We start from the raw sequence: 42,030 nt of genomic DNA, 5'->3' as shown, positions 1-42,030 counted from the left end.
TTCTCGGCCGCTCCATTCGTTAGCTTGACGGTGTCCTTTTGCCCTCGGGAGCTTGATCTCCCGCAACGGAAGGCTTGACGAATCTCGTCGGGTGCCGCCTAGATGTGGATCTGTCTCGGTCTTCTGTCCTTTATTTTGTGGGACCGAAGCTAAGAGGGAACCCGGTGCGCCGAACGGCTGCTCCGGGGCTGCCCCCGCAACTGTGAGCGGCGATCGGTTCATGTCAGTGATCGATCTCTCGTCAGTCGATCCACGCTCGCTGATCGGCAAGGGACGGGTCGGCCTCCTCGACTCGACCGGCACCTATGACGTCGATCGCTTACGACTTCTGGAAGCGGCAGCAGCAGACCCATCGGATGGGCGAGGAGGTGCCGCTCGGCGCCGATCTCAAGGACTGGGCGTCGGACCGCGTCACCGCCAACGAGCGCGCGCTGCTCGCCCAGATATTCCGTTTCTTCACTCAGTCGGACATCGAGGTCGGCGACAACTATCTCAAGCGCTACATCCCGATCTTCCAACCGCTCACCGTGCAGATGATGATGGCGACGTTCACCAACATGGAGACCGTCCACATTGACGCTTATGCGCTGCTGCTCAAGACACTCGGCATGCCCAAGACCGAGTTCGAGGCATTCCGCGACTATGCGCAGATGCGCGCCAAAGCGGACTACATGCACGAGTTCGGCGTCCATACCGTGGCTGACGTCGCGCGCACCCTTGCGATGTTCGGCGCCTTCACAGAAGGCATGGCGTTGTTCGCGAGCTTTGCCATGCTGCTCAATTTTCCGCGCCACAACAAGATGAATGGCATGGGACAGATCGTAAGCTGGTCTGTGCGCGACGAGAGTCTCCACTGCGAAGGGATCATCAAGCTATTTCACGAATGGCACCGCGAAACCGGCGTGGTGACGCGCTCCGTCCGTAACGACATCATCGACGTCGCCAAGACCATGGTGAAGCTGGAGGAGAACTTCGTTGATCTCGCCTTCGGCCTCGGCAAAATCGAGGGCATGCGGGCTGAGCAGATCCACGCTTATGTCCGCTATGTCGCGGATTGGCGACTGACCCAGCTCGGAATTACCCCGGTCTTCGGCTTCTTCGAGGCCAGAGAGAGCGGGTTTACCCAGCTCCGGCCGCATCCGTTGCCATGGCTGGTCGAGATCCTGAATGGGGTCGAGCACGCCAATTTCTTCGAACAGCGCGCTACGGAGTACTCCAAGGGGCGAGCCGCGGCAGCTGGGATGGCGAAGAGGGGGTGGGCGGCTTTCGGCCGTATGCAGGACGACCGCAACAGCGTTTTGTTGGAGCGCGATCCTGATAATGCTCGTACTTTCGCAGAAGTCCGCTAATGCTTGCGGAGCAAAGCTAGACCAGTGACATTAATCCAGCCTACCGAAGCTGTGATAGTTTGACCCCTGAGGGCGAGCCGTTGCAGTCACGCCAATACTATCAATCGCTCGCGTCCTTGCATTGTGGGTGCTCACGTCTGCCAACAGGGCAGGACAAGCGGCAGGCGGGGCAAGCAGTTCGATGTTGAACCTGCGCGGTCAGAACGCGCCTATCCTATTTCAGAACGCACTTTCACCTTTGTCGTCGAGGACATGACCGTCCCGCGATCTTCTAGAATCCCCGCGGGATGTCGCTGGACGCGCTAGACCGACTTTGTCCTCTTTAGCGCCAGCGCGTGTGTTTCTAGCGCGTCCATATGAACAATGATCTCATCCATATCGAACTTTGGCTTAATCGGGTCGGTCGGCCTTTGATTGGACGCTGCCGTGACCATTGCAATTCTGAAATGTCCCTCAAAGAGGAGCTTGGCCGCGGAATAGCCGCCGGCCCGATCGCCTTCATCAGGTGCTCGTCGGCAAGGTCGCTCTGTCGGCCCTCGAAGATGACCCTGCCGTGGCTCGGCTACAGCCGCTAGTGGATGGGCGGATCTTTCGGGTCTGCAGGTCGGTCTTCCTCCATACCTTCGGGCCAAAGAGTCGGGTCTAGCGACGGTGAGAGACGAATGAAGCCCTCTTCTCTCCATTCGGCTGTGTGAGGCACGCCGAGCATGGTGAAAACCTGCATTGGGTCGTGCTTGCTCGGCTTCACTCCGCTGCGCTCCAGCATGTCGATTTGAGCGCCTGTGGCTGTTTGACCAGCGAACAGCCAGTAATCCTTGGCGAGATGTCCGTTCAGCATACGGAACTCGGAAAGCTCTGGCGGTGCAGCTTCGGGAGGCCCAGCTTGAGGCGGTCCCGCTCGCAATGGCGGGGCGTGAGAGGGGCCGGCGTGCGATGGTTCAGGCCGCAAAGGGGCGACGCACGATGGTCCGGCATGCGATGGCTCTGCCTCCGATGCCTCCACGTGCGGTTGCTCGGAATGCGACGGGTCGACATCCACATTCTGCCATATCAGATCTTGATCGAAACCAGGATGTTCCTCGATGGCCTGAGCGATGGTTTGCTGCGAGAGATGTTGCGGGAGGTTTTCCGGCTCTGGCTCGGCATCGGCCGCAGGGGGCGTATACAGATCATCCTGCCAACCCAAGTCTGGCAAATAGCGGAGCGCTAAATCCAGGTATGGCGCATAGGGGTGCCCAGCATCCAGATATGGAGAATAGGGACGGCCAGCGTCCAGATATGGCGAATAAGCCTCGCCCTGCAGCACTGGAGGAGCGGCTCCATCTGGCGGAGCACTAGCCTGTGTGTTGCTGAGCTGCCGCTCAAAGCCGGTGGTGTCCGTCGTCGGTCGCGGTGTGTCGGGCTCTGGGCTCGTAGTCGCCGAGCCGACTGCATTGAAATCCACCCCGTTCCTCCTTTCAAATGATGGAGCACAAAAGCTCCCCCGTACTAGCTCCGAAGCACGTGCTCGAAGGCTCGCATTGCTAAGGCCTCGCGCTACGTTTAAAGATGGCGCTAAGCACCTTCCGCTCGAGCATCCCGTGCCTAATGCATACATCCGCGGCTGTCTCCATGAGCTGGCCGTCTAGACATCGCGCGCTCATGCTAGGCACCTTTAGCTTTCGAGAAGCTGACGATCTGATGGATTTAAGCCAAGGCCAGTTCGCCAAATCGCTCGGAGACACATCATCAAGTATCACTTCAGGCCTGGACCGGCTTCGCGCACGACGCCATCCTGGTGCGGAGTGTCGGAAGAATAATGACCTTCCGGTCGTCCGTCCCGAACGACCGTGCTCGAGGAGCCGCGAAACAACATCAAAACCGACTCGCGTTGTGGCCTTTCGGCCGCGACGGGATCCCGCCGGGCCTGCGCCTCCGCCACAAGGCCCTTGAGGGTCTGGTCCACCAGCGCAACAAAGCGCGGTGGGCCAGAAGCCAGGACGAGGCCTTCTCCCGGAGCCGGTTTCACGATAAAGCGCTCATCGGAGATGTTGAGCGCATCGAGCGCGGTCTTGAACGCATCGAAGCTGATCGGGTTCAACACAATCAGCCGGCTTTGCGCCTCGTGGGCAGCGGAGACGTAAAGGACGAGCCCGTCGTAGTACCATTGAAGATTGTAGAGGGCTGTCAAACGATCGAGGAACTCTCGCGGCGGAAGGTCCGGCATTCGTCCGCGAATCCTGCCCCTTACCTCGGCGCTGACATTGACCCTGATATTGAGATTGTTGCCGAACTCCTGAAGCGCCGCAGAAAGATCCTGATCGAGAACGGTGTAGCTATAAGGGGTCGAGGGTAGTGAAAGTGATGCGCCAAACGCCCGCATTATTCCGAGATAGACGAAAACCCCGACATATAGAGCTCTCTTCAAAATTTGCACCATCTTAGATCGCACGAGCATTCCCAGACGCCTTCCACTCAGAATAACACTGGAGTTTCATTCCAACTTGGAAGTCAAACGTGATCTTTAGATGACGCAATCAGCGGCATCTTCGTCAGGTTTTCGTCAGCTCGCTAATCTATGACCTTGATCCGCTTATCGGTCAAAACGCCTGGTCACATCACGCGAGAACAATGACTCCTTCCATGATGTTAGGCGCAACGCCGATCTCTTCCAATTCAGTTGGCTGTCTTCCCAATGCCTGCTCGCCGGCAGCTCCTGGCGAGCAGGCGCACTTTGAGCAGGCTCTCGCGCAAGCAGCTTCCGGTCAAGCAGCTGCCTCCCCGGTCGCGGACAAGCCGGTGGTTGCTCCGCCGGTAACGGAGGTCCAGCGCGCGAACGCGTTGGCAAGTCCGCCGGGCGACCGCGTCCTTCACACCCTTTCCAGCCTGTACCATCGCCATGCCGTTCCTCCGGTTGTCGGAGGCGTGCCGACTGCTGTGAGCGGTCTGCAGCCGGGACCGGCTACCCAGCCGCTCTTGCAGTCGGACGACGGCGGCGCACATGCGACGGTTAAGCCGGTTGGAGCGGAGTTCGATTCGATGATGGTCAATCTGCGGGACGTCTACAGAGACGTCATTCAGGTTTCGCTCGTGTCCAAGGGTACCAGTGCCGTCAGCTCGTCGCTAAACAAGCTGCTGTCGGCAGGCTGAGTGAGGCTGATGAGTGGCGTGATGCAGAGGGGTAGCGGCGGCGGTCGTCAATCGTGGCGGCGCCTTCGCATGTGTTTTGCTCTGCCCCTTCTGCTTCCGCTGATCGGCTGCAAGGCTGATCTCTACACCAAAATTCAGGAGCGCGAGGCTAATGAGATGCTTGCGCTTCTCCTTGGTAAGGGTGTTGATGCCGTTCGTGTTGTCGCTAAGGACGGAACCAGTACAATCCAGGTTGAGGAAAAGCAGCTTGCCTATTCGATTGACCTTCTCAATATCGAGGGGCTGCCGCGCCAATCCTTCAAGAATCTTGGCGAAGTGTTCAAAGGATCGGGCCTCGTTGCCTCGCCGATCGAGGAGCGGGCCCGTTATGTTTATGCTCTAAGCGAAGAATTGTCGCGCACGATCAGCGATATAGACGGCGTCCTTTCAGCTCGTGTCCATGTCGTTCTTCCGAAGAACGATTTGCTGCGCCAAGATGCGACCCCGTCCTCTGCGTCGGTTTTCATCCGACATGGCTCCAGCGCGAAACTATCTACGCTGCTACCGCAAATTAAGATGCTTGTCGCAAACAGCATTGAAGGTTTGTCCTACGACAAGGTCGCGGTCGTCTTCGTGCCGGTTGAGCGGGCAACGCTCGAGCAGTCGGCCGGGCCGGCGGCCGCTGCGGCTCAAACAGCCAAATCTGGTTCAATGCCGTTGCTTGCACTCGGTGTGGGGGGCGCCGGCGCCGCATTCGGCATCGTATCTTACGTGTTGCTGGGCACCCGTCTTCGTCGGCCCGGACAATCATCGCGCAAATGGACCATTTTCGGTGCACGTTCGAGTGCGCCCGCTGTGCAGGCTGCCCGCAAAAAGATGATTTCTGATGCGACATAGTCAGGACGCTCATGTCGACATCGATATCATCAACCGAACCCAATCGTTCGTTCACGCTGGCTGCCGATCGGCTGCGCGAGCTCGTGGCCTCGATCGATCCGAGCCGTTTCGCTGAGCGTCTTGATCCGCTGCTGTCGCCTCCCACATTGGTCAGGCTACAGCGGAGTGCCAGGCTGCAGCCAAGACTGGCCGAGCTGCTGCTTGGCAGCGAAGTGGATCTGAGCGGCGCCGGCTGGAACGAGGACCCTCTGCTCGGGCACGATCCGCGTCGGGCTGCGCTGCTCGCGGGCAGCATCTGGCATGCACGCTCCGTCCTCAAGCTGGTATCCCGGCACGATCTGTCGATATTAATCGAAATGATCGGTGCTGAAGCGCATGCTTTCGGGGTCCGGCATTTATCCAATGCGGTCGCAACGACCCCCATTGTCGATCCTGAGCAGTTGTCGCGACAGATCGAATGCGACGGGCATGCTTGTCTCGGCGCCTGGCTCGAAAAGGCTTCATCACTTGACCGTATCCGCGTGCTTCTACGCCTGCCGATTGGGACCGCTGCGGAGAATCCGGGTGCTGAACACCGTAGCGCGGCCGGCCCGCTGTTTTCCCTGGTAACGGCCCATTTGAGGACGGAGGCCGCCAGGGCATGACAGCCGATGCCCCAGAATTCCCCGTGGCACCACAGATTCGGCCCCTCGGGCCGTTGATCTCTGCAGCCGAGCTCAAGATCTGGCACGATGCCGTAGAGGCACGGGCTGCTGCCGAGCGGCATCTGCAGCGGGTTCGCGGTTGGGCACGCCAGGCTTATGAGCGGGAACGAGCGCGGGGCCGCGCCGAGGGCGCAAAGGCAGGCGCAGGAGAGATGGCGCGACTGATAGCGCAGGCTGCTTGTGAACTCGCGCAGCGAAAGGCTGTTCTGGAGCGGGAATTGCCGCAGCTGGTGCTTGAGATCGTGCGCGATTTGCTTGGCGCGTTTGATCCGGGCGAGATGCTGGTGCGGGGCGTTCGTCACGCCATTGAGCAGAAATACAAGAACACGGAAGTGTGCCTTCACGTATCCCCTCTGAAGGCCGATCTGCTCGCAAGTGAGTTCAGGGGCTATGACGGACTGGAAGGGCGGCCCAAGGTCAGGATCGAGCCCGATCCGGCGCTGACGGCGGACCAGTGCGTCTTGTGGAGCGAGTTTGGCAATGTCGATCTCGGACTTGGCGCGCAGCTCCGCGCCCTACGGCTCGGGTTAGGTTTGCCTTCGCACGGAGGTGAATCGTGACCATGCAACAACCGACCCATGAAGCCGCGGCCGGAGAAGGAACTGTCCAGGCCGCGCTCTCATCCTTGAGATCTTCTGCGAAGCATATCGATACGCGCGCCGTCCGCGGTCGGATCACGCGGGCAATCGGCACGCTGCTGCATGCTGTCTTGCCCGAGGCCCGCGTTGGAGAACTATGCCTGTTGCAGGATCCCCGCACCGGGTGGTCGCTCGAGGCCGAGGTGATCGGCCTGTTGCCCGACGGGGTGTTACTCACACCGATCGGTGACATGGTCGGGCTGTCCAACCGTGCGGAGGTGATCACAACCGGACGAATGCAGGAAGTGGCGGTCGGCCCCGATTTGCTCGGCCGAGTGGTCGACAGCTTTGGGCGTCCGCTCGATGGCAAAGGTCCGATAAAGGCGGGGGAAGCCCGCCCTCTGCGGGGTAAGGCACCCAATCCGATGAAACGGCGCGGCATCGAACAGCCTTTTCCGCTCGGCGTCCGTGTCCTCGATGGCCTTCTGACGTGTGGAGAAGGTCAGCGAATCGGAATCTATGGTGATGCCGGTTGCGGCAAGTCGACGCTGATGTCGCAGATCGTAAAAGGCGCGTCGGCCGACGTCACCGTCGTTGCGCTGATCGGCGAACGTGGACGAGAGGTGCGAGAATTCATCGAACGTCAGCTTGGCGAAGCCCTCGCCCGTTCCGTAGTCGTGGTTGAGACCTCTGACCGTTCGGCGATGGAGCGGGCGCAATGCGCTTATATGGCGACGGCACTCGCCGAATATTTCCGTGACCAGGGACTGCGCGTCGTTCTGATGATGGATTCTTTGACGCGCTTTAGCCGCGCCATGCGTGAAATCGGCCTTGCCGCAGGAGAACCGCCGACCCGGCGCGGCTTTCCGCCCTCCGTGTTTGCGCTGTTGCCTGGCTTGTTGGAGCGCGCCGGCATGGGCGAGCATGGCTCCATTACGGCGTTCTATACAGTGCTTGTCGAAGGTGACGGCACGGGCGATCCAATTGCGGAAGAATCACGAGGCATCCTCGATGGCCATATTATTCTCTCGCGCGCGCTGGCCTCTCGAGAGCATTTTCCGGCCATCGATGTGCTGTCGAGCCGAAGCCGCGTCATGGATGCAATCGTATCTGTGCCGCATCGTAAAGCGGCATCCTTCTTTCGTGATCTGCTCTCGCGCTACGCTGAGGCCGAGTTCTTGATCAAGGTCGGCGAATATAAGCAAGGCTCTGATCCGCTAACCGACCGGGCGATTGCCTCCATCGAGGATCTGCGAGCATTTTTGCGCCAGGGTCAGGACGAGGCATGCAGCTTTGAGGAGACGATCGCATGGATATCACGTCTGACCGCCTGAATCCCGTTCACGCGTCGAAATTGCGACTCGTCAAGGACATGCGGGAGCGGAGCGCCCTCCGTGAGTTGTCCAACATGGAAGCCAAGCGCCGCATTGCGGTTCAAGCCGTCGAACAAGCTTGCGAGCATCTTGCAAATGCCGAAAGACGGCGCGCAAGGGTCGAAGCGGAGCTTTATCGGGAGATGTTATCGGCCGATGCGATTTCAGTCCCCGAACTGGAGCGTCGCCATCATCTCATCATCGGCCGGCTCACAGACGAGATCGCAGCGGCGCAGCGGAGCCTTGGTAAGGCTCGTGCTGCTCAAGAGCAGGCCGAGGCTGCGGCTGTTGAGGCGCGCAGCCTTTGGACCAAACGTTCGGCCGCGAGCCAGAAATGGCATGAGATCGAGCGCGACGTTCGGCGCATCACCAATGCGCATTTCGAGGCCGCGGCTGAAAGCGAAGCCGATGATGAGGTCCTGCTCCGCTACCGGCGAAGCCCATCCGGGCAAATGGGAGGCGAGCCGACATGATGGCCGATTTTCCTGTACTGGAGCCTGGGTGCTGCAATGTGGAAGTAGAGCCTGCGACATACAGATCGGGTGGCCCCACACCCTTTATACCGGCGCTGACCCTCTCTCGCGCTGTGGCCTCGTGGCTCAATGAGATCGCAGCTTTGCGCACACCTCTGCAAAGCCGTCTCGGCGAGAAGCCGCTATCGATCGTTGTAAGCCGGCTTGTCTGGCAGGCGGAGCTGGCTCCGGCATCGATGCTCGACTGCGTCTTCGAAGCAGACGGTGAAACCCTCATCCTGTCCTTGCCCGGGCCGCTTGCCGAAGCGCTGATTGAGACCGTGCAGGACGGCCTTACCTTACCTTCTGAGCCGGCGCGTTCGCTGATCCTGGAACTTGCGCTTGAACCCTTGCTTGCTCCGCTGGAAAGAATGACGCAGCGGAATCTGCAGCTTGTTCGCACTGATGAAGCGCCCAGTGCGAGACCTTATCTTGAATTTGACGTCGTCTATGGTCAGCTCGCCAGCAAGGCTCGCCTGCTTCTATTCTCGCCTCTTGACGTTCAGGTTCCGTCGGCGTTCCGCGCCCTCGGCGAGTTGCTTGGCCGATTGCCGCGACAGACGCCCAGGCTGCTTTCTGACCTCCCGGTCATCGTTGCAGGCCATATCGGTTCGCTCCGCGTCACGATCGGCGTTGTTCGCCAAGCACGGCAAGGCGACGCGCTGCTCCCGGACGCAATTCCCCTCGCTAGAGGCCAGATCATTCTCACGGCAGACCGATTGTGGGCTCCTGCAGAGATTGGCGGCGATAGGCTCGTGCTGCGGGGACCATTCCGCTTGCGATCCCACCCCTTGAAAAGTGAAGATGTGATGACACAAAGCCAGACGCAGCAGCCCCCCTCAGAGGCCGATATCGACAGTCTCGAGATCACACTCGTATTCGAATGTGGCCGCTGGCCGATGCCGTTGGGAACCTTGCGAACCATCAACGAAGGCCACGTGTTCGAAATTGGCCGGCCGCTTGACGGCCCGGTCGATATCCTTGCCAACGGCCAACGTATCGGCCGCGGCGACATCGTGCGGATCGGCGAGGAACTGGCCGTCAGGTTACGCGGCAGGTTGGCGCTTAATGACTGAGATTCAACCCAGCATCCTTGCGCTTCTTGCGATAACCGTCGGCCTTGGCCTGCTGGCCTTTGCAGTCGTCACAACTACCGCCTTCATCAAGGTCTCGGTTGTTCTCTTCCTCGTGCGTAATGCGCTGGGGACCCAATCGATACCGCCGAACATCGTCCTTTACGGAGCGGCACTGATCCTGACCGTATTCATCAGCGCGCCGGTCTTTGAGCAGACCTACAATCGCCTTACCGACCCCCAACTTCGCTACCAAACCTTCGACGACTGGATGACGGCCGCCAAGGAGGGGCAGGAGCCGCTGCGAGCCCATCTTAAGAAGTTCACCAACGAAGAGCAGCGCCGCTTCTTCCTGTCGTCCACCGAACATGTCTGGTCGGAGGAGATGCGCGGCAGCGCCACGGCAGATGATTTTGTAATTCTTGTGCCGTCGTTCCTGATTTCCGAGCTCAAGCGTGGCTTCGAAATCGGCTTTCTTCTCTATCTTCCCTTTATCACGATCGATCTGATCGTCACGACGATCTTGATGGCCATGGGCATGTCGATGGTCTCTCCGACGGTGATATCTGTCCCGTTCAAGCTCTTTCTGTTCGTCACTATCGACGGCTGGTCACGGCTCATGCACGGGCTGGTGTTAAGCTACACGACGCCAGGAGGTTGACGATGAACGAAGCCAGCATCCTCACGTACTTAAGCCAATCGCTTGTCCTTTTCATGATCTGGATTCTGCCGCCGTTGCTCGCAGCTCTCATCTCAGGATTGATCATTGGCCTCATCCAGGCGGCAACCCAGCTCCAGGATCAAACCTTGCCGCTGACGGTCAAGCTTCTGGTCGTCGTCGCCGTGCTCGCCGCGTTTTCTCCCGTGCTCAGCGCTCCACTCATCGAACAAGCAGAGCGCATTTTCAGCGAATTTCCTGCACTCACCGCAAGATACTAGCAGAGCTTGGATGGCTGGCCTGTCACCCACAGATGCGCAAGCTGTTGTCCAGAGCGCGATCGAGCTCGTCGCCGCAACCGCTCTGAGCGCGTCCCGCGCCCTGGGCATCATGCTAGTGCTTCCCGTCTTTACCCGGCCGCGCATCAGCGGCCTGATTCGGGGAAGCTTGACGATTGCGATCGGCCTGCCATGCCTCGCGCAGGTGAAGCTCGGCCTGCAGGCACTGGACCCGAACACGCGTCTGGTCAGCGTCACCCTGCTTGGCCTAAAGGAGGTATTTGTCGGTCTTGTGCTCGGCATCCTGCTCAGTATTCCACTATGGAGTATCCAGGCAGTCGGCGACATCATCGATACCCAACGAGGAATTTCAAGCCAGATTGCGGGCGAGGATCCCGCGACGCACAGCCAAGCGTCCGGAACGGGGCTTTTTCTCGGCATTACGGCGGTTACGATCTTCGTTCTGGTCGGCGGCCTCCAGACGATGGTGAAGAGCCTTTATGGCAGCTATCTGGTCTGGCCCGTTTATCAGTTCCTGCCTGCAGTGACGTCGCAAGGGGCAATGGAATGTCTGGCCCTTCTCGATCATATCATGCTGACGACGCTGCTGGTCGCCGGGCCGGTTCTGGCCCTGCTGCTGCTGGTCGATATCTCGGTCATGATGCTCGGGCGTTTCGCATCTCAGCTCAAGATGAATGATCTCTCCCCGATGATCAAGAATGTCGCTTTTGGCATCATCATGGTCAGCTACACCGTCTATCTACTGGAATACGCGGAAGCTGAAATCTTGAACTCGAACAGCATGCTCGATTATCTGAAGAAGCTCTTGAAATGAGCGGTACGAGTGAGGAGAAAAAGCTTCCTCCGACGCCCAAGAAGCTGCGCGATGCGCGCAAGAAGGGGCAGAGCGCGCGCAGCTCCGATCTGGTGAGCGGCGTCAGCGCCTGTGCCGGTTTCGGCTGCCTGTGGTGGCGAGCGGGTGCCATAGAGGACAAGTGGCAAGAAACGGTCCGACTGGTCGATAAACTGCAAGAGCAGCCGTTCACCAGCGCGGTGCCACAAGCGCTCAGCGGCTTGCTAGAACTTTCGATCGCAACTGTCGCGCCGTTGCTCGCCGCTGCCGTGACAGCAGCTCTTCTAGCCAATGTCCTGGCCAATGGCGGTTTCATGTTTGCTTCGGAGCCGCTCAAGCCGAAGCTCGAGAAACTGGATCCCATCAAAGGCTTGAAACGGATCGCGTCGAAACGTTCAGCCATCGAACTTGGCAAGACGTTGGTTAAAGTCGTTTTGCTTGGTGCGATCTTCTTTCTCACCGTTTTCGCAAGTTGGAAGGCGCTGATATACCTGCCGGTCTGCGGCATGGGCTGTTTTGGCTTCGTCTTCAGCGAGGTTAAACTGCTGACCGGGATTGCAGCTGGAGCTTTTCTGGTCGGCGGATTGGCTGACCTTCTAATCCAGCGCTGGTTGTTTATGCAGGACATGCGCATGACGGAAACGGAGGCCAAGCGCGAGAACAAGGAACAGCAAGGCAATCCGCAGGTGAAACGTGAGCACCGGCGTCTCCGGCAAGAGTCGGCGAACGAGGCTCCACTCGGCGTCCATCGCGCCACGTTGATACTGAGGGGCCCGACAACGTTGATCGGGCTGCGCTATGTACGTGGCGAGACCGGCGTGCCGGTCTTGGTCTGCCGTGGCGAGGGGGACGCCGCTTCAATACTGCTTGGCGAGGCGCGCGCGCTGCGCCTCAACATTGTGGATGACGATGTCCTGGCGCGTCAGCTGCTCGGCAAAGCAAAGCTCGGCAACCCGGTTCCTTCGCAGTATTTCGAATCAGTCGCCAAAGCACTCTATGCCGCCGGGCTGGTCTAGATCGGCTTTGCCTGGGGCTGCGATAGCAAACCCGCGCTATCGAAGCGGCTGTACCTCCCTTGTTGTTGCCCCCGCGGCTTCCGGCTCTGCCTTCTTGCCCGCGCCATCTTCGCCGTTAGTCTTACTGCGCGGGGCAAAGGTCCCGTAGCTGGCAACAGGAATGGCGGCACGATCGCCATGACTCGTCATGATTGATCGATTGTCCAGCAAATCGAGCGGGTCGTTGACCATGGTTGCCAAATTGCTTCTGGTCGAACAACCAAGCGTCGGGTCAAACGAATTGTCGTTCACAGTAGGACCGACGATGGAAAGCGACGGACAGGGCGGAGTATGGGCTTCGAAGGTGATCGCCTCGATCCTCACCCGGGAACGGGCGGGCGGATCGAGTGGGGAAGTGGACAGGCGGATGTTATAGGGGGCAACACCCATGGCCCGGGCCTCGTGAGCCACCTGCGCGATGAGGGGCGGGGAGCCGGTGACATCGAGATGGAGTGCATCCCGCCGGCCCTGACTGGCAGTCGCAATGAAACTCCGCAGCCGATGCGTTTCGGGGCCACGAAGGCTTCGTAAAAACAAGATACTGCTGTTCTGCTCCACCTGAATCGCTTGTTCAGCCGGTCTGTAATGGACCGAAGCAGTATTTGCGCATCCGCCTAATGTTGCTGCAAGACCAATCAAATGGCACAGTTGTCGCAAAGTCATTTGACGATCCTCATTCGATAATAAAGCCGGCGCTGCCGGTCAATCCTGGTGCGCTGGCGCGAGGCGCATCGCGGTCTCGCGGCGGCCGGGCCACCGTGTTCGTTAAAATCCGCCCCGCGTCTGAGGGCGGTGAGATGCGGTCGCTTGGCGCACTCATCTTGTTCGGGTTCGATCCGGGCCGCACGATGTACGGCGTGACAATAATGACCAGCTCGGTTTCACGTTTTTGAAACGACGAGGAGCGAAAAAGCGCACCCAGGATCGGCACATCGCCGAGCCAGGGAAACTCGCCGATATCAGTGTTGAAGTTGCGCCTGATGAGGCCGCCGATTGCAAAGCTCTGACCGCTGGCGAGCTCGACCACGGTGCTCGCCCGCCGAGTCGAGAGGGCAGGGACCGCCATGCCGTTGATTTTGACTTCGCCTTCGCTCGACAATTCGCTGACTTCGGGCTTCACACGGACATTGATCTGATTATTGCTGAGAACCGTCGGAACGAACTCGAGGCTCACGCCGAATTGGCGAAATTGGACTGAAACCTGCCGGTTATCCTGCATCACCGGAATGGGGAATTCGCCGCCGGCGAGGAAGCTTGCGGCTTCGCCAGACATCGCCGTCAGATTCGGCTCAGCCAGGATTGAGGCGAGGTGCTCGCTCGCGAGAGCGTCGAGAACAGCGCTCAGGTTGGTATTGCCGGCGTTAAACCCGATCCCGATCGTGCCGCCGCCGCCGGCCGCGCCGGACCCGCCGCCTTTGCCGGTGACAAGGAAAGCGCCGTTTGGGCTCGAGGCGGTGAAGTTGATATTGAGATCCTTGACAGCGCGGCGGGAGACTTCTGCCACCCGTACGCTGAGATTCACCTGCAATGAGCCGGCGACCTGGATCTTGTTGACAACCAGCGCGCCCGCCCCAAGAAACTGCTCCGTGACCTTCCTGGCGGTCTCGACGACATCGGCATTGGGCGCCGTGCCGCTAAGGATCGCGCCGCGCGGAGTATAGCTGACTTGAATCGGATAGTCGCCGACCTCGGCCTTCAGCGCGGCCCGCAGATCCTCGATCGGTTGGGTGACGACAACACGCAGCTCGGCGAGAGCCTCTCCTTTGTCGTTCAGGGCGAACAGGCTCGTCCGTCCGGACTTTTTCCCAAACACGAAAATCGTGTTGTTCGACGGCGCCTGATAATCCGCAATCGCCGGGTCGGCAATAAAAATGCTTGCAGCCGGTCCGGTGAGATGAACTGTCTTGCCCTGTGAGGAGGTAAGGTTGAGCGTGCCGGTGGTGCTGCCAGGCGCCGCACGTGGCGGTTCTCCTTTGTCATCCCGCTTTGTCTGAGCTGTCACAGCCTGCGGAAATAGCAGAGCGACTGCGCACAGGACGTAGCAGAGGCGGGGAAATGCGGCATAGTGCGAGCCGCCGGCGACCATCGACGGCTCATCAGCGCCGGCGTCATTGTTAACGACGTTCAAGGGAGTGTTGCTTTCAAGTTCGATCGGCTAGGCAGCCGATGCTGCGCCAATGAGTTCAAGGGTGTAACCGACACCACGCGCGGTCTTGATCCTGAGCGTTGCGCCCGCCTGGCTCAAATGCGTGCGTAAGCGATAAATCCCGACTTCCAGCGCATTGGTCGAGACCTCGTCGTCAAATGCATACAAGCTATCTTCGAGCGATGCGCGCGGCACGGTACGGCCGGCGCGGTTGAGCAGATGTTCAAGAATGCACACTTCGCGGCGCGCAATTCTCAGTATTCGACCGCCGACGGAGACTTGTCTCGCGATCGGATCGAAATGCAGATTCCCAAATGTCACCACCGGCGCCGTCATTTGCGTTGACCGTCGCAAAATAGCTCGCATGCGAGCAATGAGTTCGTCGATAGACATGGGCTTGGGCAGAAAATCATCCGCGCCTGCATTGAATATCGCAATCCGCCGGCTGAGATCATTGAGACTGCTCATCATCATGGCCGGCATTGACCGTCCCTCGCGCCGCAACTGCTTCAGCCAGTCCAATCCGTCTCCATCGGGCAAAGCCGATTCGAGCAGGATCATGTGATAGTTTGCGCAATCGAGCGCGGCCGCCGCCTCATCCAGCGTGCGTGTCACGTCGACGGCGAAGCCGCAATTTAAGAGCGCTTCCTTCGCGTTGCGGGCAAATTCCGCGTGATGATCAACCAGGAGAATTCGCATTTCATCGCCTCTCGTCCATCCACGCCAAGACCTGAGCGCGTCACGATTGCCCATGGGGCTCGATGGAACTGAGAGGCGGTTGCGTTGGCGTGAATTTGAACAGCCCGAAACGATAGGGCGGAACATGTTGACAGGCGACCAAAATCTGCGGGTCGATCGTCATCGGATGGACCACGGACCGCCGCGGACTGCTTACGCCGTCGACGCCGCTCAACATGTCCCTCATGCCAGCACGAGTTCTGATTTTGTTTAAAAGGCTGAAGGCCGCGGCAGCCCGCTGACGCGTCTGTGGGCCGATCGCAGCCGGTCTTGCATGCACTGAGCCGACACCTGCAGTGCAAATAGCGCCAGGCCGCGCAATCGATACCAAAGCGGGAGAGACGATCGGATTTGTGGCGGAACAGGTGAGCGAAATCGACATTTGCAACTTTCCCAATTCGTCTTGGTCCGTGGTCAGTCTTGCTGGGCTGTTGAGCCGTCGTGTCGTGAAGTCACGACAATGCAAGCCTTTCCGCATTCGAAGACACGTCACGCGACGCATCTGGCCAATGGCTTCACAGGCCGAGACGCACGACAGAAACGATCAATGCCCCCCTCGGCTTGAAGAACACCCTCGCCCCCGCCAATTGTTTGCACGCAAGGCGTCGACCGTCCTGAAGTTCCATCGCGCCAGAGGTCCCCCTGTACGCCGCAGCCCAGCGAAAGCTGCGGACGATGGCCGCTTCGCGCTGCACGCTGGTTGCCGTCGCGCATAGATCCAGGTGGCTCCACCAGCACCGTTTCGTCTCACGGCGTGCGCAGCGCCAGAATGATCGGTTCTCGAATTCGAAGTTGGCGTGTGCCCGGAAAGGGAAGATAGCGACCGCCAGCGTTCTGCTCGCGCGCCGCATCTTGATTCGCTTCCGAGGGGATCGGCGCTGCGTTGTCCGATCTGCACATAGGCGATGTCGGACGCTGGCCCTGGAGAGGAGCAGTCCAGCAACGTGACCGGGCGGAGCGGCGGAGCATCGTGCTTTTGAGACGTTCGCAATTCTTGCTACCTGTTAGGAAGAGTTCACGCGAGCAGGTTCTGTGTCGCGGGGCTGTTGGAAATCCTACAATCTGACGCTAGGTGAGATTCAAGTGTCTTTGATTGCTGGTTGTAGCAGTGCTCTCGACTCAGCATTTTGAAGTGATGACGACACAGTCCGGACCAGACTATTGACCTGCGCGTAAGGCGCGTCCCTCTCGCCAATGTCATGAGCATTTCGTCGGTCCAATTAAGGCATAGCTTGAGCCAACGCCGATGACAGTGTGAGAAGGCAGTTGTCTTTGCTAGGACTTAAGGCGTGACGTCACGGTCGTCCGATCGACCTCATACGTGCCAATTCAGCAAGGAGACGGTAGCGAGCCGCGTGATGCTTCTATGTGACGCGCGGGAGCTAACTTCTGGGATGCAGACGCCCGAGCGCGCAAGCCGATTTGACCGGCAAGGGACTCAAAGAATAATCGATTGCCGCAGGACATTCTTGAATGCTGCCTCCATAGATCACGATCGACTATGGGGCTTTTAGGCAAGATCGGCAAAATCGATTGTTTTGATGGAACGCATCCAGGTAGCGAATAGGCCGTTGTGCGACGGCATGCCTTGGCGCTGAGCAATACTCCATTGACCTGATCCGTTGATGCGGTCGGACCCGAGCTCTTTTGATTGATCGCGCGATCGATGGCAGGTCGAGCTGCAAGGGATCGATGCTCCGCCTTAGTGGGTCACTCATCCGAACCTCCCGCCAAATGTGTCGGTGGCGATCGGATCGATGCGGGGCGAGGCCGCAGCGCTCCAATGAGGGCCGTGGAAGAGCGAACAATGTGCGAGTGTGTCCTCCAGAGCGTCGGGTACCTCTTAGGATGTGGGCGCGCCTTCGTCCCTTGCGGCAGGCCAACGGATGAGTTGATCTGAACTTTATTCGCGAAGCCATTGTCGTTCTTCGTGAAGCGGCGCCGCTGGGAAGACTGTTCCTTAGGGTGGTCGTCTTGGTGAACATCAAGGAACATGCGAGAACGGTACGGTCGCCAGTTGTCTAATCATTAGTCTCCAGTCCGCTTGTAGAGATTCTCTTCGCTGGCCGTTCGGTAGCCGCCCGGAACAAGCGCTCGGTCTCACGGGTCTGCCCAGCGAGCACATCAAATCCACATCCGGATCGATGTTGTCCTGATCCTCCACATTCATTCCAAGGCCAATACTGCTCAGTGCGTCGTTGTCGGGCGTCCAGACCGCGGACTTCGGTACGGCGTAGGTATGCAGCGTGTTCCGTTGTTGGCGATCGCTCTCGCCCCGTGGTCACGCGAAACGGTGAGTTTTGAGGGGTCTTCGACCAACGACACGAATGGAGAAGCTGTTGTCTTACCACGCATAGGCCATCCAGCCTGGCTCACACGTCCCTGGAATGTCGCTCCAGAGGATCTTCAATGGAAGAATGGTCCCGCGCCGTGTTACGGACATGCGATATCGCACATGTGCTGGCTTCCGTGCTTGGTTCGCAATCGCCGTCCTGGTTCAGGAAACGATGCAGCTTGAGATATCCCGATGCCGCTACATTGTCGAAAATGCGGTCCCGCTCGACACTTTCGTCCCCCGTTGCGGTTGCTGGCGCCCATCGTGCTGATTGCTGTTCGGCCAAGGCTGTCTCGTTCTTGAGCGCTTCAAGCGTCGCGCCCGTTTGCGTTGCGGCAAGATGGGCGCGCCGCTGACAAATGATGCGGCTGGATAGTGCTTGGTTTGCGGCACCGCCTCATTCGGCGCACTCGATGATGCGACAGCAGGATCCGATGTTTGGTGAATCGAATGCAGACCATGTACCTGGACTTCAAAGTCTGCTTGATCGGCCGGCAGCCGCACCGGTGAGCTGGCTTATACGCTCAGTTCGACTGCTTGACGATTTACCCGGTGCGGTGACTGTCAACCGAGGCCTCTGCGGCATTCCGTGGATCGATGTTCATCCGCCTCCCCTCGCAAAGTAGTTGTTGGTGACCAGTTCTTTGCAAAGACAGCTTTCGAGAAGCTGACGGGCGCGAAAATGCTACTGTTGGTTCTAGATGAGGATTGGCGGATATACTGAGGCGCGTTCAGCCGGACTCAAAGCCGCAAGCTGGCGCTCCATTGCGCCATCTAACATGTATTTCGAGGGGTAAGCTCAGCTGCCCTGATTGTAGGGACTTTTTACCGCAGCGCGATGTTCGTGCCAGCCTATGTCCGCACCTGTCGTTCAGCCGGCAGATGCCGGCGCCGTCTTGTGGTTTCTAATGGCTCTGCTCGATGAATCATTTCGCTTGATGACCCCCGCGAGGAGGCGACTTCAGCAAACCTGACCTACGATGTTGTGACGTCAGGAATAGCCGTCACAACCACTTGCATCTGATTGCGACTGATTGTCTTGTTCGAAGTGCGACGACGCTAGGTCGCGAACCTTTTCCGCATCCCCTATCCCGGAGCCGCCACTGCCGACTTCCGTCGTGCTTCGCGCGAGCGAGCCTTCGCGGCTCGGCGCGAGATCTCCACGACAAGCGCTATCGCCGAATCTCGAGCCTTTGAGAGGTACCTCCTTCAGCTCGGCGGTCGATTAAGTTGACGACGCCCGACGGTCTCCTGTAGTCCAAGAGGCCACAGATGCTCGGACCTCAGTGCTAACCATGTTCGTCTCGTTCTTCCCCCGACCCAAGCTGTTCTTTCTCTCGGCGATCGTTTGGACCGCACTGGCAATGCTGGTCTGGCATGGCTTCGCCAGCAATCTATTCGAAGCGCCGCAAAGATCGGTCGGGTTGGCGACGTTCACGTCGGCGCCGGCTCTCTGGTTCGACCTCTATTTCGCCGCATGCTCGGCGATATTTGCGGCTGGCTGGATGTTGGTTGCGCCGCATCCCTGGGCGAGGTGGTCGATTCTTGGCTCCGCGCTGATACTGTTCACCTCCTACTTTCAGGTCCAGGTCAGCGTCGCCATCAACAGCTGGTATGGGCCCTTCTATGACCTTGTCCAGGCCGCGCTTTCGAAATCGGCGCAAGTGACGGTGCAGCAGTTCTACAGCGAGTTGTCGACTTTTGCCGGCATTGCTCTTGTTGCGGTCGTGGTCGGTGTGATGACGCGTTTCTTCGTCAGTCACTACATCTTCCGCTGGCGGACGGCGATGAACGATTTCTATGTTGCAAGCTGGCCGCGGCTGCGCGCCATCGAAGGCGCCTCGCAACGCGTTCAGGAAGACACCATGCGCTTTGCGAGCACCATGGAAGGTCTCGGCGTCAACCTCATCAGTGCCTTGCTCACGCTCCTGGCTTTCCTGCCTGTTTTGGTGAGGCTATCCAGCAATATCACAGAACTACCTTTGATCGGTTCCATTCCCTATCCGCTGGTGTTTGCAGCAGTGATCTGGTCGGTGCTCGGCACCGGCGTTCTCGCGTTGATCGGAATCCGCTTGCCGAGAATCGAGTTTTTCAACCAGCGGGTGGAAGCAGCCTATCGCAAGGAACTAGTGCTCGGCGAGGACGACCCCGCTCGCGCCGACCCGCCGGGATTGAGCATGCTGTTTGGCGACATTCGCAGGAACTATTTCCGGCTTTATCTGAACTTCATGTACTTTAACGTAGGCCGCATCGTTTACCTGCAGACCGACACCATTTTCCCCTATGTCTTGCTCGCACCCACGATCATTGCGGGCAAGATTACGCTTGGCGCGATGAACCAGATTTTGAATGCGTTCGCGCAGGTCAGAACCTCGTTTCAGTATCTTATCAACTCATGGAGCACCATTGTCGAACTGATTTCGATTTATCAGCGGCTGCGGGGCTTTGAGTCCAAGCTCCATGGCGAGCCGCCGCCCTCGATCGAGACAGAGACGGAGCCATTGTCGTTGGGATGATACCTGCATTCCAAAGCCCCTGCTCTGGATGTGACGACCCCGGATCATGTCTTTCATTTCGCCGGCTTCCGCGCCAGGCATAGAACTCCAATTCCCACAGTGTCGGGTCGGAGGAGGCGCGCTCGATTGCTCTTGCGCTGGCCTCCGTCCGCCGCACAAACTGGACGTGCAGTTTTCCCGTATCCAGCTTTCAGGAACGGGCTCTTGCGGCTGAAGCGAAGGGATCAGTGAGACCAGCCCGACCAGCTTGAACTCCTGTGCAGCCGTGCGGTCGGATATTCATTCCAGGCTGCGTTCCGCCACGGCTTGCGCGGCGCGACAAGAGCCTTCGGATGATCCAGCCATCCAGCTGATGGAAGGTATCCCTCCATTGAGGGCCGCCTTCCCCCCTAGGTGGACCCGACCAGCGCGCGGAGCTGGGCTAACCGAGTTCGAACACTCCCTAACCGTGAGGTCGGCGATCCGCACGTGTCGAATTGCAAGTCCTCGATTGCGTGCCCGCAAGGACTCGCGGCTCTTGCTCTCCTGCAAACGAGCTCGGAATTTTCGCTGCGCGATAGCCTTGCGATCATGGTGCGGTCCCTGACAACGAGACTGTCTTTGTCAGGTTCAAAGCATTCGCGTCAATTACGATTTCATGAAGCCTATTCAGCCCCTTACTTGCGACTGATGCGGCTGGCACGGTCGTTGCTATCGAAAATGGGGTAACACCGAGTAAGGGCTGAGTGCAGCCCTAGATGAACGATCATTTTTCCGCCCGCAAGCGGTGGGGCCATTCTGAAAAATAAGCAAGACCTTGAAACGTTCGCATTCGGTTTGATGGAGAGCGATGTGGATTTGCCTATATGAGCCGACGGCACAAATCGCGCCTTCTGGACATATCTCACTGTCAGACGACCGTTGCCTTGTCAGCGTTGCCGGGCTTGGTCAACAATCGCAGCGAGCGGCACTGGGAGGGGGCATGACTAGAATTCGGCTGACGTGCTCAAGCGTGCCGGCTACGGGAGGCCACCGACACAATAGGCGCCTCTCGACGCATCGTGTCGCCATTTCGCAGACGAATACGCCACAAATCGCATAGCGTACGTCCAAGATAACAGGCCCCCTGTAATCCGGGTAATACGGAATTGTCGACATGCCGCAAACGATCGGCGCTGATAGCGAGTGCACCGCGAATGAAGGGGCAGAGCACTGGTCAGAGACGAAAAACAACCTTTCATCAGATGGCGAGTTTGTTCGGTACTGGAGCCGAGCTGCTGATCGGTTGCGCGCGGTGGCCGCTGTCGGCAGGCGAACTGAGGAGGCGATCAGAAAGACTGGGATTGGTTTGCAGCTATCCTCCGAGAACTTTAACGGTCACGACCTGTCAGATTTCCCGTTGCGACGCTGTACCCTCAATCGTGCGCAGCTCTATGGAGCAAAGTTGGATCGGGCAGACCTTTCTGGGGCGAACCTTGTCTGTCCGGGGCTAGAGAGGGCAAGTTTCCTCGGGACCAAGCTCGATTTTGCGTATATGCACGCGATTGCAGCGCAGGTTTGCAACTTCGATGACGCCAGTCTGCGCAACGTAATTGATGCAACCGGCAGTCTGTTCCACGGTTGCAGCATGAAAAGGACACGCTTTGACAACGCGATGCTCAGCGGGCTCCTCGTTTACCAGTGCGACGCGAGCGATGCTGTATTTGATGGCGCGGAATTACAGGGTTCGACCATCAACGAATGCTTCCTTCCATCCGCCTCCTTTCGCTTTGCCAAGCTGAGCCAAGTCACGATCACGAAGGCGCATCTGGCGGCTTGCTCGTTCTTCCAGTCAAAGGGGGACTGTTTATCGATCGTGCGTCCCACCTCGGTCGACGGTCTTGTCCTGGAAGGCGCTCATCTTCCGTATCTGAGGCTCTCAAAGGTGAGCGGCCGCGTTACGGCGAGAGCCCTCTGCGCTCCATTCGCTGACCTTCACTTGTCAAATCTTTCAAGTGCGGAGCTGGAGCAGGCAGACTTGACGGAGGCGCGGCTTCTGTCCGTAAGCTTGTCCGACGCGAACCTCGTCGGTGCTGTGTTGAACGGTGCATCCATTCATTCCTGTCAGCTCGATGGAGCGGACCTATCTCGGGCGTCAGGCGAAAACATTTCGATAACAGAGAGCACAATGCGAGCCGCCAAATTCACGGGCTTTCGTGGTCGCTGTGCCTTTGTGCGCGACTGCGATCTTGAGCATGCAGACCTATCCCAGGCTTACCTTTACAGGTCAATGATTACCGGTGATCCGCCGCAATCGATGGCATTGGATCACGCAAATCTCGAAGGATCCAATCTCGTTCAGGCATATCTCGCCGCCGGAATAGCCGACAGCAACCTGGAGGCAGCGCGCGTCGCATACGTTCGCATGAACCAATCGTCCTTGCGCGACGCGAACCTGAGTGGGATATCGCCATTCCAGGCCAGCTTCGTAAAGGTCGACTTTTCGGGCGCTAAGATAACGACATTCGAGCCACCGTTTTTTGCAGACCGATGTCCGGGACTGCAGGCCGCTTTGAATAGTGATCAGCCGCGCGAGCCATCAAGCTATCTGGACGAATTCTCATCGTTGATCAGACGTGGTCGAGAAGGGTCAACCTGACGGCTTAGGAAACCGCAAAATTGAAGGGGCTACAGTGTCCGAGCTTAGAATAGGTTGGTGCGGTAGTCCGAGCTGTGAGCGGGCGTTAAAGCACTTTGGGGCTCGCTGACATGCGCGGTCAATACGACACGCAGGGCGGACCTTCTGCGATTCGACCGATCAGAGCACTCTTTCGGCTTTCGAAGAAACTGGAGTAAGAAAATGCATCTGGCATGTCTGTCCGCAGGCAAAGCTTTCATCCGGGAGGTGGCGAGAACAGGTCAGACTATTGGGACGGTACACACTCTAGGCGCCCTGCATCTTGGGCACGCAGAACTGATCAGGAGAGCGGCATCGGAGAATGACGTCGCGATTGTCACAGTCTACCCGAACAAGAGCCAGCTCAGACCAGGTGGGAGCTACGATTTCAATTTGGACGATGATATTGGACTTGCCCTACGTGCGGGGGCAACTGCCGTGATTTCCTCGAACGATACCGAAATGTTCCCGCCTGGCTATCTAACGTTTGTATCGCAAGGCGATTATCATTTGCGTTTAGATGGGCCTGAGGCGTACTTGAAGGAAGCCGTTACCGGGGCAATCCGCTGGATCTGTTATGCGCGACCAACTCGCAGCTACTTCGGCCTCAAGGATATCGGTCAGGCGATCCTGGTGAAGCGCGCCGTCGCAGACCTCCTTCTCGATTGCGAGATACGGTTTGTGCCGACCGTGAGATACAAGAACGGCGTGCCAGTTTCGTCGCGCTTGAGGCAATTTAGCCGCTCCGAGCTTGATGAGCTGTCGTGTCTCTTCACGGCACTCAACCATTCGAGGAAAGAGATCGCCCAAGGAGCGTCGAGCGTCAAGGATCTAGTAGCGTCGGCTACATCTCAAATTGAGTTCCGACAGTTTAAACTCGATTTTGTTCGAATTGTTGGTGCTGAAAGCTTCGAAGACCTGGAGCAGGTCAAGCTTCCTTTTATAATTGTTGGAGCGGCAATGGCGCATGGTCTCAGGGTCTTCGATAGTATCTACGTTCCAGATCAGGATACACTCCTGAATGGTCCTCCGGATGTCTGGATAGATCTGCCTGAACAGTCCTAGCCAGGCGATTATGCATAGCGTGATTTCGATAGCAGTCGCCACTCCGGCCGTGCCTGAACTTATGACTGTGCATTTCGGCTCGACGCTGCCTCCAGCGTAGAACCATCGTCCAACTGCGGTGATAGCTCTCACCGATCCGCTGAGTAGATCGACTTGGAAAGTCAATTCGATCCTTACTGCCCGACATAGTAGGGAGGAGCTAGCTGCACTTTGAGATAGTCTGGTCGAGCGGCCGGTCGCAGCCCCACGCCACGGCAGCTCGAAACGGTGAATCGCGATCCTGGATCCGTAAGCTCTCAAGAGCAAAATCTACAGAGACGATCATGAAAAGGCGATTGGAAGATTATAGAGCTGACGACGACTGTATTATCCCGCTGAGCAATCTGGATGTAAGCGAGGCCAAGCGCTTTCAAGACGACAGCATATGGGGTTGCTTCGAGCGGTTGCGAAGGGAAGATCCCGTTCACTACTGTCAAGACAGCCCTCATGGTCCATATTGGTCCCTGACGAAATACCGGGATATAGTAGCGGTAGACACAAACCACAAAGCATTCTCGTCAGAGCAAGGTGTCACTATTGTCGACGTGCCTGACAAGCACTGGACCCAGAGTTTCATCAAGATGGGGCCTCCCCAGCACGCCGAACAGCGCAATACCGTGAGTCCGATAGTCGAGCCGGAAAGCCTGACGAAGCTCGAAAGCTTGATCCGCTCTCGGGTCAGGGCGATTCTAGCCGGCCTGCCGCGCAATGATGCCTTCAATTGGGTGGACATGGTCTCCATAGAGTTGACGACGCAAATGCTCGCCACGCTGTTCGACTTCCCATTTGAGGATCGGCGACTCCTGACCTATTGGTCAGACGTAGCTGTTGCAGTTCCGAAAGCAGGCCATGCGATCGATACCTGGGACAAGCGAAGCAAAATCTTGTCAGAGTGCCTCGACTATTTCACCAGACTTTGGAACGAGCGCATCAATGCCGAGCCGCGCCTCGACCTGATTTCCTTGATGGCGCACTCGCCCGCCACACGCCATATGGAGCCGAGTGAGTTTCTCGGGAATCTGATTCTGCTGATCGTTGGGGGGAATGACACCACGCGCAACTCGATTACCGGCGGCCTCCTGTTCATGAGTCAGTACCCCTCCGAACTGCGAAAACTAACCGTCAATCCAAAGCTGGTCTCGAGCGCCGTGTCCGAGATTATTCGATACCAGACGCCGATCGCACATATGCGCCGCACCGCCGCTACCGATAGCATCGTAGGCGGGAAACAGATCAGTAAGGGCGACAAGGTCGTTATGTGGTACATCTCCGGCAACCGGGACGAAGAGATCATTAAGAGCGCCAACAGCTTCATCATCGACCGCAAGAATGTGCGGCAGCATCTCGCGTTCGGATTCGGCATCCATCGCTGTCTTGGTCGACATCTTGCGGAACTTCAGTTGAGAGTCCTCTGGGAAGAGATGCTGGATGCGGGACTGGAGGTCAAGGTTGTCGGCGAACCCGAGCGAATTGCGTCCAACTTCGTGCACGGCTATTCCGCTCTCCCCGTACGGATTGCAGCCTAGGCCCTTATCGCTCCGGTCTGGCAGCGGACACGCGGTGGGGTTTGGCTCGTAGTGAACCATCTCCGCTTCTGCAAGCAGCGAAGATGGTTTGATCGACGCGAAACAATTGCTGCATCTCAGGATCTAGTCATCAACAGGGCGGATGTTTGAAGTGTCCGTGAGGAGCGATAGTGTAGCGCGCGGACAACTTGCAGCGGCATCAACCAACTTGGAGAATGCAATGTCTACGAAATCCAAAGTCGTGAAGCCCAGTCATGACGCCTTTGTCGTCACCGGTGAGGTGAGAGCGCCTCCTGGACTAAGATCGGCGCGGTCTGGTGATGGCAGCAAGGGCGTCAAGGTGGCTCCGATCGCCCTGCTTGTCAGCGGAAGGCTCGTTACCCGCGAGCGAAAAGAAACCAACGACTCTGAGTCCGATGCGGTGTCACGTGTGCTTGCGGGGACACTCGTCCCTTCCAAGGCTTTTGATTGTTCGGGGGCTGCAGGTCCATCCGGACCGGAAAGCATTCTTTGGTAGACAATGCTCCAGGCAACGTGATTGCCATGAAGCTGCGCTTCACAGATGGGCTATGCCATGAGCAGTTCCGCCTTCCTCTGGGATTCCAAGGTCGTCGCCGGCAGTAACCTTCAGCTTTTGGGTGTGTCTGTCGTTACCGTCTGAAGTTTGATTGTCACATCGAGTTTCCAACATCCCAACACAGAGCCGCGCCCAGCACCCGCGTCAGTATTTGACCCTACGTTCAGTGAGCAGGGATCGTGGTCGGCTGAGAAAAACTAGACCAGATTATCTGCGAAAATGTCATCCAGCCACAGGACAAGACCACAAGCTGCCCCAGCGCTGCGAGAAGTGGTGATCGCGCACCAAACCACGAATGATCAGAGATAGCCTTTTCACGTGCAAGGCGTTTTTGGTTGAGTTTGGCAGATGCCAATCACCCGTCGCATTTGCACCTCCTGCCTGACACATGTCGGGAACTGCGGGCGACACGGCAACTACGAATTCGCGCTCTCGGCGCAACCGGGCGAGTCGCAGAGGCGGCCAGCTACTAACTCGAGCTCCTGCAGCTCGATCTCGACGGCCCGGGCGAGCAGCTCACGGGCTCCGTTCCGCAGAATTTCTGGCAGTGGATCGTCAACCGCAGACGGCTGACTTCTCGTTCATGCGTATCGCTCTCCTTGAGAGGTTAGGGCAGGCTCGACACCTGCCTTGAACGCCGCCTATCTCAACCCGTCATCACCCACGTCCCCGCATAGCTCTCATAGCCTTCAGCTTTGGATGTTGGACCAAGATCTCGTCACCGTCCGGCTCCGCATGCTGGGTTTTATCTCCCATGATGAATTGAGGGAAGCAAACCGTCGACGTCCGAACCTACGCAGCCCTGTGGCGCGAAACATTGATCGATGCTGCGAGCTTCGTTAAGCGACCTCCGATTGGACTCTTAAGGCAATCACTTTGTCTTCGGATTTGTTCGGTCACTGCTTTGCCCGAGGTTGGAGCTTGGCTGTGAGGCCCCTCAATTGAACTTGTAGGAGGCCTGAAAGAACGTACCCCAGCGCTCCATGCTATACTTCGCAAGTACGGTCGGCTCACCGACGCAGCCATAGCTGCTGCACAAAGAGTTGCTCCGCTTGTTGGTCCACATCGCCCAGTAGCGGCCACCGACGCCGACGCTGAAGTTCCTGGTGATGAAGTAGGACAAGACGCCTTCAACCTGGACGCCTCGGCCCCCATTGCCCCGTTGTTCATCAAACATGGTCTCGTTGCGCAAGAGATGATAATCACGCCCCTTGAAATCGGTCCACGGCAGGTAAGCGACGTCCGTGCTCAAACGCCAACGCTCGGTGAGCATGGTTTCGGCGCTTAGGCCGATACGAGGTGCATTCCATTGAGTATCCTGGCTGCCAACGTTCGTGTTGTCGCCTGGCGCCAGGCACGGTAGGTTGACGATCTTGACGCATCCTATCGAGTCCGAGCTCTCGCCGTAATAGCTCCAACCCGTGAATCCGCCGACCTTGTAGGTGGCGCCGCGCAGGAAATCATAACCTAGGTCCGCCGTGTAATAAGTGAACCTTCCGTTTGTTTGGCCCGAGATCGTGTTAGTATACGACATTGATGTGGTCCCAGTATCGAGACCCCAATCTTCATCGTTCGAGTGTCCTTTGTTGAAGCGCCCGATCCCAATATTGCCCTTGAGGAATACTCCCCAGGGGCTGTCAACACGGAGAAATGATTCCCCGGAAAGTCCGTCCAATCCGTAATAAGTGAGCCTCGAGATGAGACGGCTGGGGTCGTCGAGGTGGCCATAGGGCACTGCGCTGTGGTCCCATTGAAATTGTCCGCGGCTGAGCCAGAGCCGCGATCCGCCTTCAAACGCCCAACCGGGCGAGTAAGCAACCGGCGGCGCACCGGCGAGTGCTTTCGCGTACAGCGGCGCGTCGCCCCATTGCGCCGTCCAAGGGTCGGCGCCAAAATGGTAATTCAACCCGATCTTTCCGACGTGATAACTGCTGGAGGGCCTCGTTGTGTTCGCTGGCAGAATCGCAAACGGTGGAAACTGCACCGTCGGAGGTGTGTCGATCCTCGGCCCGCCGAAATGCAGATAGTCATACTCAGCTTTGACCGACCATGCAGGCGTAAGCGCTTGCTCGACGCCTAGCCCGATGGTGCCACCGAGGCGACCATAATCGAAATGGGTCTTCTCCGGTGAGAATCCAAACTCGTAATTATTGAGGACGTCGCCCTGATTGTTCTGCCAAGCGACGCCTCCCTTGAGATAGGCCAGCGTGTGGCCCAGCGCGCCAAACGCGTAACCGATGCGGCCGGTCCCGGTGGCAAGAACGTTGGGACCTGCCTTGCAGTTTGCGCTCACGACAAAGCCGGAGGCAGCGAGGCAGGTATTTGTGCCGTCGGAGACAGCGCGGCTGACATCGAGTTCGACACCAAAGACCCAGCCCTTGTTCTGCCAATTGTAACCGATCTGGCCACCTGCGAGGAATACTGGGGTATCGACGACATCGCCATAGATTGACGGACCGTAGGGATTGCTGAAGGAGGTTCGGCCGTACCCGCCGCCGACGTGCCCGCCAATATAGCCTCCGGTCCAGTTCCACACCGCCGGCGGCAGTTTCACTTCTGGCTCAAGGTCTGCCGAATTGGCGGCACTGCTTGCGACGAGCGCAATTGTTGTGGCTCCCCAAAAAAGAAGTCCAGATCGCATCAAATACTCCGCTGCGCTTCTCCCTCCACAACCGAGCGCCTTCGCGCTGGCATCGGTGATGGCGCCGCGAATGAAGCAAGCAGCGTGCCGCTTAAATGAGGCTCTCCACGCGCCAGGTACGCGTCAAATTTGCGACATTGGGGCTCAAACCCGACAATCGCGCTGTTAGCGTTCGACAGTAAATGTTGCGCAACGCGAAGCCGCCATTCTCGCTGTAGCTGCGACATCAGCTGTCGAGTCTCATGTGAAGCGTTTGAGTCAAGTGGACATTACCAATACGAGCCCTGCCGGCCTGGACGCCGGATCCGTCGATCTGCAGAGGGATGATACTTGGTATGCTACGCTATCGAAATCCGCTTCCTTGGGAAAACATCTGACGAGCGATCATTCAGGCAATGCGGCACGCGCAGGAGACGCTCGTCGTCAGCCTCTTCGTGTCCCTGGTGATGCTCGCCTTCGCCATGATGGCCGCGATCCGACTTCGCGCTCACCGCCATCGCCCAAAAAACAAAACGTCGCCCCCCGGCAACAACCCAAACACCACCACGCCGCCGCTGATCTGTTGGTCAATCCAGGAATCGGCCATTGCCATCAGACCGTACGCGTCGTCCTCAGGCCACGGCTTTAAGATCGTGACGGCAGTAAGCCCAAAGACGCAACTGATCGATTTCGCTGTTTGGATAGCCGTTGACGATGCTGGTGAGCGCGTCGGCCAGGTGAGCAAGCGCATTCATATCGGCGACCGCGAAAGCGCATCTACGAATTGTATTGCCTGACGCAAGAGCTTGGCGCTCACTTGCTTGTCCGCGCCTGCGTCGATCGGCTGGCGGGCGATGACGGCCATTCGATTGCGACCGAGATGGAAGAGACCAGCGGTCAAGGGCCTGCATTACATTGGCGTGCGGGACGACAAGGGCGAGATGACGAAAGCTGTGCTGGAGATCAAGTTCAAGCGGATTGCGGTCTTGCCTCCGATCGGAAAGCAAAACTCTATCCTGCCCTCGACCTGACGGTAATCCGCGCAAGCGAGCGCGGTGCGCCAAAGGGCCGGAAACCTATTGAGTCGAAGCTAATCACGGACCTACCCGTCCGTAGACGCTCCGAGGCAATCGAGAAGATTAACTGGTGCGCCATGCGGTGGAAAATCGAGATGTTCCACAAGATCTTGAAATCGGGCTGCAGGGCGGGCGGAAGACTCAAAACTGCGGACGCGGAGCGCCTCGCTAATCTGATGGCGGTCTTCTGCATTCTCAGTTGGCGCGTCCTCTGGCTCACCATGCTCAATCGCGCGGCCCGGACGCGTCACCGAAGATGGCCTTGACGGACAACGAGATCGCATTGCTCGATGAACTCATCAGCGACGTCGGCAATCGACGATGTCGCCCTGGAACCCTCGCATTCTACTTGACCAAACTTGAACGATTGGGTCGCTACCTGGCCAGGGCCGCCGATCCGCCACCCGGAAATGTCGTCATCTGGCGCGGACTCTCCAGACTGACCGTTATCGAACTCGGCGCCGAAATCGGAGCGGCTGGAAATGTGGGTTTGAAAGCTGGTGAGGACCTCACCAGACGCCGTACCCGGCATAGGGGCAGGACCCTTACGGATCGCCTCGCGGACGGTACTGTCGATCCAGAGCGCAGATCTTGACCGGGGCACGTCAGGCCGCGGTCACGTCTCAGCGGATTATGCCGCAACTGACGCAGCTATCCCGCATCGCTATCTTCAGCAACACAGGAGCTGCGATGGAAATGGGACCCAAGGCGATATCGGCTTTCTTGCGCATCCGGAAGAACTCTCTTGGTCAGCTACTGGTCAGCCAGGCGGTCTATCCAGATAGGCTGAGCATTCTCGACTTTATCGGAGATAAAATATGACGGGCATTGGCCGAGCTGGCACATCGCGCGTTGGGGCTGCACGAGCCGACAGCACCGGGGAATTGAGCAGTTCGAGCGCGGAGCCCGGCCTGTTGCCTGGGGAACGCAGTCAATCCTTCGACGCCGTCGTGGAGCGGATGCGCTCCGGGCCTCAAGATAGAACCGCGGCGCTCGCGAACCAGCCACCAGCTTTGGATGTGGCGGCGCCAACGCGGGACGAGATCAAGGCAGCAGAGGAAAACTTGGACAGCCTGCTCGAGCAGCTTAAAACTTGTCGTCAAGCGGCCAGGCGCGCCCGGAACTTGCCCGAGGCGCGAGAGCTGATCGATCAAGTGGTTAAAGCAGGCTCAGCAGTTCTGGAGTACTACGCGAATCTGCCCCCAGCTCTGGCGCGCCGCATTCTGCCGGACGATCAGGCTCGCCAGCTCCGCTATGACACGCTGAACGCGGCCCACGAATGTGACCACTTGGCCAAGCAGATTCTCGACGAGTTGGAGAAGAACAGAAAGAAAGCAGCACGCCTGCTCGACAACATGAAAGACAGCGCTTCGCCCGCTCAGCTGAGCCGCGTGTTTGCAGGCGTGGCGGGCCACTACGTGGCCTGCATGGAGTGGTGGGGAAAGAAGGCATTGCGTTTGGAGCGGATGCAGTCAGTCTGCGCGGCTACTGCCAACTTGCCAACCAGCACGCCCGAGATGCGGAAGGCGAAGAGGCCGCACTAAGGCTGCATACCGGCTGGGCGCTCAATACGAAGTGCATGTATCTGCAATCGCGGATAGCTCTCGCGGAGCTCTTGATTAAATTCGCAAGCGAGCACGTTCGAACCAGATCTGCGCGGCGCCCTCATGGATGAGAGCGGGCGAGTGCGTCTGCTCGGGACCTTCATCGAAGATGTTTTTCCGGCATTCGTCTCGACGCACGGCGCCGTTCTGAACAGCAATGGAGCGACGCTCGACGCTGAGCACCGCGCCGTTCTGGAAGGAGTCATGGAGCGCCTTTCGGAGTTTGCGTCAGGAGTGAGCGGCATCGTTGGCAGCCTGAGGGAGGCCAGAACGCGAGCCGACCTCCCGTTGCAGTTGCTGGACGAGATCGTGGAAGGTGCTTGGGTTACGGCGAACGAAGTCATGCGGCTGCTGGCATTGCAGCCGAAGACGATAGCCACGATTGAGCCGCCGGCTTGGGCAGCGCTGCCGGAAAATACTGCGGTCGTGGGCGAAGATAGTCCAGCGCGCAGAAAGGGAAAAGGAAGGCGTGCAGCGGCCGCAGGCGAGGGGAGTTCGATGGGCCGCCCGGCGGAGCCGCAACTCGCCAGGCCCAATGCCGCCACGGACCGGACGGACAAGGTTATCGTACTCTCGGATCTCGGCACCAAGAAACTCGCGACCGCGGACGAGGCACGCGCGTCATCCTCCGCGACCGAGCACCTCCAGATGTGGCAGGCTCCGCCCTCCAGGAAAGCGCTGGCGGGATTACTTGAGCGATTGGACGAGCTGCTGCAGTTCGATCTGTCGGCTCAGCAAAGCGCCGTCTCGCAAGCGCGCCAGATGAAGCCCGAGGACGCCGAACACGTCTTGGATCGCGTCATTAAGCGCTTGCAGACGCAGGCCTCCGAGATTGAGGCCTGTGCAGCCGCGCTGGAGGAGCCTCGACGACGTGGCCTGCTCACGCCTGCGCAACTGCCCGAAGTGCACGATAAAATTGTACGGCTCAAGGCGATGTGGTCCGAGGTGCAGGGGCAGGCAAACTCATTAAACGCGCAAAAGACGGCAATCACGAGCGATTGCATGAAGACCTATGCGTTTCCATCGCAAAAATACCTTGAACAGTTGCGGGCGGCGGGGGAGCTGGCGTCAGTGGATCCACCACGTCCTTTGAAGGGAGAGCCAGGGACGCTGTTCGAGATCAGGCTGCAGCCCAAGGCGCTGCGCAGTGGTGCGACGCCAAGCCCGATGTGGGTGCACATCCATACCAAGCAGCCGGTACATGCCTGGCAATTAGCAACACTGGGCGATCGCGAATTCGCCGCTTGCCACGTGAAGTCTAACGAACAGCGCGGCTACAATCAGCACTGGCAGAGCGCTCGAGCCGCCGAGGGGCACGAGAAAGTCGTGATCCACCGCGGCAAGCTCACCCCTGCGTTCTGTAGGTCCTTGTTGAGCGACGCCGCTGGCCGCCATCCGTGGCCTCCCCTTCCCGATCCGGAGCACGTGTCGGCGCAGATCGCTCGACTGGGGATCTCGTGAGCTGGTTGTCTTCCGGCATAGTGCCGTTCGGTGGCAGCTTTCCTGCCTCCGGATCGGCTCGGAGGATTGCCTGCCAGCACCGAGCCCTCCAGGCTCCATCTCCCAAAAGGATGGAGCCTGGAGAAGAGAACGCGCACCACGGGAGGCTTGTCAGCCTGTCGCGCGGCGATCAGGATGGAAGAGCGCGTCAATCAAGGTGAGAGAGTTTCGCCGGGCTCGTGACGTAGGGAGGCGTAGCCCGACCGGAGTTACGATCCCGGCGTCGGCGCGATCCGCGAGGGACCGCGCCGACTTCTGATCGCGGCCGGCAGGTTATGCAAGTGGGAGGCGACAGGCCGGATCTGCGGGAAGCGGCTGAAGGCATTACTGCCTGCGCTGATTGAGGCGATGGAACGGCACGGCCACCTCGACCTTGCCCCCAGATCGGCGCCAAACTTTTGGCGATGAGCGCTGCGACGATCGACCGCACATTAGTGCGGGTCCGAGAAGAATCAGGTCGCAAGCGCCGGCGGCACGCGACGCACTCGTTGCGTCGCAGTGTTCCAATACGGACGTCGGCAGATTGGAATGATCCGGCGCCCGGATTCGAGGCCGACCTTGTAGCACATAGCGGTCCATCTGCCCGGCAGCTTCATCCTGACCCTCGTGCTCACCGACAGTGCTACCGGCTGGACAGAGTGCGCTGCTCTGATCGTGGCGCGAACAGGCGCTATTGAGCATGGTGCTGACGGAATTGCGCAAACCATTGCCTTTTGCGCTGCTCGGCCTCGATACTGACAATGATACCGTGTTCATGATTGAGACGCTGAACGCCCACTGCGAGGCGGCCAACATCGTTTTCACGCGTTGCCGGCCCTACCGAAAGAATGACCAGCCGTTCGTCGAGCAGAAGAACGGCGCCGTCGTGCGCAGAATGGTCGGCTATCGTCGGTTCGAGAGCCTGGAAGTGCTGCTGGCTGAACACTATCGATCGCGGAGGCTGTTCGTGCACGTCTTCCAATCCTCGTTCAATTGATAGCCGGGCAGCGCGACGATGCGCGTGTGCGCAAGACATACCGTGCGCCGGCGACACCACACCAGCGCTTAGCCGCCGACACCCCCGCTCGGGTCGTGCCCATCTCCAAGAATACATGCCGTTCTCGACCCGGTCGCGTTGTTGCGCGATATCCGCGGCGCGCAGGAAACGGCGTCCCGCAAGTGCAGATTGATCTTATGAGTCCTGCTTCATGAGAACGTTTGACCTGCCACCGAGAAGAACCGCCGATCCTATAGGACCGGCGGCCAAGTCAAGGGAGGAAACGCCCGTCAGGGCAGCGGTAGCGAGACTACCGCAAGGCACCACCAACTTCTTGGCGGATCTCAAATAAACATTTTGCGATGGGCTAGACGATGATCCGCCTACTCATCGAATGGAGGTAATGCGAGGAAAGCTACGCATTGCTGGCTTCCAGTAATTCAATTGAGCCTGAATTTAAAGAAAAAGTTGCGTACAAAGCGTACAAATCGAGCTTTTTCGCGCTCTCTCGTCACACCTTCAACAGGTCAGAGCTGTTTCGCACGGAGTGCCGAGTTAGATCCGTCAAGTTTGCAGCTTACCGCCCCTTCTATGGACCAGGCTGCCACGTTTGGGACGAAGTCGCCGATCTCACGCTCGGAAGCTCTCTGCCAATCGCAGGAAATTCATGAGCAGCACGTGACCTTGTTGAGTAAGTACTGACTCCGGGTGGAATTGCAGTCCATAGGTCGGTTGATGCCGATGTGCCAAAGCCATGATCTCACCTTCATTTGAGCGGGCTGTCACCACGAGATGCTGCGCGTCTGACTCCTCTAGTTCAACCGCCAGAGAATGATAGCGTCCAACAGAAAGTGGAGACGGGAGTTGCTTGAACAACCCTCGGCCGTCATGAGTTATGTGTGAGGCTCGACCGTGCATCGGACAACGCGCGCGTACCACGCGACCGCCGAAAACGCTCCCAATACACTGGTGCCCAAGACAGATGCCAAGAATTGGAACGCGACCCGATAGTTCGCGGACAACGGCAGTGGATATGCCGGCCTCCATTGGCGTGCAAGGTCCGGGAGAGATCACGATTGCACGCGCCTGGAGCGCGAGGAGATCGGTGAAGCTCATCGCGTCATTCCGGACGACTTGCGTCTCTTCACCGAGCGCGCGGAAATATCGCGCGATATTGAACACGAATGAGTCGTAATTGTCGATGATCAGAATCAAAATGCACCAGATAGATCGGCACCAAAGGCGGCGAAGAGTCGCTGTGCCTTGGCAAGCGTCTCCTCGTACTCGGCTTCAGGATCCGACATCGCCGTTATCCCAGCCCCTGCATGAAAGACAGCTAGGTCGTCGTCGATCATCACAGTGCGGATCGCAATGTTCGTGTCCATCTGTCCATTGAATCCAATGAAACCGATCGCGCCGCAATAGACCTCTCGCGCCACTCCCTCGATGTCCGCAATAATCTCCATTGCTCGCACCTTCGGAACGCCGGTAACGGAGCCGCCCGGAAAGCAGGCGCGAAGCAGACTGACGGCGTCCTTGTCTTCAGCAAGTGCGCCCCTGACAATCGAAACGAGATGGTGCACCGATGCATAGGATTCCAGGTTGCACAGTGCGGTAACATCGACCGAATTGTCGGTACAAACGCGTGACAGATCGTTGCGCAGCAGGTCGACAATCATAATGTTCTCGGCACGATCCTTCTCGGACGCAAGAAGGAGTTCGACACGCCGCCCATCTTCCGCGGAATCGGCGGAACGCGCGAATGTGCCCTTGATCGGGCGCGTTTCGACTTGCCGTCCGTCAAGTTTTAGAAATCTCTCAGGAGAGCTTGATGCGATCGTCAGCTTATCGTAGCGCAAGAGAGCTGCAAACGGTGCCGGGTTCAGAGTCCGGAGCTGGCAATAAAAGGTGAGCGGATCGAACAGGGGCGAAACCCTGGCACTGAAGCGTTGCGCGATGTTGGCCTGGAATATATCTCCTGCCAGGATCAAGCCGACGACGCGCTGGACCGCTGCGATAAAGCGTTCACGGCTATAGTTAGAATGCCAAGCGCCCGCCGTGCTGGGGATTATGTTCCGCGGCGACTTTGGCCTGGCGAGCAGTGCTGCAAACTCGTCGGCGCGACGACGCGCGCGATCGGCTCGTCCGGTTGGGTCCTGTTCGGGCCATCCGGTCGAGACGATCCAGCACCTGTGGTGCCGGTGATCGAAGCTGACGACCACATCGTAAAAATGCAGGATTGATTGAGGCAACCGGAGGCCGTGAATTGACGGCGGCGGCAGCTGCTCCAGTGTTCGGTTCAGATCGTAAGCAAGGAAGCCGGCTGCGCCGCCCTGGAATGGGGGGAGATCGGGGCGATGCGCTTCTTTGTATCTCGCAAGAAGGCCGCGGAGGACCTCCCATGGATCGCCTGTAAGTGCCACTCCATTCCAACTTGCCTGTCCATCTGCGACCAAATAGGTGCCGAACGGCTCGCAGGCCAGATATGAGTAACGCCCAAGCAGCTCATGCCCTGCCGCGCTATCGAGAAAGGTAAGCTGCGGCCACGGCGCAAGGCACCGCAGCGCCTTGACAGGTTCAATCCACTGCAACTCGCGGACGTGCATAGGCTATCTGTTACCGACGACCGGCAGGTTGTGAGGCCTGCGCCGCCGTGATGCCGCTCCGAAGGAGGGTTGTTTCCGCCCGAGCGTACAAGACCCTGCGGCTGATCATCAAGCTACTCACCGCCAGCTGATCCGCTACGCCGAGCGACTTGCGTTAGCCCTGCCGTTCCCGCGAAATGCACATCTGTTGACAGCTCATAGTCAGCGGCAAAGCGCAACTCCCGAAGTGGCCGTACGCATCTGATCGCTTCTCGATACAAATTGTGCGTTTTGTACGCAGCGAGATCCGTCTCGCTAGCAAACTCCCCGTACACCACGACGTCGATGTCATTGCCGAGCTGATCGCTCTTGCGGTTGCGCGCAATCTCGAGCCGGCGTGCATATGGGATTGAGGTGAGAACCGATAGACCTTTGACGATTTGGTCGATACAGGCCTCATCCCTGGCTGTGAAGAAGACGATGTGACGGATCATGGTGGCCGCAAAGGTGACGCCTCAACTTGGCCGCGTCCTTACCTCGGGGAGCGGCGCAACGCAATGCAATGCTGGAACGTCGTTGATGGCAAGGGGGCGCTCGTGTGACGCTCGGCCTTGCAGCAGAGGCTCGCAACAGCAGAGACTCGCAGAATTTCCAATTGAGCAAGACGTGTGAGTTGCTCGGTGTCCAAAATGATCTGAATGTGGCATATTCTGGCTCGGCGGCTCGATGAATCCGCGTGCAAAGCTCGAGAACCCGCAATACTTCGTTGCGGGTGATACCGTCGATCAGTGTTTCCCGACAAGACGATTCAGCACTATCTCAACAGCCCATATCGATTGAACTCAGGCACCTCTCGTAGAGCTGGGGTCCGAAACGTGCGGTTCTGCATCTATTAGGATACATCGTGCCGCAGGTGAATGCCCTCGTCCGATCCGGACAGTATTTGTGCGCCGAAAACAATCTCAACCTGTCACAACGCATGACACGCAACTTAGGGAAGCGCGATGGTCCGCGCGCGAAACTCTATAATTCAATCTATCAGTTGGCCAGGCGGAACAGGCCCTTTCAGGCCAGGGGCATCGGCAACGAAGGCCATCCGTGAGTCGCATAGATTGAGCGACCGCTACTTTGCTTTGAGAGAGTAAAAAATGGCCGTAAGGGAGCTGAGCAGAGTTTTGCTCGACGCGCCTGGAAGGCCAGGTCGTACGCGGAACGTTGATTGCCGATCTTCCCAGGCGCGAGGTGGGTACTCCCGACTGGCGTATATTTGTGAACTGATACTGAAATCGTGGAGGGTGAATTGCGTACAACTGCAGGAGGAGACAAGAGGCCAAACTCAATGAGCCAGAAGCAGATTGTGGTGACCGCTACTGGCGCCGGCATCGGAAAGACGGTGTTCTGCGCAGGACTCGTCAATCTCCTCGGTGCGAAGTTTTGAAAACCGATTCAGGCCGGCCTCGAAGGAGAAACCGATACCGAGCGGGTCGCTCGGCTTGGCAGTCTTCCGCCGGATCGCATCGTGCCTGAGCGTTACCGACTGCAAACGGCCGCTTGGCACCACAGTTCCTCGGGGATTGACGAGGTTCGCATCAAACCGGATTCGCTGGACGTACCGGACACCGGAGGGCAGCCGCTCGTGATCGAGGGTACCGGCGGACTAATGGAGCCGCTGAATTGCGGCTCGCTTTACATTGACCTCTTGGAGCGGTGGCGACTACCTGTCGTGCTCTGCGCGAGCACAACTCTGAGTACGATCAATTGTTCACTGCTGTCCATAGATGCGCTCCGAAGGCGCCAGATCGTCATTCTTGGGATCGCTTTCGTTGGCGAAAAGAATTCGGACGCTGTGGCAGCAATTTGCGAGATTGGACGGGTGCGGTGGTTAGGACGACTGCCCTGGATTGCGCCTTTGTCGGCAGACACGCTGCAAGCTGCGTTCAAGGCCTCCTTCTGTCACGATGATTTCAATTCACGATGCTAAAGATGAAGTCGTTGATTGGCATCCGCATGCAACACGCGCTTCAAGCGGAATGACAACCGCCGGGCGATGGTGCTTATCTTTAGCCGGAACCGTTGCGGCGTTCGATCTGAAGACAATCACCTGACTATCGTGATGTCGCCATTTTGCGTCACAAGGGCAGACCTCGATGAAATCGGGGCATGTCATATTCGCCGACATGTGCGAGCAAGTTGTCCTTCATGCGCTGAAGGGCCTCAGTCGAAAACGAACGTTGTCCGAGATCAGCTATGACACGCTCCAATATTCGCCAGTGGCGATTTTCACGCGAAACCCGAGAAAGCGAGGGCTCAGGAAACCGCTCCCTCAAATACTGCACTGGCCGACGGAAAGGCTCACCTCAAGGGATCATGGTCATCAATTAATCGAACCATCAACCAGTGCCTGCCTTATTCGTTCGGCCTGTTCCTTGGATTGCTTCTCGGCCAAGCTGTGATCCTTTAACAGCGCGGGCCCCTTGCGTTGTCGATCATAGACCATCCAGCCGGTGGTCCCTATTCGAACGAAGAACCTGTACTGTTGCGGAGGTAATTCGTGGCTCAATAGTTCCTCCTAAATCGACCTGTTACGAAATCGCGCCCGGTGTCCCAAGAAAAGACGACACTCATGTCAGGAAAACACGCCCCGCGCTTTTTATTCCTGAATCGGAACACTGAATTTTCAGGCAACAAACGCACTGCACAGCCTGTGGCACTGGCCGAGGCATCTTTCGATGCCGCGTTCGTCGTATCCCACTGCCGCAGAGAGGGGCATGCAAACGCCTCGTGAAATTGATCACCTCGCCGGAGTCCAGCCGCGCCCATGACCCCTGTCGGCGTCGCTGTGTCTTGTAGTGAAGAGAAGTGGGCCGGTGCCGACCGCATCGCCCGGGAAGGCTTGCACTATCAGTTAAGGTGAAAGATTGTCGCTGCGATCGTCAATTTGGGCCGGCAGGAAGTCCGAAATCCCTCGACGATTCGCGCCGGCGAGCCAATTCTAATGGCTCCGCGTTTAACAGCTTCATCACTAGTCCCCCTCAGCCTTTCGCCATTGTGGCCAGGTGCGACACGATAGCAATCTAATGTCTTACAACTGACAGTTCGGTCGGCGGTCTCCTTCTGGGGCCGCCCATGATCAAGACGTTAGGGATTGCGGCGCTCGCGCTATTCGGGTCATCGCAGGTTGATCCGTACCTCGAACATGAACAAAGCCAAGGCTGTCATAGCGATGCTGCGACAGACATTCGTTTTGGGGTTTGAGTAGACTTAGGCCGGCGCCGCGTTATCGCGCGCGTAGCCTTGTGCCGCGCCTCGATCTTCTCGCGAGTCGCCCCCTAAATCATGTCGTTGTAGTCGGCGGTAATCTCCTCATGCAGGCGCTCAGGTGGCAAAACCGTTATCGGCTCAGGAAGCAAATCGTCGAGCCGATCTTCGGACAAATCAAGCAGGCGCGCGGGTTCCGGCAATTCCTATTGCGCGTCATGGAGAAAGCGAACGCCGAATAGGCCCTCATCTGCACCGCCCACAACCTCGCCAAGCTCGCTAGAGTCGCTGGAGCAAGTTATCATCCATTAACAAGCCCGATACCAGAGCTATCTGGACGCTCCTAGCGTCGGGAGTGTCCCTCGGTGTCTACACTCAAGGGTGATGGATGAGCCGAATGTCATTGGGCCCTCCCGGCCCTGCGAGGGCGGTGTAGAGCTCGCCGCGAATGTCGTAGTGCTTTATCGGCTGCGCCGCGTCCGGCAAGAGGCCCCAGCGGCCGAGCTTCGAGAGCATCGTGTACGGGGCGGGTTGGGTGCCGTGCGAAAAGTCCTCGGGAGCGGCGAATGTTGCAGCATAAATCTCGCGGGCTGCGGGGGACGTCGTCTCAGCCCTGGCGGACGCCGGAGCGGCTTGCTCCATTGACCGTGCAAGCCTCGCTGGCGAGGCCCGATTCGCCGGCTGCGCGCTGGGCTGCGGAACGTTCTCCGGTCGAGATCCGAGACGAACGGCAGCGCTTGGCGGATTGAGTGCGGTGCTTCGCCTCATCGCCGCCGCGGGCACGAACAGCGCCGTGTAGCGCTCATTGTGAACCACGAAGCGGGCGGGTCGGCTGTCCTGGCTCGGCGGGACGCTGCTACCGTCAAGCGCAGCCGTCGCGTGCTGGTCGCCGTGCCCCGAGTTGAAGGGACGAACGGCCTCTCCTAAATCCAGCGCTTCGTGATGGCGCGCGGTTGGCTCGAGAGACGACGATGGGCCGGCGTCGTTCATCGCCCACAGCAGATCCTGATCGTAACCTTCCGCAGGAAGGACTAACGGCGAACCGACCGCTGGCCCGAAAGGCGACGGTGCGCCGGCGTCTTCCATCAGCACGAGCGCGACTGAATTGCCGGGCTCACTCAGCTGGCGCCCAATGGCATTCCCTTCCGGCTGGCTTAGCGTCCTCTGCCTCTTCGCAGGCCTCAACTGCCCGGTGTAATCCTCACCCATGAGGATCTCATGTCTTGAAAGGGAGGCGCTCCCGGTCAGTTCGTTCGGAGCCGGCTGGTAGCCGTCGCTCCAGTTGAAGTGACGAACGGCTTCTCCGGGATCCGGTGCCTGGTGATCGCGCGCGGTTGGCATGAGAGGCGATGCTAAGATGGCTTCGCCCATCATCCCTCGCAGCGGATCCTGATCGTGACCTTCCGCAGTCAGCTCCTTCGGCCAACTCAAAGCTTCCCGCGGCGCACTGTGCTGCGCAGCGGCGTCCCCGACGCGTCTGGTGAATGCGTCTTCGGGATGAGGACCTCGGGCCCTATGGTGCCCAAGTTCCAACGCCTCGGTGAGTCTACGGTCTTCGTCAGACAGATGACGATAGTGGCGATCTGGAGAAACAGGAACCCCTGCGACGGCGGTGGTATCAAGCTGCAGCACTTCATCCAGGTACGGCTCAAAGTCCGCGTGCTGCTGTTGCGGTTGTGGCACCGCGACGTTGTAAGCAGCGAAATCTCGGTCGAATGGGTTGATGAGTCGGTTCGCAATCCTGAGCAGGTAGTGTCCTCTCTAGTTCTTGCTCTATTAGGATCAGCTGTCGACAAGCTGACGCGCCAGCCCGACTGCCACACTCCCCGAGGGACGCGCCAAAGATGCCGGACTGCATTTTTCGGAAGTACTGGCTGGTAGTCGGAGCCGGCACGAACAGATTCTATTTTGTAGAGTAGCATCATGGGGCCTACAAACCGTCGCAAAACAAAGTGTGTACTGAGCTAGGAAGTGTTCTGAAGGCGTCTTGTCCTACTTCATCACCAGGAACTTCAGCGTCGGCGTCGGTGGCCGCTATTGGGCGATGTGGACCAACCTGCGAAGCAACTCTTTGTGCAGCAGCAGCGGCTGCGTCAGTGAACAGACCACACTTGCGAAGTACAGCATGGAACGCTGGGGTACGTTCTTTCAAGCGTCCTATAAGTTCGATTGAAAAGATCACACCAAAAGCCAAGCTCCAGGCTTTCGACGCCCCCTCAAGCTTTGGTAGTGACCATCCACCTCCGCGCCATCTGGACGCCGGCAACATTGGCATTAGCGAACCTTGTCACGTGATGAAGGCCGTGAAAAGAACTAGGTGTTTAGTCCCGGCATTTGCTGGAGCGGATTGAGCTTGAATCGTTCTGGCTGGGATGTCCAGCATTTGCAGATGTATT

At 58.4% G+C, this 42,030-nt stretch carries 30 protein-coding genes, 5 pseudogenes and 1 riboswitch; of the genes and pseudogenes, 25 read left to right on the top strand and 10 right to left on the bottom strand.

Features of this window, described 5'->3' with window-relative positions; translation table 11 throughout:
• The first annotated feature begins 99 nt into the window (after window positions 1-99).
• Window positions 100-272: riboswitch (cobalamin riboswitch) on the top strand.
• 33 nt (window positions 273-305) lie between these two features.
• On the top strand, window positions 306-1,349 hold the full coding sequence (locus XI09_RS16250) for a ribonucleotide-diphosphate reductase subunit beta (protein WP_442869599.1): 1,044 nt from the start codon (window positions 306-308) through the stop codon (window positions 1,347-1,349).
• 571 nt (window positions 1,350-1,920) lie between these two features.
• Here the strand turns inward: XI09_RS16250 and XI09_RS16245 are convergent.
• Both XI09_RS16245 and XI09_RS16240 read right to left on the bottom strand, forming a co-directional pair.
• Window positions 1,921-2,655 (bottom strand): hypothetical protein, encoded by a 735-nt coding sequence (locus XI09_RS16245; protein WP_271567709.1) that lies wholly within the window; start codon window positions 2,653-2,655, stop codon window positions 1,921-1,923.
• Window positions 2,656-3,084: 429 nt separating this feature from the next.
• Window positions 3,085-3,768: a secretin N-terminal domain-containing protein gene (locus XI09_RS16240; protein ID WP_245570205.1), complete on the bottom strand. Its 684-nt coding sequence runs from the start codon at window positions 3,766-3,768 to the stop codon at window positions 3,085-3,087.
• Between the two features lie 191 nt (window positions 3,769-3,959).
• Here XI09_RS16240 and XI09_RS16235 point away from each other — a divergent pair, with 191 nt between their 5' ends.
• From XI09_RS16235 to XI09_RS16185, 11 genes are read left to right on the top strand one after another with little or no spacing between them, the layout of a single operon-like run.
• Window positions 3,960-4,478: a nodulation protein NolB gene (locus XI09_RS16235; protein ID WP_271567708.1), complete on the top strand. Its 519-nt coding sequence runs from the start codon at window positions 3,960-3,962 to the stop codon at window positions 4,476-4,478.
• Between the two features lie 9 nt (window positions 4,479-4,487).
• The gene (gene sctJ / locus XI09_RS16230; protein ID WP_097669638.1) at window positions 4,488-5,354 is read left to right on the top strand and encodes a type III secretion system inner membrane ring lipoprotein SctJ; all 867 of its coding nucleotides are present in this window, start codon (window positions 4,488-4,490) and stop codon (window positions 5,352-5,354) included.
• A gap of 11 nt (window positions 5,355-5,365) precedes the next feature.
• Entirely contained in the window at window positions 5,366-5,998 is a 633-nt protein-coding gene (locus XI09_RS16225; protein ID WP_271567707.1) for a nodulation protein NolU, read from the top strand.
• Complete coding sequence (gene sctL, locus XI09_RS16220; protein WP_097669618.1) at window positions 5,995-6,618, top strand: type III secretion system stator protein SctL; 624 nt, start codon at window positions 5,995-5,997, stop codon at window positions 6,616-6,618. The genes XI09_RS16225 and sctL overlap by 4 nt, the downstream gene beginning before the upstream one ends.
• 2 nt (window positions 6,619-6,620) lie before the next feature.
• Complete coding sequence (sctN, locus tag XI09_RS16215; RefSeq protein WP_271567711.1) at window positions 6,621-7,970, top strand: type III secretion system ATPase SctN; 1,350 nt, start codon at window positions 6,621-6,623, stop codon at window positions 7,968-7,970.
• A complete protein-coding gene (locus XI09_RS16210) occupies window positions 7,946-8,482 on the top strand; it encodes a hypothetical protein (RefSeq protein ID WP_271567706.1) in 537 nt (178 codons plus the stop codon). Before sctN ends, XI09_RS16210 begins: the two co-directional genes overlap by 25 nt.
• Window positions 8,479-9,597, top strand: a complete 1,119-nt coding sequence (gene sctQ / locus XI09_RS16205) for a type III secretion system cytoplasmic ring protein SctQ (protein WP_271553285.1) — start codon at window positions 8,479-8,481, stop codon at window positions 9,595-9,597. Before XI09_RS16210 ends, sctQ begins: the two co-directional genes overlap by 4 nt.
• Window positions 9,590-10,255, top strand: a complete 666-nt coding sequence (sctR, locus tag XI09_RS16200; RefSeq protein WP_271567705.1) for a type III secretion system export apparatus subunit SctR — start codon at window positions 9,590-9,592, stop codon at window positions 10,253-10,255. Before sctQ ends, sctR begins: the two co-directional genes overlap by 8 nt.
• A gap of 2 nt (window positions 10,256-10,257) precedes the next feature.
• Entirely contained in the window at window positions 10,258-10,533 is a 276-nt protein-coding gene (locus tag XI09_RS16195; RefSeq protein WP_097669622.1) for an EscS/YscS/HrcS family type III secretion system export apparatus protein, read from the top strand.
• Between the two features lie 10 nt (window positions 10,534-10,543).
• Window positions 10,544-11,365 carry a type III secretion system export apparatus subunit SctT gene (gene sctT / locus XI09_RS16190; RefSeq protein ID WP_271567704.1) on the top strand — a complete coding sequence of 274 codons (822 nt, stop codon included), beginning with the start codon at window positions 10,544-10,546 and terminating at the stop codon, window positions 11,363-11,365.
• Window positions 11,362-12,399 (top strand): EscU/YscU/HrcU family type III secretion system export apparatus switch protein, encoded by a 1,038-nt coding sequence (locus tag XI09_RS16185; RefSeq protein WP_271567703.1) that lies wholly within the window; start codon window positions 11,362-11,364, stop codon window positions 12,397-12,399. The genes sctT and XI09_RS16185 overlap by 4 nt, the downstream gene beginning before the upstream one ends.
• A 36-nt stretch (window positions 12,400-12,435) precedes the next feature.
• On the opposite strand, the gene XI09_RS16180 is transcribed toward XI09_RS16185, so the two are convergent.
• The 3 genes from XI09_RS16180 to XI09_RS16170 are packed head-to-tail and all read right to left on the bottom strand — an operon-like array spanning window position 12,436 to window position 15,283.
• A complete protein-coding gene (locus tag XI09_RS16180; RefSeq protein ID WP_271567702.1) occupies window positions 12,436-13,101 on the bottom strand; it encodes a CpaD family pilus assembly lipoprotein in 666 nt (221 codons plus the stop codon).
• 10 nt (window positions 13,102-13,111) lie between these two features.
• Window positions 13,112-14,566, bottom strand: coding sequence for a type II and III secretion system protein family protein (locus XI09_RS16175; protein ID WP_271567701.1), 1,455 nt, complete (start codon window positions 14,564-14,566; stop codon window positions 13,112-13,114).
• A gap of 27 nt (window positions 14,567-14,593) precedes the next feature.
• The gene (locus XI09_RS16170; RefSeq protein WP_097669627.1) at window positions 14,594-15,283 is read right to left on the bottom strand and encodes a response regulator; all 690 of its coding nucleotides are present in this window, start codon (window positions 15,281-15,283) and stop codon (window positions 14,594-14,596) included.
• Window positions 15,284-18,720: 3,437 nt separating this feature from the next.
• Between XI09_RS16170 and XI09_RS16165 the strand changes: the two are divergent.
• From XI09_RS16165 to XI09_RS16145, 5 genes and pseudogenes are all read left to right on the top strand, one after another.
• Window positions 18,721-18,886, top strand: a pseudogene (locus tag XI09_RS16165) (IS6 family transposase); the annotation flags it as partial.
• Window positions 18,887-18,952: 66 nt separating this feature from the next.
• Window positions 18,953-20,173, top strand: coding sequence for a peptide antibiotic transporter SbmA (gene sbmA / locus XI09_RS16160; RefSeq protein WP_271567700.1), 1,221 nt, complete (start codon window positions 18,953-18,955; stop codon window positions 20,171-20,173).
• Between the two features lie 1,135 nt (window positions 20,174-21,308).
• On the top strand, window positions 21,309-22,790 hold the full coding sequence (locus XI09_RS16155; protein ID WP_271567699.1) for a pentapeptide repeat-containing protein: 1,482 nt from the start codon (window positions 21,309-21,311) through the stop codon (window positions 22,788-22,790).
• A 201-nt stretch (window positions 22,791-22,991) separates the two neighbouring features.
• Window positions 22,992-23,873, top strand: a complete 882-nt coding sequence (locus tag XI09_RS16150) for a pantoate--beta-alanine ligase (RefSeq protein ID WP_271567698.1) — start codon at window positions 22,992-22,994, stop codon at window positions 23,871-23,873.
• Window positions 23,874-24,196: 323 nt separating this feature from the next.
• The gene (locus XI09_RS16145) at window positions 24,197-25,438 is read left to right on the top strand and encodes a cytochrome P450 (RefSeq protein WP_271553274.1); all 1,242 of its coding nucleotides are present in this window, start codon (window positions 24,197-24,199) and stop codon (window positions 25,436-25,438) included.
• Window positions 25,439-26,952: 1,514 nt separating this feature from the next.
• On the opposite strand, the gene XI09_RS16140 is transcribed toward XI09_RS16145, so the two are convergent.
• Window positions 26,953-28,656 (bottom strand): outer membrane beta-barrel protein, encoded by a 1,704-nt coding sequence (locus XI09_RS16140; RefSeq protein ID WP_271567697.1) that lies wholly within the window; start codon window positions 28,654-28,656, stop codon window positions 26,953-26,955.
• 395 nt (window positions 28,657-29,051) lie between these two features.
• Here XI09_RS16140 and XI09_RS16135 point away from each other — a divergent pair, with 395 nt between their 5' ends.
• The 5 genes and pseudogenes from XI09_RS16135 to XI09_RS16115 form a co-directional block, all read left to right on the top strand.
• Complete coding sequence (locus tag XI09_RS16135) at window positions 29,052-29,432, top strand: hypothetical protein (RefSeq protein WP_271567696.1); 381 nt, start codon at window positions 29,052-29,054, stop codon at window positions 29,430-29,432.
• A 541-nt stretch (window positions 29,433-29,973) separates the two neighbouring features.
• Window positions 29,974-30,306 carry a hypothetical protein gene (locus XI09_RS16130; protein WP_271567695.1) on the top strand — a complete coding sequence of 111 codons (333 nt, stop codon included), beginning with the start codon at window positions 29,974-29,976 and terminating at the stop codon, window positions 30,304-30,306.
• Window positions 30,303-30,533 (top strand): hypothetical protein, encoded by a 231-nt coding sequence (locus XI09_RS16125; RefSeq protein ID WP_271567694.1) that lies wholly within the window; start codon window positions 30,303-30,305, stop codon window positions 30,531-30,533. The genes XI09_RS16130 and XI09_RS16125 overlap by 4 nt, the downstream gene beginning before the upstream one ends.
• Window positions 30,530-32,776: pseudogene (locus XI09_RS16120) on the top strand (hypothetical protein). The gene XI09_RS16125 and the pseudogene XI09_RS16120 overlap by 4 nt, the downstream one beginning before the upstream one ends.
• A gap of 321 nt (window positions 32,777-33,097) precedes the next feature.
• Window positions 33,098-33,959: pseudogene (locus XI09_RS16115) on the top strand (ISNCY family transposase); the annotation flags it as partial.
• Between the two features lie 462 nt (window positions 33,960-34,421).
• Here XI09_RS16115 and XI09_RS16110 read toward each other — a convergent pair.
• The 3 genes from XI09_RS16110 to XI09_RS16100 form a co-directional block, all read right to left on the bottom strand.
• Complete coding sequence (locus XI09_RS16110) at window positions 34,422-35,006, bottom strand: anthranilate synthase component II (RefSeq protein WP_097669454.1); 585 nt, start codon at window positions 35,004-35,006, stop codon at window positions 34,422-34,424.
• Window positions 35,003-36,397: an aminodeoxychorismate synthase component I gene (pabB, locus tag XI09_RS16105; protein ID WP_271567693.1), complete on the bottom strand. Its 1,395-nt coding sequence runs from the start codon at window positions 36,395-36,397 to the stop codon at window positions 35,003-35,005. Before pabB ends, XI09_RS16110 begins: the two co-directional genes overlap by 4 nt.
• A gap of 113 nt (window positions 36,398-36,510) precedes the next feature.
• Window positions 36,511-36,870 carry a Dabb family protein gene (locus XI09_RS16100; RefSeq protein ID WP_097669452.1) on the bottom strand — a complete coding sequence of 120 codons (360 nt, stop codon included), beginning with the start codon at window positions 36,868-36,870 and terminating at the stop codon, window positions 36,511-36,513.
• A gap of 845 nt (window positions 36,871-37,715) precedes the next feature.
• Here XI09_RS16100 and XI09_RS16095 point away from each other — a divergent pair.
• Together XI09_RS16095 and XI09_RS16090 are read left to right on the top strand one after the other, a co-directional pair.
• Window positions 37,716-38,357 (top strand): annotated as a pseudogene (locus tag XI09_RS16095) (dethiobiotin synthase).
• 1,402 nt (window positions 38,358-39,759) lie between these two features.
• Window positions 39,760-39,876: pseudogene (locus tag XI09_RS16090) on the top strand (transposase); the annotation flags it as partial.
• A gap of 133 nt (window positions 39,877-40,009) precedes the next feature.
• Here XI09_RS16090 and XI09_RS16085 read toward each other — a convergent pair.
• Window positions 40,010-41,008 (bottom strand): hypothetical protein, encoded by a 999-nt coding sequence (locus XI09_RS16085; protein WP_271567692.1) that lies wholly within the window; start codon window positions 41,006-41,008, stop codon window positions 40,010-40,012.
• A 613-nt stretch (window positions 41,009-41,621) separates the two neighbouring features.
• Between XI09_RS16085 and XI09_RS16080 the strand changes: the two genes are divergently transcribed.
• A complete protein-coding gene (locus XI09_RS16080) occupies window positions 41,622-41,807 on the top strand; it encodes a hypothetical protein (protein ID WP_271567691.1) in 186 nt (61 codons plus the stop codon).
• The last annotated feature ends 223 nt before the right edge of the window (window positions 41,808-42,030 follow it).

The organism is Bradyrhizobium sp. CCBAU 11386, assembly GCF_028128955.1.
GTDB lineage: Bacteria > Pseudomonadota > Alphaproteobacteria > Rhizobiales > Xanthobacteraceae > Bradyrhizobium.
Note: the sequence above shows the minus strand (reverse complement) of the source record. Positions and strands in the feature narration are given on the sequence as shown.

Coding starts and splice junctions, on each gene's coding strand:
- XI09_RS16100 (WP_097669452.1), bottom strand. CDS start 36,870: ATGATCCGTCACATCGTCTTCTTCACAGCCAGGGATGAGGCCTGTATC.
- XI09_RS16185 (WP_271567703.1), top strand. CDS start 11,362: ATGAGCGGTACGAGTGAGGAGAAAAAGCTTCCTCCGACGCCCAAGAAG.
- sctR (WP_271567705.1), top strand. CDS start 9,590: ATGACTGAGATTCAACCCAGCATCCTTGCGCTTCTTGCGATAACCGTC.
- XI09_RS16170 (WP_097669627.1), bottom strand. CDS start 15,283: ATGCGAATTCTCCTGGTTGATCATCACGCGGAATTTGCCCGCAACGCG.
- sctT (WP_271567704.1), top strand. CDS start 10,544: ATGGCTGGCCTGTCACCCACAGATGCGCAAGCTGTTGTCCAGAGCGCG.
- sctQ (WP_271553285.1), top strand. CDS start 8,479: ATGATGGCCGATTTTCCTGTACTGGAGCCTGGGTGCTGCAATGTGGAA.
- sbmA (WP_271567700.1), top strand. CDS start 18,953: ATGTTCGTCTCGTTCTTCCCCCGACCCAAGCTGTTCTTTCTCTCGGCG.
- XI09_RS16250 (WP_442869599.1), top strand. CDS start 306: ATGACGTCGATCGCTTACGACTTCTGGAAGCGGCAGCAGCAGACCCAT.
- XI09_RS16135 (WP_271567696.1), top strand. CDS start 29,052: ATGCGGCACGCGCAGGAGACGCTCGTCGTCAGCCTCTTCGTGTCCCTG.
- XI09_RS16155 (WP_271567699.1), top strand. CDS start 21,309: ATGCCGCAAACGATCGGCGCTGATAGCGAGTGCACCGCGAATGAAGGG.
- XI09_RS16150 (WP_271567698.1), top strand. CDS start 22,992: ATGCATCTGGCATGTCTGTCCGCAGGCAAAGCTTTCATCCGGGAGGTG.
- XI09_RS16210 (WP_271567706.1), top strand. CDS start 7,946: ATGGATATCACGTCTGACCGCCTGAATCCCGTTCACGCGTCGAAATTG.
- XI09_RS16140 (WP_271567697.1), bottom strand. CDS start 28,656: ATGCGATCTGGACTTCTTTTTTGGGGAGCCACAACAATTGCGCTCGTC.
- XI09_RS16240 (WP_245570205.1), bottom strand. CDS start 3,768: ATGGTGCAAATTTTGAAGAGAGCTCTATATGTCGGGGTTTTCGTCTAT.
- XI09_RS16180 (WP_271567702.1), bottom strand. CDS start 13,101: ATGACTTTGCGACAACTGTGCCATTTGATTGGTCTTGCAGCAACATTA.
- XI09_RS16195 (WP_097669622.1), top strand. CDS start 10,258: ATGAACGAAGCCAGCATCCTCACGTACTTAAGCCAATCGCTTGTCCTT.
- sctL (WP_097669618.1), top strand. CDS start 5,995: ATGACAGCCGATGCCCCAGAATTCCCCGTGGCACCACAGATTCGGCCC.
- XI09_RS16085 (WP_271567692.1), bottom strand. CDS start 41,008: ATGATGGGCGAAGCCATCTTAGCATCGCCTCTCATGCCAACCGCGCGC.
- XI09_RS16235 (WP_271567708.1), top strand. CDS start 3,960: ATGACTCCTTCCATGATGTTAGGCGCAACGCCGATCTCTTCCAATTCA.
- XI09_RS16225 (WP_271567707.1), top strand. CDS start 5,366: ATGTCGACATCGATATCATCAACCGAACCCAATCGTTCGTTCACGCTG.
- sctJ (WP_097669638.1), top strand. CDS start 4,488: ATGAGTGGCGTGATGCAGAGGGGTAGCGGCGGCGGTCGTCAATCGTGG.
- sctN (WP_271567711.1), top strand. CDS start 6,621: ATGCAACAACCGACCCATGAAGCCGCGGCCGGAGAAGGAACTGTCCAG.
- pabB (WP_271567693.1), bottom strand. CDS start 36,397: ATGCACGTCCGCGAGTTGCAGTGGATTGAACCTGTCAAGGCGCTGCGG.
- XI09_RS16145 (WP_271553274.1), top strand. CDS start 24,197: ATGAAAAGGCGATTGGAAGATTATAGAGCTGACGACGACTGTATTATC.